38 protein-coding genes (1 of these 38 running past the window's edge) are annotated in these 41380 nt (G+C 57.2%); 13 read left to right on the top strand and 25 right to left on the bottom strand.

Going from position 1 to position 41380, the window contains the following annotated elements; all coding sequences use genetic code 11:
* The first annotated feature begins 60 nt into the window (after positions 1-60).
* Positions 61-2799: a type I restriction endonuclease subunit R gene (locus tag AC2FFF_RS16420; RefSeq protein ID WP_496882996.1), complete on the top strand. Its 2739-nt coding sequence runs from the start codon at positions 61-63 to the stop codon at positions 2797-2799.
* 213 nt (positions 2800-3012) lie between these two features.
* On the opposite strand, the gene gyrB is transcribed toward AC2FFF_RS16420, so the two are convergent.
* Both gyrB and AC2FFF_RS16410 read right to left on the bottom strand, forming a co-directional pair.
* Entirely contained in the window at positions 3013-5430 is a 2418-nt protein-coding gene (gene gyrB, locus AC2FFF_RS16415) for a DNA topoisomerase (ATP-hydrolyzing) subunit B (RefSeq protein ID WP_142638216.1), read from the bottom strand.
* A 101-nt stretch (positions 5431-5531) separates the two neighbouring features.
* Complete coding sequence (locus AC2FFF_RS16410; RefSeq protein ID WP_281973600.1) at positions 5532-6104, bottom strand: TetR/AcrR family transcriptional regulator; 573 nt, start codon at positions 6102-6104, stop codon at positions 5532-5534.
* A 99-nt stretch (positions 6105-6203) separates the two neighbouring features.
* Between AC2FFF_RS16410 and AC2FFF_RS16405 the strand changes: the two genes are divergently transcribed.
* Positions 6204-6770: a carboxymuconolactone decarboxylase family protein gene (locus AC2FFF_RS16405; protein ID WP_142638218.1), complete on the top strand. Its 567-nt coding sequence runs from the start codon at positions 6204-6206 to the stop codon at positions 6768-6770.
* On the opposite strand, the gene recF is transcribed toward AC2FFF_RS16405, so the two are convergent.
* The 6 genes from recF to mutM all read right to left on the bottom strand — a co-directional run bounded on the left by recF (position 6767) and on the right by mutM (position 13371).
* Positions 6767-7861: a DNA replication/repair protein RecF gene (recF, locus tag AC2FFF_RS16400; RefSeq protein WP_281973597.1), complete on the bottom strand. Its 1095-nt coding sequence runs from the start codon at positions 7859-7861 to the stop codon at positions 6767-6769. The genes AC2FFF_RS16405 and recF overlap by 4 nt on opposite strands.
* Before the next feature lie 39 nt (positions 7862-7900).
* Positions 7901-9022, bottom strand: a complete 1122-nt coding sequence (dnaN, locus tag AC2FFF_RS16395) for a DNA polymerase III subunit beta (RefSeq protein ID WP_271950744.1) — start codon at positions 9020-9022, stop codon at positions 7901-7903.
* Between the two features lie 228 nt (positions 9023-9250).
* The gene (gene dnaA / locus AC2FFF_RS16390; RefSeq protein WP_281973596.1) at positions 9251-10636 is read right to left on the bottom strand and encodes a chromosomal replication initiator protein DnaA; all 1386 of its coding nucleotides are present in this window, start codon (positions 10634-10636) and stop codon (positions 9251-9253) included.
* 549 nt (positions 10637-11185) lie between these two features.
* Complete coding sequence (gene rpsT / locus AC2FFF_RS16385) at positions 11186-11449, bottom strand: 30S ribosomal protein S20 (RefSeq protein ID WP_281973595.1); 264 nt, start codon at positions 11447-11449, stop codon at positions 11186-11188.
* Between the two features lie 228 nt (positions 11450-11677).
* On the bottom strand, positions 11678-12454 hold the full coding sequence (acuK, locus tag AC2FFF_RS16380) for an acryloyl-CoA hydratase (protein WP_142638228.1): 777 nt from the start codon (positions 12452-12454) through the stop codon (positions 11678-11680).
* Positions 12455-12519: 65 nt separating this feature from the next.
* A complete protein-coding gene (gene mutM, locus AC2FFF_RS16375; protein ID WP_281973594.1) occupies positions 12520-13371 on the bottom strand; it encodes a bifunctional DNA-formamidopyrimidine glycosylase/DNA-(apurinic or apyrimidinic site) lyase in 852 nt (283 codons plus the stop codon).
* 86 nt (positions 13372-13457) lie between these two features.
* Here mutM and ubiE point away from each other — a divergent pair, with 86 nt between their 5' ends.
* Positions 13458-14210, top strand: a complete 753-nt coding sequence (ubiE, locus tag AC2FFF_RS16370; RefSeq protein ID WP_142638232.1) for a bifunctional demethylmenaquinone methyltransferase/2-methoxy-6-polyprenyl-1,4-benzoquinol methylase UbiE — start codon at positions 13458-13460, stop codon at positions 14208-14210.
* Positions 14210-15739, top strand: coding sequence for a 2-polyprenylphenol 6-hydroxylase (ubiB, locus tag AC2FFF_RS16365; protein WP_281973593.1), 1530 nt, complete (start codon positions 14210-14212; stop codon positions 15737-15739). The genes ubiE and ubiB overlap by 1 nt, the downstream gene beginning before the upstream one ends.
* A gap of 98 nt (positions 15740-15837) precedes the next feature.
* Here the strand turns inward: ubiB and AC2FFF_RS16360 are convergent, their stop codons facing one another.
* Positions 15838-17013, bottom strand: a complete 1176-nt coding sequence (locus AC2FFF_RS16360) for an acetyl-CoA C-acyltransferase family protein (protein WP_281973592.1) — start codon at positions 17011-17013, stop codon at positions 15838-15840.
* A 118-nt stretch (positions 17014-17131) separates the two neighbouring features.
* Between AC2FFF_RS16360 and AC2FFF_RS16355 the strand changes: the two genes are divergently transcribed.
* The 5 genes from AC2FFF_RS16355 (at position 17132) to AC2FFF_RS16335 (ending at position 21809) form a co-directional block, all read left to right on the top strand.
* Positions 17132-17695 (top strand): helix-turn-helix domain-containing protein, encoded by a 564-nt coding sequence (locus AC2FFF_RS16355; protein ID WP_142638238.1) that lies wholly within the window; start codon positions 17132-17134, stop codon positions 17693-17695.
* 110 nt (positions 17696-17805) lie between these two features.
* Positions 17806-18990, top strand: a complete 1185-nt coding sequence (locus AC2FFF_RS16350; protein ID WP_281973591.1) for a glycine C-acetyltransferase — start codon at positions 17806-17808, stop codon at positions 18988-18990.
* Between the two features lie 14 nt (positions 18991-19004).
* Complete coding sequence (gene tdh / locus AC2FFF_RS16345) at positions 19005-20033, top strand: L-threonine 3-dehydrogenase (protein ID WP_281973599.1); 1029 nt, start codon at positions 19005-19007, stop codon at positions 20031-20033.
* 63 nt (positions 20034-20096) lie between these two features.
* Positions 20097-20978: a tryptophan 2,3-dioxygenase gene (locus AC2FFF_RS16340; protein WP_281973590.1), complete on the top strand. Its 882-nt coding sequence runs from the start codon at positions 20097-20099 to the stop codon at positions 20976-20978.
* Between the two features lie 3 nt (positions 20979-20981).
* A complete protein-coding gene (locus AC2FFF_RS16335) occupies positions 20982-21809 on the top strand; it encodes an alpha/beta hydrolase (protein ID WP_142638243.1) in 828 nt (275 codons plus the stop codon).
* 299 nt (positions 21810-22108) lie between these two features.
* Here the strand turns inward: AC2FFF_RS16335 and AC2FFF_RS16330 are convergent, their stop codons facing one another.
* The 4 genes from AC2FFF_RS16330 to AC2FFF_RS16315 form a co-directional block, all read right to left on the bottom strand.
* Entirely contained in the window at positions 22109-22888 is a 780-nt protein-coding gene (locus AC2FFF_RS16330; RefSeq protein WP_142638245.1) for an IclR family transcriptional regulator, read from the bottom strand.
* Positions 22889-22899: 11 nt separating this feature from the next.
* Positions 22900-24258: a TRAP transporter large permease gene (locus tag AC2FFF_RS16325; protein ID WP_142638247.1), complete on the bottom strand. Its 1359-nt coding sequence runs from the start codon at positions 24256-24258 to the stop codon at positions 22900-22902.
* A complete protein-coding gene (locus AC2FFF_RS16320; RefSeq protein ID WP_281973589.1) occupies positions 24258-24923 on the bottom strand; it encodes a TRAP transporter small permease in 666 nt (221 codons plus the stop codon). Before AC2FFF_RS16320 ends, AC2FFF_RS16325 begins: the two co-directional genes overlap by 1 nt.
* A 65-nt stretch (positions 24924-24988) precedes the next feature.
* The gene (locus AC2FFF_RS16315) at positions 24989-26227 is read right to left on the bottom strand and encodes a TRAP transporter substrate-binding protein (RefSeq protein ID WP_281973588.1); all 1239 of its coding nucleotides are present in this window, start codon (positions 26225-26227) and stop codon (positions 24989-24991) included.
* A gap of 109 nt (positions 26228-26336) precedes the next feature.
* Between AC2FFF_RS16315 and AC2FFF_RS16310 the strand changes: the two genes are divergently transcribed.
* On the top strand, positions 26337-27932 hold the full coding sequence (locus AC2FFF_RS16310) for a GMC family oxidoreductase (protein ID WP_281973587.1): 1596 nt from the start codon (positions 26337-26339) through the stop codon (positions 27930-27932).
* Positions 27933-28515: 583 nt separating this feature from the next.
* Here AC2FFF_RS16310 and infB read toward each other — a convergent pair.
* The 6 genes from infB to pip form a co-directional block, all read right to left on the bottom strand.
* Entirely contained in the window at positions 28516-30993 is a 2478-nt protein-coding gene (infB, locus tag AC2FFF_RS16305; protein WP_281973586.1) for a translation initiation factor IF-2, read from the bottom strand.
* 8 nt (positions 30994-31001) lie between these two features.
* On the bottom strand, positions 31002-31625 hold the full coding sequence (locus tag AC2FFF_RS16300) for an RNA-binding protein (protein ID WP_142638257.1): 624 nt from the start codon (positions 31623-31625) through the stop codon (positions 31002-31004).
* A 22-nt stretch (positions 31626-31647) separates the two neighbouring features.
* Positions 31648-33261, bottom strand: a complete 1614-nt coding sequence (gene nusA, locus AC2FFF_RS16295) for a transcription termination factor NusA (RefSeq protein WP_271950779.1) — start codon at positions 33259-33261, stop codon at positions 31648-31650.
* Positions 33261-33851: a ribosome maturation factor RimP gene (rimP, locus tag AC2FFF_RS16290; RefSeq protein WP_142638261.1), complete on the bottom strand. Its 591-nt coding sequence runs from the start codon at positions 33849-33851 to the stop codon at positions 33261-33263. The genes nusA and rimP overlap by 1 nt, the downstream gene beginning before the upstream one ends.
* Positions 33852-34012: 161 nt before the next feature.
* Positions 34013-34834 carry an ABC transporter substrate-binding protein gene (locus tag AC2FFF_RS16285; RefSeq protein ID WP_281973585.1) on the bottom strand — a complete coding sequence of 274 codons (822 nt, stop codon included), beginning with the start codon at positions 34832-34834 and terminating at the stop codon, positions 34013-34015.
* Positions 34831-35808 carry a prolyl aminopeptidase gene (pip, locus tag AC2FFF_RS16280; protein WP_281973584.1) on the bottom strand — a complete coding sequence of 326 codons (978 nt, stop codon included), beginning with the start codon at positions 35806-35808 and terminating at the stop codon, positions 34831-34833. The genes AC2FFF_RS16285 and pip overlap by 4 nt, the downstream gene beginning before the upstream one ends.
* A 48-nt stretch (positions 35809-35856) precedes the next feature.
* Between pip and ubiG the strand changes: the two genes are divergently transcribed.
* Positions 35857-36603: a bifunctional 2-polyprenyl-6-hydroxyphenol methylase/3-demethylubiquinol 3-O-methyltransferase UbiG gene (ubiG, locus tag AC2FFF_RS16275; protein ID WP_281995591.1), complete on the top strand. Its 747-nt coding sequence runs from the start codon at positions 35857-35859 to the stop codon at positions 36601-36603.
* 2 nt (positions 36604-36605) lie between these two features.
* Here ubiG and AC2FFF_RS16270 read toward each other — a convergent pair whose 3' ends face one another.
* Genes AC2FFF_RS16270 through AC2FFF_RS16255 form a run of 4 tightly spaced genes read right to left on the bottom strand, consistent with a single transcriptional unit; the run spans position 36606 to position 38915 of the window.
* Positions 36606-37046 carry a MarR family winged helix-turn-helix transcriptional regulator gene (locus AC2FFF_RS16270; protein ID WP_142638269.1) on the bottom strand — a complete coding sequence of 147 codons (441 nt, stop codon included), beginning with the start codon at positions 37044-37046 and terminating at the stop codon, positions 36606-36608.
* 15 nt (positions 37047-37061) lie between these two features.
* Positions 37062-37892 carry a carbon-nitrogen hydrolase family protein gene (locus AC2FFF_RS16265; RefSeq protein ID WP_281973582.1) on the bottom strand — a complete coding sequence of 277 codons (831 nt, stop codon included), beginning with the start codon at positions 37890-37892 and terminating at the stop codon, positions 37062-37064.
* Positions 37892-38149 (bottom strand): glutaredoxin 3, encoded by a 258-nt coding sequence (gene grxC, locus AC2FFF_RS16260; protein WP_142638273.1) that lies wholly within the window; start codon positions 38147-38149, stop codon positions 37892-37894. The genes AC2FFF_RS16265 and grxC overlap by 1 nt, the downstream gene beginning before the upstream one ends.
* Positions 38150-38186: 37 nt before the next feature.
* The gene (locus AC2FFF_RS16255) at positions 38187-38915 is read right to left on the bottom strand and encodes a ComF family protein (protein WP_281973580.1); all 729 of its coding nucleotides are present in this window, start codon (positions 38913-38915) and stop codon (positions 38187-38189) included.
* A 16-nt stretch (positions 38916-38931) separates the two neighbouring features.
* On the opposite strand from AC2FFF_RS16255, the gene AC2FFF_RS16250 reads away from it, so the two are divergent.
* Positions 38932-39762, top strand: a complete 831-nt coding sequence (locus AC2FFF_RS16250) for a methyltransferase domain-containing protein (protein ID WP_281973579.1) — start codon at positions 38932-38934, stop codon at positions 39760-39762.
* A 57-nt stretch (positions 39763-39819) separates the two neighbouring features.
* On the top strand, positions 39820-40869 hold the full coding sequence (gene hemH, locus AC2FFF_RS16245; RefSeq protein WP_281973578.1) for a ferrochelatase: 1050 nt from the start codon (positions 39820-39822) through the stop codon (positions 40867-40869).
* Between the two features lie 75 nt (positions 40870-40944).
* Here the strand turns inward: hemH and AC2FFF_RS16240 are convergent, their stop codons facing one another.
* Positions 40945-41127: a hypothetical protein gene (locus AC2FFF_RS16240; RefSeq protein WP_142638281.1), complete on the bottom strand. Its 183-nt coding sequence runs from the start codon at positions 41125-41127 to the stop codon at positions 40945-40947.
* Positions 41128-41266: 139 nt separating this feature from the next.
* On the bottom strand, positions 41267-41380 hold the final stretch of the coding sequence (locus AC2FFF_RS16235) for a L,D-transpeptidase (protein ID WP_281973577.1). 486 nt of this gene lie beyond the right edge of the window; only the last 114 of its 600 coding nucleotides appear in the window; its start codon lies beyond the right edge, outside the window — the gene reads right to left on this strand; the stop codon is at positions 41267-41269.

Raw genomic sequence — 41380 nt, 5'->3', positions numbered from 1 at the left:
CATAATGGCTTCGATGAACCAGAAATCCTCCGTTGCTCAAACCCTAAATCTATCCGGTAGGTGCTGACGTCAGACAGGATCCTCACCGTCCTGAAGAAGGGCTTGAGCGTTGAGAGTGCCCATCTCAAGTTGCTTTACCGTCTGCCCTACAACACCCTGAACCCCGAGGTAGAGCGGCTGTTTGGCGCCAACATCTTCTCGGTCACACGGCAGGTACATTTCTCCAACGCCACGCCGATGGACTCGGTCGATATGGTGCTGTTCATCAACGGTCTGCCCATCGTGACCATGGAGTTAAAGCAGCCGTGGAAGGGCCAAAACGTCCATCACGCCCGCAAGCAGTACCAGGACCGGAACCACCGTGAGCCGCTGTTCGAATTTGGTCGCTGTCTGGTGCATTTCGCCGTGGATACCCATGATGTGTCGATGGCCACCAAGCTGGCAGGTAAGAGCACATTCTTCCTGCCGTTCAACAAAGGTGATGGCCACGGCAAGGGCAACCCGATCAACCCAACGGGCCACAAGACCGCATACCTTTGGGAAGAGGTGCTGGAGAAGCGATCCCTCACCAACATCATCGAGCACTTTGCTAAGATGGTGGAAGAAGAGAACAAGGAGACCGGCAAGAAGACCAAGACCCTCTTCTTCCCTCGTTACCACCAGTTGGACGTGGTGCGGCAGGTGCTGAACGATGTGAAATCCAATGGCGTTGGTCAGCGGTATCTGATCCAGCACTCTGCGGGATCGGGTAAGTCGAACTCCATCACCTGGCTCGGGTATCAGTTGATCGAGACCTATAATGCCGATGGCACTGCCAACATCTTCGATAGCGTGATTGTCGTCACAGACCGGCGGGTACTGGACAAGCAGTTGAAGGACAACATCCGGGCGTTCTCAGAGGTGAAGAACGTCGTCGCCCACGCCTACGACTCGGCTGAGTTGAAAAAAGCGCTAGAGAACGGCAAGAAGCTGATCATCACCACGATCCAGAAATTCCCTTGGATTTTAGATGGCATCGCCGATCTCTCCGACCGTAAGTTCGCGGTGATCATCGACGAGGCCCATTCCTCCCAATCCGGGAGTGCCGCTGACAAGATGAACGAAGCAATCAGCGGTGGTGGTGACGAGGAAGAGCCAGAAGACCTGCAAGACAAAATCCTGGTGGCCATGGCCCGCCGGAAGATGGGCAACAATGCCTCGTTTTTTGCCTTCACGGCTACACCTAAGAACACCACCCTGGAACGATTTGGTCGGCAGAACGCCGAGGGAAAGTTCGTACCGTTCCATCTGTATTCGATGAAGCAGGCAATTGAGGAACAGTTCATCCTCGATGTGCTGAAGAACTACACAACCTACAAGAGCTACTATGAGCTTCAGAAATCCATCGAGGACAACCCGGAGTTCAACACCAAGAAAGCCCAAGGGAAGCTGCGGGCCTATGTCGAGGCACATCCTGACACGATCAAGACCAAAGCTGCGATTATGCTCGACCACTTCCGCGACAACGTGGTTCGGCCCAAGAAGCTGAAGGGCAAGGCACGGGCCATGGTGGTCACCCGCAACATCGAGTCTGCCATTCGGTACTTCCTGGCGATCAGAGAGGCCCTGAATGCCGCAGGGAGCCCCTACAAGGCCGTGGTGGCCTTTACCGGCAAGAAGCTGGTGGATGGCGTGGAGCACACTGAGGACAGCCTGAACGGCTTCCCAGGCAACGATATCGCCAAAAAGTTCAAAGACGACGAGTACCGCATCCTTGTCGTGGCCAACAAGTTCCTGACGGGCTTTGATGAGCCGATGCTCACCACCATGTATGTGGACAAGAAATTGCAGGGCGTATTGGCGGTACAGGCCCTGTCACGGCTCAACCGGTCCAACAAAAAGCTGGGTAAGGAAGAGACCTTCATCCTCGATTTCCACAACACGGTTGAGGACATCAAGGATGCGTTCGATCCGTTCTACACCTCAACGGCCTTGAGCCAGCCGACCGACGTGAACGTCCTGCATGATCTGAAGGATCACCTTGATGACACGGGCATCTATGAGTGGGACGAAGTCGTTCAGTTCAATGAATTATTCTTTGAGGGTGTCGAGGCGGATCAGTTATCGCCGATCCTTGATACTGCGGCTGGCCGGTTTGATGAACTTGAAGATGACGAGAAGATCGACATCAAGATCAAGGCCAAACAGTTCGTGAAAATCTACGCCCAGGTGGCCTGCATCATCCCGTTTGAAAATGCGGACTGGGAGATGTTGCACTGGTTCCTGAAGTTCCTCATCCCTGAAATGAAGGTCAAAGACAAAGATCAGGATGAAATTGATGGTCTCATGGAGAGTGTCGATCTAACTACCTACGGTCTGGAACGGGTGAAGATTGGTCATACTATCGGCCTGGATGACTCTGGCAGTGAGATTGTTCCGCCAAATCCAAATCCCCGAGGTGGTCACGATGACCCAGAAAAAGACCCTTTAGACATGATCGTAGCCGCCTTCAACGAACGCTATTTCAATGGTTGGGATGCGACACCGGAGGAGCAAAGAATCAAGCTGATCAACATCCTCAACCACGCAATGAGCGACCCTGCATTTCAGAACAAGGTTGTATCCAACCCTGACGAACAAAACCGACGCATCGCCAGTGAAGCACTATTTGAAAAAGCAATGCGCAACGAACGTCGGCGAGAAATCGACCTTTACAAGAAGTACGCCTCAGATGACGATTTCAAATCAGGTCTTCACGAAGCTCTCATGCGCATGATGGAACAGGTTCTAAAGTCAGGAGACCACAGACCTGTAGGATAAACCTAGTGGTCTGTTGCGCTCACCAATGCGCAAAGCCCACCGGAAGCACACACCTGCAACTCTATCCTTGCTTTAAGTTTAGAACTCAAGGCTCACCCAATAGAAGAAATGGCGTCGGCATTATGCACTTCTGAGTTGAAATCGCGCAAACTAATGCGCAAATCATGCAAACTTATGGGGTTCGTGCAGGTTTGTGCGCGTCCCTACAAAAATTCAGAAGTCCAGATTTTCGACGCTCAGAGCATTTTTCTGTATAAATTCACGGCGCGGTTCCACGACATCGCCCATCAATTTAGTAAACAGGTCATCAGCTTCGAGCATATCATTCACCCGCACCTGCAACAGCGTCCGTGCATCCGGGTCCAACGTGGTTTCCCACAGCTGATCTGGGTTCATCTCGCCCAGTCCCTTATAGCGCTGCAGGGACAGGCCCTTTTCACCCTCTTCCAGAATGGCACGCAACAGATCCAGCGGACCGTGGATGGCCTGCGACCGGTCGCGGCGGATCAGGGTTGCGGATGTGTTATAGATTTCCTGCAGGCTTTGGGTAAAGCTGCCGGTCTTGCGCGCTTCGCCCGAGCGCAGCATCGGGCCGTCCAGCGTACGCACCTCTTCAACGCCGCGCAGAATACGAGCCAGGCGGATGCCGTGATCCTGCGTGATCCGACCCTGCCAGCCACGTTCGTATTCCAATGCGATCAGGTCAAGACGGGCTGCGACCTTGTCGGCCACGCCTTGCAGATCGGCATCAACCGCACCGGGGACAAAGGCACCGGCCACGGCGGCCTGTTCCAGAATGTGGCGCGGATAGTGCGTCGGGAATGCATCCAGAACGCGTTTCAGCTGGCGCGCTTCGTCAACCACGCGCGCCAAGTCCTGGCCGGACAATTCCTCGCCCGAACCCAGTTTCAGCACCGCACCCTCGACGCCCTGATTGATCAGGTAGTCATCCAATGCCGCCTGATCTTTCAGATACACCTCGGACTTACCGCGCGCGACCTTATAAAGCGGCGGCTGCGCGATATACAGGTATCCGCCCTCGATCAGCTCTGGCATCTGCCGGAAGAAGAAGGTCAACAACAGCGTCCGGATATGTGCACCATCCACATCCGCATCCGTCATGATAACGATCTTGTGGTAGCGCAGCTTTTCGATATTGAACTCATCGCGGCCAATGCCCGTGCCCAGCGCCATTACCAGATTGCCGATTTCCTGGCTCGACAGCATCCGGTCGAACCGTGCACGCTCCACGTTCAGGATTTTCCCACGCAGCGGCAACACGGCCTGTGTCAAACGATCCCGCCCCGTCTGAGCCGAGCCACCAGCCGAGTCCCCCTCGACCAGGAAAACTTCGGTCTTTGACGGGTCCTTCTCGGAACAATCCTTCAGCTTGCCGGCCAGATAGTTCACATCCATCGCCGTTTTGCGGCGGGTCAGTTCACGGGCTTTTCGTGCGGCTTCACGGGCCAGAGCAGCCTCGATGATTTTGCCCACGATGATTTTGGCTTCATTTGGGTTTTCCTCAAACCATTCAGCCAGCTTCTCGTTCACCATCCCTTCGACCGCCGGGCGGACCTCGGAACTGACCAGCTTGTCTTTGGTCTGTGAGGAAAACTTTGGATCCGGTACTTTGACCGACAACACGCAGGTCAGGCCCTCGCGCGCGTCATCGCCCGTAAAGCTGACCTTTTCCCTTTTTGCAATGCCGCTGGATTGGGCATAGTTGTTGATCGTGCGGGTCAGCGCACCCCGGAAACCCGCAATATGAGTACCGCCATCGCGCTGAGGGATGTTGTTAGTAAAGGGAAGAACTGACTCGTGATAGCTGTCATTCCACCACATCGCGATTTCGACACCGATATCGTCCCGCTCACCCTTGATATAGATCGGCTCGGGCATGGCAGACGACTTTGATCGATCGAGGTATTTGACGAATTCCTTCACGCCGCCCTCATAAAACAGCTCAGTTTCCAGCCGTTCTGCGGGGCGTTCGTCGACCAGGATGATCCGCACACCCGAATTCAGGAAGGCAAGCTCGCGCAGGCGCTTTTCCAGCGTCTCGAACGAGTATTCGAGGTTCGAGAACGTATCGGTCGAGGCCAGAAAGCGCACCTCGGTCCCCGTACGGTCGCCACATTCGCCGACCACTTTCAGATGCTCGACGGTTTCGCCCCCTTCGAACCGGGCGACATGTTCTTTTCCGTTGCGCCAGACGCGCAGTTCCAACCAGTTGGACAGCGCATTCACAACCGAAACGCCCACGCCGTGCAGACCACCAGACACTTTGTACGAGTTGCTGTCGAACTTACCGCCCGCATGCAGCTGGGTCATGATGACCTCGGCGGCGGACACGCCTTCTTCGTGATGGATATCCACCGGAATTCCGCGACCGTTGTCGCTGACTGAGACGCTGGAATCGGCGTGAATTTTCACTGTCACATGGTCGGCATGACCGGCCAGAGCTTCGTCAATTCCGTTGTCGACAACCTCATACACCATATGGTGCAGACCCGAGCCATCATCGGTGTCGCCGATATACATGCCTGGGCGCTTTCGAACTGCCTCTAAGCCTTTGAGAACCTTGATTGAATCCGCGCCGTATTCTTGCGGTGCCTGTGCGTCTTCGGACATGCCGTTAGTACCTATATTATTTTGGTAACTTATACGTTCTCTGGTGGGGAATGTCACGCGATCCCCCAATATTTTGTGCCAGAGTTTGGATTTTCAGCCGATCAAAGCTGATCGAGGTCTGCGGCGATATCTGCGGCGATTTCCTTGGCGTCGACGTCTCTGCGTTCAGCGGACAATCGCAGGCCCAACAGGTCGGATTGATAGCGCGCCGCAAGCCGCTCTGGATCGTGGTCAGGACCGATCTCTCGGGCCTGTTGCGCCTGCCTAAACAGCGTTGCAAAACATTGCTTCATCTCAGCCATATGCCGGCTGGCTTTCTGCGCTAGCTGGTGATCCCTTGCCTGCAATTCGGCAAAGGTCTTGGCGAGCATACAGGCCTGCACCGGCGTTTGGCTGGAATCGATCACAATCTGCGGCTGCGTCTTTAACGCGGCCAGCGGCCCGATGTCTTCTGCCAGCGCTGTCAGCCGCGCTACACCGTCCTGCGTGTAACGTTCCAGCGCCATCGCATAAAGCGCGTCTTTTGACCCAAAGGCCGCATAGAAACTGCCTGGCTTCAACTTCAGCTCGCGCTCCAGATCCTTCAACGACGTCCCGGCCCAGCCATGGCGCCAGAATATGTCGCGGGCCTGCGCGATCAGCGCGTCTCGGTCATAGGCAGGTTTGCGGGGCATCGACATCACCAATTCTTGAACGGTCACTCAAATATATACTTGAGTGATCGCTCAAGAAAGACTATTTCCGACTCAGACATCAAAAAATGGAGCATCCACATGGCCGATTTCCCATCCCACGACCTGACCACCGCCCCCGAAGGGTCCAAACCTCTGTTGGAAAAATCTCAGGCCGCGTTTGGCCGCTTGCCCGGCCTGCATAAGGTGATGGCCGAAAGCCCACAGCATCTGGAAGGCTACCAGGTTCTACATGGCCTCTTCATGCAGACCGATTTCGACAATGACGAAAAAACCGTCGTCTGGCAGACCATCAATGTCGAGAACGAGTGCCACTATTGCGTGCCCGCCCATACCGGCATCGCCAAGATGATGAAGGTGTCGGATGACATCACCGAAGCGCTGCGCAACGAAACCGCGCTGCCCAATGCCAAGCTCGAGGCGCTGCGGACATTTACGCTGCAGATGATGCAGACCCGTGGCAATCCCACCGAGGCGCAGCTGCAAGCCTTCTTTGACGCTGGTTATTCGCACCGCGCCGTGTTGGACGTGGTGCTGGGCCTGGCGCAGAAAACCATGTCGAATTACGTCAACCACATGGCACAGACCCCAGTCGACGAAGTAATGCGCGGCTTCTTGTGGGAACGTAAGGTCAGCGAACCGGCCTAATCGACGATCGAGCCCTCATCACCTTCGGTGACAACCAAGGTCTGGGCGCGGTCCCCCAATTCTGCAAACAGTTCAGGCCCGGTGCCCGTCATCCAGGCCTGAGCCCCCAACGCGCTAATCTCTTCATAAAGCGCGGCGCGGCGCCCGGCATCCAGATGGGCGGCAACCTCATCCAGCAACACAATCGGCGGTGCCCCGATCATCCCGGCCAAAGCGCGCGCGTTGGACAGGATCAGCGAGACCAGCAGCGCCTTTTGCTCACCGGTCGAGCAATCCTTGGCCGGAACGCCCTTGGCGGCAAAGACGCCGTACAGGTCAGACCGGTGTGGCCCGACCAGTGTGCGCCCCGCCGCCAGATCGCGAAAGCGGCTTTCATTCAGCCCCTCTCGCAGATCATCCGCCGTTTCCGGCATGGCACCTTCGGTTTGAACCAGCTCAAGATCAGCCGATGGAAAACCCGTTTCGGCCTGATCCTGTGCTGTGCGCAGATGATCCAGAGCGGCCATGCGCGCCACATGGATGCGATGCCCGGTTTCGGCCATCTGCCCCTCAAGCGCCGCGTACCAATGGGCATCGCGCACCTGTTCTTTCAGTAGCCGGTTGCGTTCGCGCATGGATTTTTCATAAATCAGTGAGGCTTCGGCGTGGGCAGGATCAAAGCTGAGCGCGATGCGATCGAGAAATCGCCGCCGCCCCTCAGCCCCCTCGATCCACAGCCGATCCATCGAAGGAATCAACCAGACAACCCGCGCCAGTTTACCCAGATCAATCTGACTGGCGGATTTGCCATCAATCCGAACCTGCCGCGCCGTGCCGCCTTCGGACCATGTCTCGATCTCGTAATGCTGTCCCTGTGCTTGCAGCAGACCGGATAGCTTCCAGCCCAGCGCCTCGGGGCGACGCGTCATCTCGGCAGCACTGGCCCGCCGCATGCCACGGCCGGGTGAAAACATCGAAACAGCTTCAAGGATATTGGTCTTACCCGCGCCGTTGGGTCCGTGAATGGCAACCGGGCGGCCATCCAGCGACAGGCGCGCCAGTTTGTGAGAGCGAAAATGCGAGACCGTCAGTTCGGTCAGGGCCAAGGTCATGACCCCTCTCTTTCCTCAGCGATCAGCCCCCAAAGCCGATCAGACACGCATCGGCATGACCACATAGACCGCGCTCAGGTCATTGCCTTCGCGCATCAGGGTCGGATCACCAGCGGAGTTGAACAGGAACACCGCGTTTTCGCGATCCACCTGAGAGGCAATCTCCAGCAGGTATTTTGCGTTGAAACCGATCTCGAGCCGTTCATCTGAATAAGCGACGGCCAGCTCTTCTTCGGCGGCACCGCTGTCCGGGGCATTGACCGAAAGAACCAGTTTATCCGTATCCAGCTGCAGCTTGACCGCGCGCGAACGTTCAGACGAGACCGTCGCAACCCGGTCGACGGCCTGCGCAAACTCAGCCGCATCCACTTCCAGTTGCCGCGTGTTGCCCTGCGGGATGACCCGTGTGTAGTCGGGGAATGTGCCGTCGATCACCTTCGAGGTCAGCGTGATATCCGGCGTTGCGAAACGCACCTTGGTTTCGCTGACGGAAACGGCGATATCCATCTCGTCATCATCCAACAGCTTGCGCATCTCACCCACGGTTTTGCGTGGCACGATCACGCCGGGCATATCCGCAGCCCCATCCGGAAGGTCTGCGTCAATGCGCGCCAGACGGTGACCATCGGTGGCCACACAGCGCAGCACCTTGCCGCCTTCGGAGCCATCTGAAACATGCATATAGACGCCATTCAGATAGTACCGCGTCTCTTCGGTTGAGATGGCGAATTTCGATTTGTCGAACAAACGGCGCAGCAATGCTGCCGAAGCCGTAAAGTTCGACTGGTATTCCGATGAGGCCATAACCGGGAAATCTTCTTTCGGCAGAGTCGCCAGAGAGAAGTTCGATCGCCCGGCTTCAACCGTCAGGCGACCTGCCGCACTGTCGGCGGTCAGGGTGACCAGCGCGCCATCGGGCAGCTTGCGCACGATCTCGTGCAGGGTTGTGGCGGCAACCGTGGTGGCGCCGGCCTTTTCCACCTGCGCAGGGGCCTTGTCGACCACTTCGATATCCAGATCGGTGGCGCGGAACATGGCCTGATCGCCTTCGGCCTCGATCAGAACATTAGCAAGTATAGGGATCGTGTTGCGTCGTTCGACGACGGATTGGGCCTGGGAAACGGCCTTGAGAAGGGTGCCGCGTTCGATGCTGATCTTCATACCCTTAATTCCTCTGACTTGCGTGCCGAAAATGGGCGGGACTGGCACGTTAGCGCCTCCGCCCCGAGGCACAAGGATTTTTTATGGATTTCTGAGTCGGTTTGCCCGCAGGGTCAAGAGGCGCGTGACCCTGCGGTCACAGTTCATAGCCAACCGTGGACTATTGCGCACAAAAAAAACGCCCCGGCCATCAAGATCCGGGGCGCCTGTTTAATGCCTAGAAGATACTCAGGCTTCCAGCGCGCGACGCAGCATTTCCACGTCTTCGGCGATTTGGCCATCGGTTGTCTTCAGTTCTTCGATGCGTTTGACGCCATGCATGACCGTGGTGTGATCGCGTCCGCCAAACCGACGGCCAATCTCGGGCAAAGAGCGGCTGGTCAGCTGTTTGCACAGATACATCGCCACCTGACGCGGGCGCGCATAGGAGCGCAAACGCTTGGGGCCTATAATGTCGCTAAGGCGGATATTGTAATATTCTGACACTTTGCGCTGAATCTCTTCGACGGTAATCTTGCGTTCTGACGCGCGCAGCACGTCCGCCAGGCAATCCTGCGTCAGCTCCATGTCGATCTCTCGCCCGACAAGCGAGGCAAAGGCAAACAGCCGGGTCAAGGCCCCTTCCAAAACACGCACATTGGTCGAGATGCGATGGGCCAAGAATTCCAGCACCCCATCTACGATAGTCACGTCAGGATAGGTGCGGCTGTATTGCTGAACCTTGGTTTGCAGGATGCCCAGACGCAGTTCGTAATCGGTGGGATGCAGATCGACGACCAGACCACATTGCAGGCGTGATTTCACACGGTCCTCCAGGTCCTTGATCTCGCCCGGGGCGCGGTCGGCCGAGATGATGATCTGTTTGTTCTGGTCTACCAGCGCGTTGAAGGTGTGAAAGAACTCTTCCTGAGTCGAATCCTTTCCAGCGATAAACTGGACGTCATCAACCATCAACACATCGACCGAACGGAACAGGTGTTTGAAGTCCATCATCCGGCGTTCCCGCAGCGCCTGCACAAAGCGGTACATGAATTGTTCCGCCGACAGGTACAGAACATTCAATTCGGGATGTTTAGTCTTTAGTTCCCAGGCGATGGCATGCATCAGGTGGGTTTTACCCAAGCCGACACCGCCATACAGAACCAGCGGGTTAAAAGTCACGGGGCCACCTTCGGACACACGACGCGCGGCGGCATGGGCCAGCTCGTTGGGCTTGCCGACCACAAAGCTGTCAAACGTGAAACGAGAATCCAACGGCGCCGCCTGCAGGGATTCCAACGCATCATTCGCGGTCGCGGATAAAGTCTGCGTTTGCGCTTCCTGAAGGCGGGCAGGCGCAGTTGCCACGTCGTTCGAAGGACGTACCGGAGAGTTCGCTGCCACTCGGAACGCGAGGCGCTGTACAGATTCTCCAGCGGTGTTCATCTCATACAGGATAAGATCCGCAAAATTCTGGCTCACATAATTGCCCATAAAGTTCGTCGGAACCGAGAACACCGCTACACCGTCCTGCAGCTCTTGGAATTCAAGAGGCTCGATCCAGGTGGTATAGTTGTTCTTTCCGATCGCCTTGAGCAGTTTGTTACGCAGTAGTCCCCATTTCTCTTGTGTCATTAAGCGCCTCACGCATCCCATTCTTTATTGGCCTGTCGGCCTTATTACTAAGCCCCGGTCGCCCGGATCACGATGTCACTCGCAAAAGGATACCCTGCGCCAAACCGCAGAAGTTTGGCGGGTTTGTCCCTGAAAGTCAGCACAATCCAAACTCGTGACATCCAGCACCTGAATATCCCGAAAAGCGGCCTGCGCTTCGCAATCTTATCTTTAGACAGGGCTCGGATCCTCGGTTACCCCAAGACCCTCAGCAGATCAGCAAACCGGTTTATCCGGATGCCAACATTCGTTCCTCGACCGCTCTGATGCCCGTCAGTACAATCGTAGGAACAGCCTGTCCCCCCAAGCGAGTGAATCGCTGTATCAGTGGTAACAAGAGGCCGACGTCTGCGGCAACGAAACTCTGATATTGACTCGGGTCTTTGTGCGAAAGAATCTCTCGGCAACGTGAAGACGCGGTATTCTGGCAACAGCAAAAGGGCGCCGCGATATGCGACGCCCTTCGGAATAGTTCAGCCATGCTTACGTGACCCTAGGTCACATAAAGACTCAGCCCAGCGATTTAACGCGGGCCGACAGACGGGACATTTTGCGGGAGGCTGTGTTCTTGTGGAAGACGCCCTTTGTGACGCCGCGCATCAGTTCGGGCTGAGCTGCGCGCAGAGCAGCAGTTGCTGCGTCCTTGTCACCGGATGCGATTGCTTCTTCTACTTTGCGCAGATAGGTGCGGATGCGCGAACGGCGTGCTTTGTTTACGGCGAAACGCTTTTCGTTCTGACGAGCGCGTTTTTTTGCCTGGGGCGAATTTGCCATGTGTCTCTGACCTTTGTTCGGTACGGTTATGTAGAATGCGCGCCGCGGATATCCGCACCGGATCAGAAATCACGAGTGTGAGTCGGGCCAAGCGGGCCGCACGCGCATGTATAGCGGCGGTGCATAGACAAGTTTTGAGGCTTTGCCAAGCCGATTCTTCACTGCTGAGCCGCGGGCAAGAAAAAGGCGGGCTCAGCCCGCCTGTTCGATACATATTTCGTGGCCGGTTTACTTGTCCCGGAACTGAGCCGAGCGTTTTTCCAGAAAGGCTGCCATGCCTTCTTTCTGGTCCTCGGTGGCGAACATCGAATGGAACACCCGGCGCTCGAACAACATACCTTCGCTCAACGGCACTTCATAGCTGCGGTTGACCGCCTCTTTTGCCGCCATGGTCGACAGTTGCGATTTCTCGGCAATTTTCTGGGCCACGCCAATGGCTTCTTCGATCAACTTCTTGGCCGGTACAATCCGGCTGACAAGACCAGAACGTTCAGCCTCTTCCGCGTCCATGAAGCGACCGGTCAGATTCATGTCCATCGATTTTGACTTGCCAACGAACCGGGTCAGACGTTGGCTGCCGCCCAGCCCTGCAATAACGCCCAGATTGATTTCAGGCTGGCCAAACTTGGCAGTATCGGCGGCAATGATGAAATCGCACAGCATCGCCAATTCACAGCCACCGCCCAGCGCATAACCCGCAACTGCTGCAATGATAGGTTTGCGGATGGCCGAGATACGATCGTTGGCCTCGGCAAACAGGTTGACAGTGAAGACGTCAACAAAGCTCATCTCGGACATTTCCTTGATGTCCGCACCTGCGGCAAAGGCCTTGTCCGAGCCTGTGATGACGACGCAGCGTACCTTGTCGTTTCCATCCGCCTCTTCCAACGCGGTGCACAATTCACCCAGCAACTGAGTGTTCAGCGCATTCATCGCATCGGGGCGGTTGAGTTTGATGAGGGCGACGTGGTCTTCGATTTCGACGATGATCGTCTCAAAAGCCATGAGTTAGAGCTTCCGGTTGTTCCGTTCAGGTACGATTCCTTACCACGCGAAAAACTTGGATCAAGCTATCTTTGGCATTGCACACAATAGAAGGATGAGCGACCGGACTGGGTGATTCTCTTGATTTCTGCCCCGCAACCCCCTGTCCTGCAGGGCGCACCCTCGCGCCCGTAGACATCAAAGCTGTGCTGAAAATATCCAAGTTCTCCATCGGCTTGCCGGAAATCCCGCAGTGACGATCCACCTGCCTCGATCGCCTCCTGCAGCACTTGACGGATGATCGGAACCAACGCGGCAACGCGGGTAGAAGAAATCTGTCCCGCTTTGCGACGTGGCGACACTCGACCCCGATACAACGCTTCGCAGACGTAGATATTGCCCAGTCCTGCAACGATTCCCTGATCCAACAGCGCTGATTTGACCGGTGTGTTCTTGCCTTTGAACGCTTCGATCAGATGCTGTTCATGAAAATCATTGCCCAAAGGCTCCGGTCCCAGGACCGATAACAGCTTATGATGCTCGGCGGTTGCCGTAGGTAGCAGGTCCATCGCACCAAACCGACGTGGGTCATTGAAGGTGATCCGAGCACCATTGGCCATGTGAAACACCACATGGTCATGTTTCTCGGGCATGGGATGGGTATGCGCAAATTGGCCCAGTGGATCACCCGAGACCGTTATCCGCCCGGACATGCCCAGATGAATCAGTAACGTTTCGCCACTGCTAAGATCAGCTAGAATGTACTTGGACCGCCGCCGCAACCGATCGACCCGCTGGCCGGTCAACCGTTCGGCCATCCGGTCAGGAAACGGCCAGCGCAAATCGGGGCGATTTACATCCGCCTGTTCGATCACGATACCTTCCATCGCCGGGGACAGGCCGCGTCTTACTGTCTCGACCTCGGGCAATTCGGGCATTTCCTGGCTCCTATTCCAAAGGGCCGCATTGTGCCCGGTTCTTATCGCCCTATAACAGAGGCGAAATTCGACAAACGGCAAGGCAAATGTCCGACAACAGCGACAAGACCACTCATTTCGGGTTCGAAACCGTGCGCGAGGCCGACAAGGCCGGGCGCGTGCAGGGCGTGTTCAACTCGGTCGCCTCAAAATACGATGTGATGAACGATGTCATGTCGATGGGCATTCACCGGATCTGGAAAGACGCAATGATGGACTGGCTGGCCCCACGCCCCGGTCAGCGCCTGCTGGATGTGGCGGGCGGTACCGGCGATATCTCGTTCCGGTTCCTGAAACGCGCAGGCCGTGGCCATGCCACCGTTCTGGACCTGACCGAGCCGATGCTGATCGAAGGCCGACAGCGGGCCGAGGCGGATCAGATGTCGGACAGTCTGAATTGGGTGGTAGGCGATGCGATGGCCCTGCCGTTCGAGGATAACACCTTTGACGTCTACACGATCTCCTTCGGCATCCGAAACGTGACCCGTCCGCAAGAGGCATTGAACGAGGCCTACCGCGTATTGAAACCCGGCGGCCGCTTGATGGTTTTGGAGTTCAGCCAGTTGCCCAATGACGGGCTGCAGAAACTCTATGACCTCTACAGTTTCAATGTCATCCCGCGCATGGGGAAGCTGATCGCCAATGATTATGACAGCTATCAGTATCTGGTCGAATCGATCCGTAATTTCCCGGATCAGGATACTTTCCTGAACATGGTCCGCACCGCCGGGTTCGACAACGCGAAATACCGTAACCTGACCATGGGCATTGCCGCGCTGCATTCCGGCTGGAAAATCTGATGCGCGGCCCTCACAATATCATCCGCTTGATCCGGACCGGCGCGACGCTGGAACGGACAGGTGCCATGAATGTCGTTCTGGACGCGTTCGAAGCACCACGCGCCCTGCGCGTTCTGGCCCACACCCTGGGCAAACCCTTTCAATGGCTGGGTTACAAAGGCGATCCGTCGATGCCCCCAGCCACCCGTGCCCTCACCGCCCTGGGACCTGCCTATATCAAGTTCGGTCAGGTTCTGTCCACGCGGCCCGACGTGGTTGGAGACGAACTGGCAGAACAGCTACGCGTGCTGCAGGACAAACTGCCCCCGTTCTCCAAGGCCGAGGCCATGGCCGAGGTCGAGAAAGAGCTTGGTCAACCCGTCGTCGAGATATTCGATGAGTTCAGCGAACCGATTGCGGCCGCCTCAATCGCCCAGGTCCATAAGGCCAAGTTGGTCAGCACAGGCGAGGATGTCGCCGTCAAGGTTTTGCGGCCGGGGATCGAACGTGCCTTCCGCAAGGATGTTGATGCGTTCTATTTCGCTGCCCGAATCGTGCAACTCTTCGCCCCCGGCGCGCGCCGCCTGCGCCCGATGGAAGTGATCGAACATTTCGACGGCGTCGTGCGTGGCGAGCTGGACTTGCGTCTGGAAAGCTCGGCTGCCTCGGAATATGCCGCTAACACCAAGGACGATGCCGGTTTCTGGTTGCCCCCCGTGGTCTGGTCCCTGTCGGCGCGTCGGGTAATGACACTCAGCTGGGCAGATGGCATCCCGCTGGGCGACAATGGCGCACTGGATGCAGCCGGTCATGACCGCCGCGATCTGGCCGAACGCGTGCTGCGCCTGTTCCTGCTGCATGCTCTGCGCGACGGCTATTTCCACGCTGACATGCACCAGGGTAACCTGAAGGTCGCGGCAAATAGCGATATCATTGCCTATGACTATGGCATCATGGGCCATATCGACGAATACACCCGCCGGGTCTATGCCGAGATTCTCTTTGGCTTTATCCGCCGCGATTACAAACGCGTGGCCGAGGTGCATTTCGAGGCCGGATATGTCCCCGCCAACCAGGATGTCGATGAATTCGCCCGTGCCCTGCGCGCGGTTGGAGAGCCGATCTTTGGTATGAACGCCACCCATATCTCAATGGGACGGTTGCTCAGCTATCTGTTCGAAGTCACTGAACGCTTCGGCATGGAAACCCGTACCGAGCTGATCCTGCTTCAGCGTACAATGGTCGTGGTCGAAGGCGTCGCGCGTTCACTCGACCCGCAAATGAACATCTGGGAAGTCGCCCGGCCCGTGGTCGAAGACTACATCAAACAATCCATCGGCCCCCGCGCCGCACTTCGCGATCTTGGCAAAACGGCAATGGTTCTGGCCCGGTTTGGTCCGCGGCTTCCAGCACTGGTGGAAAACGCATTGATTTCCCAAACCCAAAAAGATGAGCCGACACCGTCGCGCCTATGGTCCGTTGCCTTGCCCGCCACCATTGGTGCCGCTACCGGCGCGGCCCTCGTCCTATTGCTGACAAGCTTCAGCTAAACCCAATCCCGCCCGCTTCATCTGGCCAAAAATACCTTCGGGGGGAATTGCGCCACAGGTGCTATGGGGGCCAGACAGCCCCCCTGCTTGGTTCGGTTTCAGAGCAGCTCAAAGGCAATGGCAATGCCCTGACCGCCACCGATGCACATGGTGACCAAACCCTTGGACCCGCCCGTGCGCTCCAGCTCATACAGGGCTTTCAGCGTTATAATCGCACCGGTTGCACCCACCGGATGGCCCAGCGCAATCGCCCCGCCATTCGGGTTTACCTTGGCGGCATCCAAGCCCAGCTCTTTGTTCACGGCCAACGCTTGCGCGGCAAAGGCTTCGTTGCTTTCGATCACATCGAAATCACCCAGCGTCAGGCCCGTCCGCGCCATCAGGTTTTGCACCGCAGGAACCGGACCAATGCCCATCACCTCGGGGCGTACGCCTGCGTGGCCATAGCCCAGAATGCGTGCCTTGGGTTTCAAGCCGGCCTTCTCGGCCGCCTCCGCCGTGGCCAGTACCATCGCCGCCGCACCATCGTTGATGCCCGACGCGTTGCCTGCCGTCACCCGGCCATCCTTGCGGAAGGCAGGACGCAGCCCGGCCAGCGCCTCGGCGGATGTCTGTTTGGGATGCTCGTCGACCATGAAATCGACCATGTCGCGCTTGACCTTGACCTGAACCGGCGTGATCTGGCTTTGGAAATACCCCGCCTCCAGCGCAGCCGCCGCACGGGTTTGGCTGGCCATCGCGAATTCATCCATCTGCTCACGGGTGATCTGGTGCTCATCAGCAACGTTTTCCGCCGTAATGCCCATATGGCCAGTGCCAAACGGGCAGTTCAACGCGCCCAGCATCATATCCATCGAGGTGACATCGCCCATCTTCGCTCCCCAGCGCGCCTGTGGCACGATATACGGACTCCGCGACATGCTTTCGGCGCCACCAGCTACAGCGAATTCGGCGTCGCCCAGCATCAGGGACTGTACCGCCGACACAATCGCCTGCGCACCGGACCCGCACAGACGGTTTACGTTCATCGCGGGCGTTTCAACGGGGATACCGGCCTGCTTGGCCGCGGCGCGCGACAGGTACATGTCGCGTGGTTCGGTATTAATGACATGACCAAACACCACATTGCCGATTTGCTCGGGCGCAACTCCAGATCGCTCCATCGCCGCTTCAGTCACAACGGTCGCCAGATCAATCGGCGCAGTTGAAGCCAAGGCGCCACCAAATGTGCCAATCGCGGTGCGCGCACCATCAAGAATGACGATATCTTTCATGTCTCTTCTCCTCGTGGATTTGCGGGCACTATGCATCCAGCCATTGGAACTGTCCCATAGGACGTACCGTCACAAGCGGAATTGACATGAGGCCACCAAACGCGCATGAGATTCCGTCATGACGGAAAATTCAGACGATATCCTGACGCGCCTGCCCGCCCGCCTGAAAGAGGCCCGCCGCGCCAAAGGCCTGTCGCTGGAAGCTGTGGCCAATCTCAGCGGCGTGTCCCGATCCATGGTCAGCCAGATCGAACGCGGTGAAAGCAGCCCGACGATCTCGACCCTGTGGAACCTGACCCGCGCCCTGCAGGTGGACTTCGCTGGCCTGCTGGAAGAGGCCAATAACGCCAATCAGATCGAAACCCTGCGCAGCGACGAAGTGCCCAGCATCGACAATATGGGCCAGAATTGCCGCATCCGCATCCTCTCCCCGCCCGAAGAGGCCGGTGGCCACGAGGTCTACGATATCCGCTTTGACAGTGATGGCGCGCTGAACAGCCAACCACACGCCCGCGGCGCGCATGAACAGTTGACGGTACTTGAAGGTGCGGTGCGCGTCACCTCGGGCAGTGCCGTCAGCGAACTGAACCAGGGCGACACCGCGCGATACGCGGCCGACGTTCTGCACTCAATTACTGCCAAGAAGCCAGCAAGGGTGTTCCTGATCGTCAAAAACGCCTGACACCGGCGCATTTCCGCCTTTACGGAAATTTTTCCTTCATACTGTAATTCCCCTATTTGGGAATTTCATCCGTTATGTTAGACATGCGACTCAGTTGAACGGAGATCGCCATGTCAGATGCATTCCTGTCCCATGTCACCGACACCCTCGTGCAGATCGAAGCGGAGGGTCTGTACAAGCGTGAACGAATGATCACCTCGCCCCAGGGCGGCGAGATTACTGTGGGCGACAGGCAGGTCATCAATCTGTGCGCCAACAATTATCTGGGTCTGGCCGATCATCCGGCACTGATCGCCGCCGCCAAAGACGCGATGGAACCCAAAGGGTTCGGCATGGCCTCGGTCCGGTTTATTTGTGGCACACAGGACATTCACCGTGAGCTGGAACAGAAGCTGGCACAATTCCTGAATAAGGACGATGCGATCCTGTTTGCAGCCTGTTTTGATGCCAATGGAGGGCTGTTTGAGCCTTTGTTAGGGCCTGAAGATGCCATAATCTCGGACGGTCTGAACCATGCCTCAATCATCGACGGGGTACGGTTGTGCAAGGCCAAACGTTATCGTTATCTGAACAACGACATGAACGATCTGGAGGCCTGGCTGAAGCAGGCACGCGAGGACGGCGCGCGTCACATCATGATCGCGACAGACGGTGTGTTTTCGATGGATGGCTATCTGGCTAACTTGCCGAAAATCCGCGAACTGGCGGACAAATATGACGCCATTGTCATGGTCGATGACTGCCATGCCACCGGATTCATGGGTCCGAACGGGGCCGGTACACCGGATCATTTCGGTGTCGCTGTGGATATTCTGACGGGAACCTTGGGCAAGGCACTTGGGGGGGCAATCGGCGGTTATATCGCCGGGCCGCAGCCGGTGATCGACCTGCTGCGGCAGCGGGCGCGGCCCTATCTGTTCTCAAATTCGCTGCCGCCTTCAATCGTTGCTGCCGGGATCGAAGCCATCCGTCTGGTCGAAGAGGGCGACATGCTGCGCGCGCAACTGTTCAGCAACGCCAAATATTGGCGCGCGGGGTTGGAAAAGTTGGGTTTTGACCTTCTACCCGGCGAACACCCGATCATCCCGGTTATGCTGGGCGAAGCACAACTGGCACAGGACGTGGCCGCAAAGCTGTTTGACGAAGGCGTTTATGTTTCGGGCTTTTTCTTCCCCGTCGTCCCGCGCGGTAAGGCACGGATCAGAACGCAGATGAATGCGGCGCTGACAAAGGATGAGCTGGACCGTGCGCTGGCCGCCTTTAGCAAGGTCGGCAAAGAGCTGGGGATCATCTGATGCGACCCAATACGATGAAAGCGCTGGAAAAATCCAAGCCCGAGGAGGGCTTGTGGATGGTGCAGGCCCCGGTCCCCGAAATCGACCCTGATGAAGTGCTGATCCGCATCAACAAGACCGGCATCTGCGGCACCGATATCCACATCTGGAACTGGGACGACTGGGCCGCCGCCACGGTGCCCACCCCGATGATCACCGGCCATGAATTTGCCGGTGAAATCGTTGAGATCGGGCGCAACGTGACCGGGCTTGAGATCGGCCAGCGCTGCTCCGGCGAGGGGCACCTGATCACAACCGACAGCCGCCAAAGCCGCGCTGGCAAGTTCCATCTGGATCCCGGCACGCGCGGAATCGGCGTCAATGAACAGGGTGCCTTTGCGCAATACCTGAAACTGCCTGCCTTCAACGTGGTGCCCCTGCCCGATGACATTCCCGACGAAATCGGAGCCATTCTCGACCCGTTGGGGAATGCTGTGCACACTGCACTCAGCTTTGATCTGCTGGGTGAGGATGTGCTGATCACCGGTGCAGGCCCCATCGGCATCATGGCCGCCGCCGTGGCCCGCCATGCAGGCGCGCGGCATGTGGTGATCACCGATATCAATCCGGACCGCTTGACGCTGGCTGCGCATGTTGTGCCAACATTGCGCCCTGTCGATGTGACCAAGGAAGATTTGCAGGACGTGATCGTCGAACTGGGCATGCAGCAGGGTTTTGACGTCGGGCTAGAGATGTCAGGTTCACAAATTGCACTGGACCAGATGGTCGAGGCACTGGTGATGGGCGGCAAGATCGCTCTGCTGGGCATCCCACCTGGAAAATCCCCCGTGGACTGGTCCCGCATCGTATTCAAGGCCATCACCATCAAAGGTGTCTATGGGCGCGAGATGTTCGAGACCTGGTATAAGATGATTGCCATGTTACAGAACGGTTTGGATGTCAGCCGAGTGATCACGCACCGTTTCAAGGTTGATGAATTTGCCAAGGGCTTTGGCGAGATGAAATCAGGTCGATCCGGCAAGGTTGTTCTGGATTGGACCTAACCCTCTGGCGTTAAACGGCTTCACCCCCTAAACAGGAGGGAACTCAGGTGTTTGGAGGCGCAGATGAGCGACAAGGACAACCGGTATCTTGAACGCGGGATCGAGGACACTCTGGTCACGGATTTCGCCGAAACCCACCGCAAGAGCTATGGCGACTTCCTGCAGCTCAAAACCCTACTGAATCTGCAAAAGACGTTTCAGGATCCCGCGCAACCAGATGAGATGCTGTTCATCATCATCCATCAGGTCAGCGAGCTGTGGCTGAAGCTGATGCATCACCAGCTGGTCGAAGTGCGCCGCTTTCTGCAAGAGGACGAATTTGGCCCGGCAATGAAGAATCTCGACCGGGTCAAAGCAATCCAGCGGCAGTTGATTTCCGCGTGGGAAACGCTTCTGACCATGACCCCCGCCGATTACATGACCTTTCGGCAAGCACTTGGCAGCTCCTCGGGATTTCAAAGCTATGGCTATCGTCAGATTGAATTCATTCTGGGCAACAAGGATGCCTCGAACCTGAAGGTTCACCAGCATGATCCCGAAGTCATGGAATTATTGGATGCCGCACTGACCAAGCCTTCGCTTTACGACGAAGTGCTGCACATGCTGGCCCGGCAAGGGTTTGACGTGCCTGATGACCTGCTGAACCGTGACTTTGCACAACCTTATTCCGGCGACCCGCGCGTGGTGAAAATCTGGGCTCAGGTGTTTCACAATACCGATCAGTATTGGGACCTCTATGCGCTGGCCGAAAAGCTGATGGACGTTGAATCCCTGTTCCAGCGCTGGCGGTTTGACCATGTCACCGCGGTCGAGCGAGTTATTGGCAACCAGCCAGGTACAGGCGGGTCTAGCGGTGTGTCGTTCCTGCGCAAAGCGCTGGACTTGCGATTCTTTCACGATCTCTACGATGTGCGCACCGAATTGATGTATAGCGGGCAGGAGTAGGCGATGCTGTATCGTGGTTTCACTCAGACAGAGCTGGAGCAGGAGTATTCTCCCAGTTCGATGGTTGGCGGCGATCTGACACCCTATCTTGAAAGCTACGCCGCGCTGAGTGCGCAGAACCGCGCCCGGATGGAATGCCGGGAAAACCTGCCCTTCGGCGAAACATCTGAACAGGTGCTCGACTTCTTTCCTGCGTCGACGGCCAACGCTCCGCTGCATGTCTTTATTCACGGAGGTTACTGGCAGGCGCTCAGTCAGCGTGAGTCGGCGATGATGGCCCCTACACTGGTGGAAAACGGGCAAGCCTTTGCAACGCTGAACTATACGCTCGCACCTGAGGCCCGACTGGATCAGATGATCAAAGAGTGCCGCGATGCCCTGCTTTGGCTGGGATCACAGGCGACGGCCCTTGGGTTCGATCCGGCGCAGATCACCTTGTCGGGGCACAGCGCCGGGGCACATCTGGCGGCCATGATGATGGCGACTTCAGCCGATGCGCTAGCCCGCGCCGGCTTGCGGGTACGAGAGGTGATTCTGATTAGCGGCGTCTATGATCTTGAACCGATCAGCCTGACGCCGGTGAATGACCCGCTGCAACTGACCCCGGTCGAAATACACGATCTCTCACCCATTCTGCACCTGCCCGCCCCCGGTCCGCGTTACCATGTAACCGTCGCCGAGCGCGACACACCCGAATTCATTCGTCAAAGCCGGGACTATGCGGAATTGCTGCGTAAAGGCGGGCATTCTGTCAGTTTTGATCTGCAGAAAGGGATGCAGCATTTCGACATCATCATGCACGCAAGCACGTTCCTGCCGGCTCCTCGGTAGTCATAGGCGTTGGGCGAAAGAATATTCTGACCTTTGCGTCATGCACTGAGCCAGTCGCCATATCCCTGCATTTGTGGCGGTACCGCAAGTGTCCGGTTTGAGCCTAGAGTGACAGATGCTGCGCTAGCTAGGAATGGCAGCGGTGCGCTAATGTCGACTCTGCAAAGTTGAACGAACGGAGTACACGGAACTTTTATCGCGCTCTCATCCATTCTGGTGCAGAATTCTCCAAACCGATCGATGATCGAATTCGCAGTTGGTGAAAAAAATCACGCTTTGACTGTCATCTGAAGCATTAGTCACTGGCTCAAAAGAGCCGAAAGCTGCTTTGCTCCCTTCTGAAGTATGCCCAGAAACGACATCAGACTGTTGACGTCATGACGTTGTGTCGGCGCGTGAACCGAAAGCGTGCCTACCAATCGGCCTTGTCCATCCTGAACGGGTACGGCTAGGGCAGTCATTCCGGTCATGAATTCCTCGTCATCGGTGGAATAACTATTCTCAGAGATACGTCGGATCTCCGATCGCAATGCCTTGGGATCGGTCAGCGAGCGTTCGGTTTGTGGTTGTAGATGTCCTGCCGAAAGAAACCCATCCAGCTTTCTTTGCCGTAGTGTGGACAGGTACATCTTGCCGCTGGCCGTGCAATGGAAGGGCACCTGTGTCCCGACCGGCAGTTGAATTCGCAGGGGCCACTTCGTTTCCACCCGGTCGAGATAGATCATGCCCTCGCGGTCTGGAATGGCGAGATTACATGTCTCGCCAACAGTTTCAGCCACACTGCGCAAGATCGCCAGTCGCGCAGTGCGCAAATGCTCGGACGACATGGTGTTGACCGATAGCAGTCGCAACCGGTGTCCCGGGCCATATGATCTGCCATCGAGATCCCGCTGCAGAAACCCTTCGGCTTCTGCGGTTTGCAGCAGACGGTGAATTGTTGGCTTGGCCAGACCTAATGCCTCAATCAGATCCGAAGGTTTTACGGAAACGCCACGCCGCGCCACCTCCTCGAGGATCAGCAGGAGGCGGAGGTTGGTTGGTATTTGAGTTTCTTTTTCTTGTGTTTCCGTCTCGGCCATCCTGCAACAGTCTAGCTATTTGGAAGCAGTATCAAGGCCAGATCGGGCACAAGCGACACTAAAATCCAAACCGAAAGAAGCGCCACCAGATAGGGTACCGTATACCGAAGCAACCGGAAATAGGGTACTCCTGTTACTCCTGAAGCCACATAGAGGTTCAGCCCATAAGGTGGTGTGATGAATCCAATGGACGCCCCCACAAGGAAGATCACCGAGAAATGGATTGGATCAATCCCAACCGAGGCCGCGATTGGCGCAAGAATTGGGGCGAGAATTATGGTTACAGGTAGGCTTTCCAAAACCATTCCAGAAAAGAAAACGATCACCATCGATGTGAACAGAACCGCATAGTATCCACCCATTGAAGTCACGAAGTCCCCGATTGTCTGCTGCGCGCCGAGCAATGACAAGATCTGTTGCATCACCACTGATATCGCGATCAGCGGTGCGAGGATGCCAGTGATCTGGGCCGAGCGGATGACGATCGAGGGGATCTCGGGGATCGTAAAGCCTTCGACCACAAACATTTCGGCGTAACTCTTCTCGGTTGGCGATATGTCGTTTCTGGCCCCCATAATCCGGTTGATCGGATAGCTGACCAAACCAGCGATCACACAGAAGCCAACCGTCACGCCCGCGGCTTCTGTCGGGGAAAACTTGCCTGTGTAGATGCCCCACAGCACCAGCCCAATGGCGAAAAATCCAAGCCAGGCGCCAAATGCCGTTTTCAGTATCCGGTTGAGCTGCAAAGGGATCAGATGGCCCCACCCGTTCATGCGGCAAATGATCCAGCACGCGAATTGCATACCAAAGACCATGAGCGCGCCCGGAAGAATGCCCGCCACGAACAACTCGGAAATAGGAAGGTTCATCAAGAAGCCATAGACGATGAAGATAATGGAAGGCGGGATAATGATCCCTACAGTACCCCCTGCCGCAGCGGTCGCCGCGCTGAACCGTTCGTCATAGCCACCTTTGACCATCTCGGGGTGCAGCATCGAACCAATTGTGGCTGTCGTCGCCGAGTTTGATCCCGAAATCGCCGCGAATAACCCGCAGGCACCAAGCGATGCCATCGCCAACCCACCACGTATCCAGCCCAGACAGGCATAGGCGAAATCGCTGAGCCTTCGGGCAATACCAGACTTGTTGATCAGGTCTCCGGTCAGGATAAAGAGCGGCATCGCGAGCAGGGCAAAGCCTTTGTTGAACACGTTCAACAGTTCGGCCCCCATATTGTCCAGCGTCAAGCCAAGGACGAATGAGCAGCCGATCACCCAATAGCCGATGACCAAAAACACCGGCACGCCCAGCATGAACAGAAAGGTAACCCCAAGTGAGATCAGTGTAACCAAAGTTCCGTCTGTCATCAGTCTGCTCCGATCACGGCCTGCTTGATCAGCGGCTCACCTGTTTTCCAGTTTTGCAGATCGTCGGCGAGGTTCTGAAACACACGCCCGATCATCAAAAAGAACGAAAGAGGCGCGGCCAGCAAAAACCACCACTGCATGATATTGTCCGTGCCGAGAACGATCTGAAAATTTGACGCCGATAACGCAACCAGTCGCGTGGTCGTCACGATGACGATCACGGCAAAGATGAACCACAACACCGCATCAAGGATCAAACAGGCCAACTGCCCGCCTCGGGGCATTGCGGTGCGGAACTCATTGAAACTCAGATGCGTCCGCAGGCGAACATTGTACGTGGCCCCGAACCACGCCATCACCATAAACAACAAGGGAGGGATAGTGGTGGACCACGGTTCTTGATCGTTGAACACGAATCGGTCGATCACGCCCCAGAAAATGATCAACGCAATGGCGAGGTAAGAATATACCATCACCGACCGCTCCAGATGGCGCTCGATAAACGGCACTGTCCGATAGATCAGCATGATCACGAATCCGCCCATGGCTGAAATAACCGCGCCCATCACCCATGCGGCGTCCGATTCCAGCGCCGATTGAATCTCGAACGAATCCTGGCTGAGAAAGGCACTGAAGATCGCGCCTGTGTCTGCCCAAAACGACATGTACCCCGTCCTCCCAGTCGGTGTGTATTAGAACCGGCCCGCTTGGGACCGGTTCGTCTTTTGTATCAGGCTTTGCCTTTCCACCAACGGCGCGGTTCTACGTTTTCCGGCAGGGTGTCTGCCGGAATCTCTCGCGCGATGTCGTAGATTTCCTGATAGGTATCGATGCCACCGGCCCATTTGTTCAAACGCTCACGCCACTGCGCCCAAGGTTCGGGGTTGTAGTTCGGGGCGCACATCTCTTCGGCCAGTTTGATCTGATCATCTGGCAGGAATGCCGGACGTACTCCATTTTCGGCGAAGATAGTATCAGGCAGCTGCGGTTCCGAGAAACCGACAGTGTTCAGCAAAGCCGCTTCATTGGCACCTTGAATCAAAGCCTGCGTAAAGTAGGAAGACTCCATCACAGCATCCTGCAGCTCCCCGCCCAGACTGTCGAACACTTTGGCCGACATTGAGGTATGTTCAGTGCCGCAGAAGAATTTCAGGTTAACTGACTGCGACACCACTGGAGCCATATTGGCATATGCGACGGCCGATGCCCACGTTTCAGCCCCGTCGATTAGACCAGTCTTCAACGCATCCAGAGTTTCTTCCCATGCAACCGGTACCGGATTCAGGTTCAACAGCTGCATCGCAATGCGTCCCAGCTGTGTACCCGTCACACGGTTCTTTGTGCCGAACAGCTCTTCCAGTTTGGTGACGGTCGGCTTGTCGGCAAAGGTCGAACCCATTTGCAGGCCGCGCAATTCACAGTGGGTAAACAGGAACTTCAGGCCGTGCCGTTTCTCCAGCGGATCACGCAGAATGCGCTGGCTCGCCGGGCTGTAGAAGAAGTGATACTGCGCTGCCCGGCTGGGGAACATGTAAGCATAGTCCAGCACGTTGAGATACGGCGCGCCTCCAGCCGAGTTCTGGGTTGAGGCCGCGTAAATATCAACAATGCCCTGCTGAGTTTTTTCAACACAGCTCAGCTGCCCGCAGATCTGGTTGTCGCCAATGAACTCGATCCGAATTTCACCGTCCGTGCGCTCTTCCAGATCGCGTGCAAACTCGATCGCGCCGGCGCGTTCGATCAGCAGATTGCGGGTGTTAAAGCCCGATGCGCCGAATTTAAGCGTGTGCTTTGGCTCTTTCGAGAAGCGCTTTTCATAGGTTGATTCGGCTGCCTGCGCCAGATTCGCCAGGCTCATCGCGCCACCGAACCCACCTGCCGCCAGCAGTGTCGAACTCATGCCATACCGCCCGGCCACACGAAAAAAATCTCGCCGGGAAATGCCGCTTAGTTTCTTACCGATCTCCATTGCCTACCTCCCTGATCGCAATTAATGAGACGTTTTGTATCAAAAAAGGCTAGTATATTTCTCGCATCTTGCATAGAGTTTTTTTCAGTCGCGTCGGGAGGAGACAGTTATGGAAGTCGATTATGCGGTAGTCGGAGCAGGATCTTCGGGCTGTGTCATTGCCAACCGTTTGAGTGCTGATCCCAATACGACCGTCGCATTGCTGGAGGCTGGCGGTCGCGACACCAACCCGTGGATTCACATTCCGGTCGGATATTTCAAAACAATGCACAACCCGTCGGTTGACTGGTGCTATCGCACTGAACCCGATCCGGGGCTTAATGGACGATCCATAGACTGGCCACGAGGCAAGGTGCTGGGCGGCTCATCCTCGCTGAACGGGCTGCTTTATGTCCGCGGCCAGAAAGAAGACTACGATCGCTGGCGGCAAATGGGCAATGAGGGATGGGGGTGGGACGATGTCTTGCCCCTGTTTAAACGTTGCGAAGATCAAGAACGCGGTGAAGATGAGTTTCACGGCATTGGCGGGCCTTTGTCTGTTTCGAACATGCGCATTCAACGCCCCATCTGCGACGCCTGGGTTGCCGCAGCACAGGTTGCAGGCTACCCATTCAATCCCGACTACAACGGTGCTGAACAAGAGGGCGTGGGGTATTTCCAGTTGACCACCCGCAACGGCCGTCGCTGCAGCGCGGCTGTGGCTTACCTCAAACCCATTCGAAGTCGTCAGAATCTGAACATCATCACCAACGCATTTGTGACACGCTTGGTTTTGGACGGGAAAAAGGCGACCGGGCTGGTTTACCGGGACAGGTCGGGGGTCGAGCGAACTCTGAAGGTTCGACGCGAGATTATCCTGTCTGGCGGCGCGATCAATTCACCCCAGATCCTGATGTTGTCGGGGATTGGAGACCCGGACCACCTCAAAGAAAACGGAATCGAACCGCTTCACGCCCTGTCTGGCGTTGGTAAGGGCTTGCAGGATCATTTACAGGCGCGCCTGGTGTTCAAGTGCAATGAACCAACACTGAATGATGAAGTCCGCAGCCTCTTCAATCAGGCGCGCATCGCTCTGAAATATGCACTGTTCCGTGCCGGGCCTATGACAATGGCGGCCAGCCTTGCCACCGGCTTTATGAAAACGCGCCCGGATGTAGAGACACCCGATATACAGTTTCATGTCCAACCCTGGTCCGCTGACAGCCCGGGCGAGGGCGTACACCCGTTCTCGGCCTTTACAATGTCGGTCTGCCAGCTGCGCCCGGAAAGCAGGGGGGAGTTGCGCCTGAACGGCCCCGATCCGTCCAAACACGTCAAGATCATACCGAACTACTTGTCCACAGAAACAGATTGCAGGACCATAGTCGATGGCGTGAATATCGCGCGGCGAATTGCCAAGAAAAACCCTTTGGCCTCGAAGATTTCGGAAGAGTTTCGACCAACAGAAGATCTGAATTGCAACGACTATGACGCTACGCTGGATTGGGCCAGGTCGAATTCGACCTCAATCTACCACCCAACCGGCACCTGTGCGATGGGAAGCTCTGAGGCATCTGTTGTCGATCCTAAACTAAGGGTTCACGGACTAGAAAATCTGCGCGTGGCCGATTGTTCGATCATGCCCGAGATCGTCAGTGGCAACACCAACGCACCGGCAATCATGATCGGGGAAAAGGCGAGCGATTTGATAATCGCGGATGCCTGACATGCCCTCCATCTTGCCTGTGTGCGATGCAGAATGCCCAAAACACTCGCAACCGATGGATCGGTGTGCCAGTCGCGCAAGCTCAAGCTGTTCTGTTGATTATGTCTGATCGCAACTCGCACTTTGCCAACTCTTGTCTCATGACTGACCGTGATCTGGGAGGGCGACTCTTGGTCAACGATCTGTGCTGCATCCAGCTCAGATTTTGACGTCAAACCAATCTCACGAAACATGCATAAGCGGTCGCGGACACTACTTGCTTTTCCAATAGTTCAAATCGGAACGTCCACTTTCCTATTTTTGGCGTACAAGTACTTCACTTGCAGAGAGATATACACAGCACGGGGTCGCGAGCCTGAGCCTGGCTACGGGCACTGCGTCGGTGAACCATATTGGCCGCTAAGTCCGCATAGCCGACACCAACCTAGATTTACTTTGCCTCTTGAACCAAGGCTAACCGGTGCGACTTGATGATTAACCTCAGAAAAACCCGCGCATAAAGTCAAAGGCTCACGTCAGCTCTCCAAAAGAAAAACAGCGGCCCGTTAGAGCCGCTGTTTTCCGAATTTCAGTTCTGTCCGGATCAATCCAGTGTCCGGGTGACCTCTTCGCGCTCGAAGATTTCGATGACGTCGCCGGCGCGGATATCGTCGTAGTTCTCGAATGCCATACCGCATTCCTGACCCGACTGAACCTCGGCCACTTCGTCCTTGAAGCGCTTCAGCGTTTTCAGCGTGCCTTCGTGGATCACCACGTTGTCGCGCAGCAGGCGGACACCTGCGGAACGACGCGCCACGCCTTCTGTAACCAGACAGCCAGCAACCTTGCCAACGCCTGTAACCTTGAAGACTTCGCGGATCTCGGCATAACCGATGAACTTTTCGCGGATCTCGGCGCTCAGCAGACCGGAAGCGGCGGCTTTCACGTCGTCGACCAGATCGTAGATCACCGAGTAGTAGCGGATTTCCACGCCCTTTTGGTTCGCCGTGTTCCGCGCCGAGGCATTGGCACGCACGTTGAAGCCCAGGATCGGGGCGCCGGACGCTTCCGCCAAGCCGACATCCGTTTCGGTGATCGCGCCGACGCCTGAATGCAGCACCCGCACGCGTACTTCGTCGTTGCCGATCTTCTCCATCGCCTGAACGATGGCTTCGGCAGAACCTTGCACGTCCGCTTTCATCAGAATTGGCAGTTCGGTGACGTTTTCGTCTTCCTTGGCCTTTTGCATCAGCTGTTCAAGGGTGGTTGCGGCACCGGCGGCGGCGCGTTTGTCCTTGGCGGCCTGTTCACGGTAGGCGGCGATTTCACGCGCCTGCGCTTCAGTCTCGGTCACGTTCAGAACGTCCCCGGCCTCGGGCGTGCCATTCAGACCCAGAACCTCAACCGGAACCGAGGGTCCTGCCTCTTTGACGCGTTCGCCCTTGTCGTTGATCAGCGCACGGACTTTACCGTATTGCTCACCCACAACAAAGATATCGCCCTGACGCAATGTACCGGTCTGAACCAGAACGGTGGCAACAGGTCCGCGACCCACATCCAGCTGAGCCTCGATCACAGCGCCTTGGGCGGCGCGGTTCGGGTTGGCTTTCAGCTCAAGAATTTCGGATTGCAGCGCGATGGCTTCCAGCAGCTCGTCCAGACCCTGACCGGTGATGGCAGACACTTCGACGTCCTGAACCTCACCCGACATTTTCTCAACGATGACTTCGTGCTGCAGCAGATCGGTGCGAACCTTGTCCGGGTTCGCATCCGGCTTGTCGACCTTGTTGATCGCAACGATCATCGGGACACCCGCCGCTTTGGCGTGGTTGATCGCCTCGATCGTCTGCGGCATCACCGCGTCATCCGCAGCAACAACCAGAACCACGATATCCGTGACCTGTGCCCCGCGCGAACGCATCGAGGTAAAGGCCGCGTGGCCCGGTGTATCCAGAAAAGACAGCGTTGTGCCGCCATCGGTTTTCACCTGATAAGCGCCAATATGCTGGGTAATACCCCCGGCCTCACCCGCCACAACGCGAGCGTCGCGGATCGCGTCCAGCAACGAGGTCTTACCGTGGTCAACGTGACCCATGATGGTAATAACCGGCGGACGCGACTGCAGATCGCCTTCGCTGTCTTCGATCTCTTTGATGACATCCTCGACGTCAGAGGCCGAGACGCGCGTGACCTTGTGGCCAAATTCTTCGATGATCAGTTCCGCAGTATCAGCGTCAATGGTCTGGTTCTGCGTGACCATCATGCCCATGTTCATCAGCGATTTGACAACGTCCGCGACACGCTCGGCCATACGATTGGCCAGCTCGGACACGACAATCGCCTCGGGCAGCTGTACGTCACGGATAACCTTTTCCCGCTCGACAGCGCCGCCCATGGCTTTCTGACGCGCGCGCTCTTGCTTACGCTTCATGGCTGCCATCGAACGCTGACGGTTGCCTTCGCCACCCGTCGCCTGACCCAGAGTCAGCTTGCCTGAACGGCGGTTATCGTCACGGCCCTTGGTGCGCGCGCCGCGCTGTTCACGCTCGCGATCCTGCTTGCGTGGCGTTGCTGCAGGCGCAGGCTTGCTGGCCGGGCTGCGGGCGGCTTTTGGCTCTTCTGGAGTCGGGGTCGCCACGACACGCTTAGCGGCATCTTCAGCCTCTTTGCGCTTGCGTTCTTCCTCTTCGGCCTTGGCGCGCGCGCGTTCTTCGGCCTCGCGCTGTTCGCGCTCTTTGGCCTCTAGTTCCGCACGGCGACGGGCACGCTCTTCCTCGCGCGCTTTTTCAGCGGCCTGACGCTCGGCGGCCTCTTCGACCTCACGCGCCTTGGCAGCCTGCAGCGCCTTCATCCGGCGCGCCATTTCCACGTCGGAAATCCCGGCTGGACGACGCGACGGATCACCTGATGGCGTAGCTCCACCACCGGTTTTGGCCGCACCCGGCTTGGGGACCACCACGCGCTTGCGTTTGGTTTCCACCACGACATTCTTGGTACGTCCGTGGCTGAAACTTTGTTTCACATTTCCGGGGCGCGCCCCGCCACGAAGACCCAATGTCTTTTTGCCGTCACTATCGCTCATAAAGCTTCTTACCCTTCCGCGCGGCCCTTGCCGCCGTCATCCGTTTCGCGCAAGCCATGCAGGCGCTGCGCTTCCTCTACAACACGTTTGGCGAGTCCGCCAGAGGCCAAGGCCGCATGAATCACGGTTTGGCGCCCAAATGCCGCCCCAAGTTCGTCTGCGGTCAACCAGCCGATGTATTTCCCAAAGTGCGGCGTGCTGAGTTTCGACTTGCCGCGCCCCGATCCATCGGACGCCTGAAGCAATATCTGGGCCTCTTCCCGGTCCAGCATTGCCTTGACCTTTTCATAGCCAGCAACCGCATCACCGGACTTGCGCGCGAGGCTCAAAAGCTCGATCACGCGCCGCGCAATCTGCTTTTCAACCTCATCGGCCAGATCCTTTGACACAGTGACCTGCGCCTTGAACCCCCGCGCGAACAATTTCTTGCCGATGGCTTTATCCAACGCGCTACGGTCGGCCGAGACATAAACACCGCGCCCCGGCAGTTTTGCCGCGACATCAGGAAAGACCTGACCGTCTGGCCCGACCACAAAGCGGATCAGCCCATATCTAGGCTGAACCTCGCCAGTGGCAATGCACTTGCGTTCGGGTCCGTCAGACCGATCCTTATGGACGCCACCGCGACCCATGTGCGCCACCCGAAGCCTGCGATCAGGCCTCGGCTTCCTCGTCGGCCGCTACGCCGTCTTCTTCAGCTTGCTCCAATTCGGCAGGATCAACCCAGCCCAGCATGATGCGTGCGGTCATGACCAGATCCTGCGCCTCTTCCAGCGTTATGCCAAAAGGCTCCAGAACACCGTCATCCTTGATACGCTCACCATCAACTGTGGTCCAACCACCAGCCAGTTCCCAGTCAGCGCAGGTGGCAAAGTCTTCCAACGTTTTCACGTCGTCCTTGGCCAGCGCTTCTACCATCTGGGGTGTCAGACCTTCGAATTCAATAAGGCTGTCCTCGACACCCAGCTCACGCGCTGCATCCAGCGCCGCTTTGGCCTGTGCTTCCAGGTGTTCACGCGCACGGGTCTGCAGTTCCTGCGCGGTGCCATCGTCGACGCCGTCAATGACCAACAGCTCGTCGAGCTCGACATAAGCGACTTCTTCCAAGTTGGTAAACCCTTCCGAGACCAGCAGCTGCGCAAAGAACTCGTCCAGATCCAAGCTTTCCATGAACAGGCTGGTGCGGGCTTCGAATTCTTTCTGACGGCGCGCCGATTCTTCGGCCTCGGTCATGATATCAATGTCCAGATTGGTCAGCTGGCTGGCCAGGCGCACATTCTGACCGCGACGGCCAATGGCAAGGCTCAGCTGTTCTTCGGGAACCACAACTTCGATCTTGCCCGCTTCTTCATCCAGAACAACCTTGGACACCTCGGCAGGCTGCAGCGCGTTCACCAGGAAGGTGGGCTGATCTTCATTCCATGGAATGATGTCGATCTTTTCGCCCTGCAGCTCATTCACGACGGCCTGCACACGGCTGCCGCGCATACCAACGCAGGCACCGACAGGGTCGATCGAGCCGTCATAGGAAATGACAGCGATCTTGGCGCGCGATCCGGGATCGCGAGCAACAGCTTTGACCTCGATGATGCCGTCATAGATTTCCGGCACTTCCATCTTGAACAGTTCAGCCATGAATTCAGGCGCGGTGCGCGACAGGAAGATCTGGTGGCCACGAACCTCGCGGCGAACTTCCTTGATATAGGCACGCACACGGTCATTGGGGCGATAGCTTTCGCGGCCAATCTTGTCGTTGCGGCGCAGAACAGCCTCGGCACCGCCCAGATCGACGATGACATTGCCAAACTCTTCGCGCTTGACCGCACCGTTGATGATGGTACCTGCGCGATCCTTGAAGTCTTCGTACTGGCGATCGCGCTCGGCTTCGCGGACCTTCTGCAGAATCACCTGCTTGGCGGATTGCGCCGCGATCCGGCCCATTTCGACCGGAGGCACTTCTTCGACATAGACGCTACCGACTTCCGGCGCTTCCATGTATTGCTTGGCCTGCTCGACGGTCATCTCGGCCTGATAGTTCTCAAGCTCCTCATCTTCAACCACGGTGCGGACACGGGTAAAGGTCGCCTTGCCGGTCTTGCGGTCGATGCTGACGCGGATATCCATCTCGGCGCCGTAGCGGCTTTTGGCGGCACGGGCGAGCGATTCTTCCATCGCTTCGACAACCAGACCGGGGTCGATCATCTTTTCGCGGGCCACGGCCTCGGCGGTCTGCAGCAGCTCCAGCTGGTTGGCTGAGGTGATTGCCATCAGTTCGTCTCCTCTTCGGACCCTTCGGTCTCAATCTCGTCGAAAGCGTTTTCGTTCAGGGCACCGGCGTCCTTGCGCTGGCGCAGCATCTCTTTGATCAGATCATCGGTCAGGACCAGCTTGGCATCGCTTAGCCAGTCAAACTGCAAGCCGATGGTGATTGTCTCATCTCCCTCGGAGATATTGATCAAAACCTCATCGCCTTCGATCCCGGCCAGCTCCCCTTTGAAGCGGCGGCGGCCGTCGATCAGTTCGGCGGTTTCAATCTTTGCCTCATAGCCCTCGAACATCTCAAAATCCTTGAGACGTGTCAGAGGCCGGTCGATGCCGGGGCTGGACACTTCCAGCGCATAGGCGTCAAGGATCGGATCTTCGACATCCAGTGTGGCACTGACTGCGTTCGATATCTCTGCGCAATCATCCACTTCGATGCCACCATCGGGCTTGTCGGCCATGATCTGCAAGGTGGTCTGCTTGCCGCTCATCAGGCGGATACGGACCAGCTCATACCCCAGATCTTCGATCACTGGGGTGATGATCTCGGCCAGTCTCCGATCAATGGCAGCTTTGGCTATCAGTTCGTTTGTCATCAGCTACTCTACCCTGTCAGTCGGGCACAAAAAAACGGGCGCGCGGCCCGTCGAAATTCCCGGTGGAGCCCCAGACCAGAAGTCTGACACGCCGCTGTTGCAACTGCATATACGCAGGGTTTCCCGAGTCTGCAACCCCCGGCAGGAACCCTGACCGGAATTTACGCCAACCACCACCGTTCAGCGATGCGTCCGTCGTCCAGCGCGCGCGCGCCGCCGATCTGCTGGGGCATACCAACATGAGCAGCAGCAGCCAGCGCAATATCCGATTCGCTGGGGTGAAGGCGCTGACCGCGCAGTCCATTCAAGCCTTCGGATGATGGCAGGGCAGCAATATCCACATAGCCATCCCGCAATGCTTCGGCCCGGACGCGGGCATCAGGAATGACGATAATCTCAAAAGCATCCGCCCAGCCGGCCTGAGTGCTCTTATAATGGTCAACGACTTTGCGGCCCAGAAAGTGGCGATCATCCTCAGCCCGTTCGACACGGTAGCATCCGGTGCCATTGGCGATCTGCAGCGGTTTGACGCTCTGACCAGCCCGCGGGATGACAAATTGACTTTCGGCCAGCAGGAAAGGCAGGCCGGGATTAGGTTTAGCCAGTTCAAGGTGCAGCCGGTTAGGGGCCAGCGCTTCGGCGCGCCCGACTTCGGCCAAAACCGCCATCACATCAGCGATATCCAATGCTACGCCGTCGTGGAACACCGCATCATCGCGCAGATCAAACGTCCAGATCCGGGCATCCGTATCGGTCTGCCATCCTGTTGCCAGCTCACCTCGCAAGGTACCGTCAGGTGCGATTTCGGTCAGCGTGTCAAACACCGCCCCCCGTGCAACCTGTTCAAGACTGTCGTCACGCGGCACCGCAAGCCGCAGGGTTCCGCCCGGCTTGGGCGTATTCGCCAGTGAGGCGCCTGTTGCCGCCAACAGCGCCGCAGCGGCACCTGATGCAAACAACGCGCGGCGGTCAATGCGGGTCATGCTACCCCCTCGGCCACGCGGTTCATAATGCGGACCAGTTCGGCACTGATGCCGGGTTCAGACAGGGCATGGCCTGCCTGACGGACCATCTTCAATTCGACATTCGGCCAGCGCTCGGCCAGGTTCCAGGCAGAATGCGGTGGGCAGATCATGTCATAGCGGCCCTGAACGATATGGCCGGGAATATGAGCGATCCGATCCATCTGCTCCAGAATCTGCCCGTCCTGATCAAGGAAAGCCCGATTGATGAAATAGTGATTCTCAAGCCGGGCAAAGGCGCGCGCATACTCACCCGGGCTTTCTCCGGTGGATCCGTTCGAATGGATTGACGCCAGCGCATTTTCCCAGGCGGACCAGGCCCGTCCGTACAGAACCTCAGTCGCCCGATCCCCTGAGAACAGACGTTTGTTATAGGCCCCAATCGTGTCGGAAAGCTCAGTCTCGGAGAGCAGAGCGGTGAACTTGGACCATTGCTCGGGCCAGAACTTGCCCGCGCCACCACCATAGAACCAGTCCAGCTCGGCCTGCGTTGCCAGAAACACGCCGCGCAATATCAGCCTATTCACCCGGTCGGGATGCGCCTGCGCATAGATCAACGCCAGGGTTGCGCCCCAGCTTCCACCGAAAACGGCCCAGTCACTGATGTTCAACAGGGTGCGCAGCCGTTCGATATCGGCCACCAGATGCCAGGTTGTGTTGTCTGTGACCGACGCGTGCGGGCGCGAGCGTCCACAGCCTCTCTGATCAAACAGAATCACCCGAAAGACGTCCGAATCGAAATAGCGCCGCATTGCGGGGCTGCATCCGCCACCTGGGCCTCCGTGCAACACGACCACCGGCAGGCCATCCGGATTGCCGCATTGTTCCATATAGATAAGGTGACCATCGCCCACATCGACCATGCGCTGATCGAACGGGTCGATCGGCGGGTAAAGATATTGCACTGCGCGCTTTTGGTCCGGGTACTTGTCCATTATGGCCCTATATAGTCCTTAAACGTAAAAGAGCATACGGAGACAGGAATGCAAGCGCATCCGAACACGGTAGACCCGTCCGAGATCGCAAAATTCGAGGCGATGGCCGCCGAATGGTGGGACCCGCATGGGAAATTCAAGCCCCTGCATATGCTGAACCCCTGTCGTCTGGATTATATCACACAGCAAATCGCAGGCGAATTTGACCGTGATCTGAAAGCCCCGCGCCCGTTCGAGGGCCTGCGCCTGCTGGATATCGGATGTGGAGGAGGCTTGCTGAGCGAACCCATGGCTCGCCTTGGCGCCGAGGTCGTGGGCGCCGATGCCGCCGAGGGCAACCTGCCCGTCGCCCGCATCCATGCCGAGCAATCGGGGCTTGGGATCGACTATCGCCACACCACTGCCGAGGCTATGGCCGCCGCAGGTGAGCAGTTTGATGTGATTCTGAACATGGAGGTGGTCGAACATGTGGCCGACCCGCTCAGCTTTCTGACAGCCACGCGGGATTTGTTGAAACCAGGCGGACTTGAGATTTGTTCGACCATCAACCGCAATCCGAAATCCTATGCGATGGCCATCTTTGGTGCCGAGGTGATCATGCGCTGGCTGCCGCGCGGCACGCATGAGTGGAACAAGTTCATCACCCCTGACGAGTTGTTCGACCTGTTGCGTCAAGCCGGGTTGGACCCGGTGGACCGCAAGGGTTTCGTGTTCAACCCGATACTATGGAGCTGGTCGATCTCGAACCGGGATTTGAGCGTGAATTATGTGACGGCGAGCGTGAAGCCGGGGTGAACCTACTCCCCCTCCAACTGCAATCGCAAATCCCGCAGCACGGGCAGCGTGCTGCGGACCCGCTCCAGCCCCAGCTCTCCGACCACGCGGTTGATCAGCGGCGCAATGGACGAGATCGCCTGATCCCGAGCACTCCGCCCAGCGGGGCTGATGGCGACCATCTTGCGGCGGGCGTCGTCCCAGTCGGGGCGGATGTGGATATATCCGGCCCATTCCAGCTTGGCCAAGGTATTGGTCATGGCACCTCGGGTCACGTGAAACGTATCGGCTAGCTGTGCCGGGCTGCGTTCGTTGCCGACAAAGACAAGATGGTTCAAAACCGAGAAATGCGAAATTTCCATGCCCCTGGGCAGCACCCGGCTGAGCCGGTTACGCAATAACTGGTCTGCGGTCAGGATCTCGCTGAACAGCGTGACCGCGAGGGCATTGGTATCGTTTGTCATAGTCCAGATTCTGGATCAGGGGCCGTCAAAGGGACGGACATGTGTCAGCGAAGGCACGCGGCTTCGTGCTTCTGTAACAGAACTATCATCCAAATTGAAAAAGTGAATGCCCTGATCGGTCCCTGCGTCGATGACGACCTCTCCCCATGGGGCAACGACCATGCTGTGACCGTAGGTTTTGCGGGTCTTTCCCCTGGTTTTAGGGTGTTCACCGGTCTGCGCCGGGGCCAACACCCAGCATCCGTTTTCAATCGCCCGCGCCCGCAACAGCGACTTCCAATGGGCCTCACCCGTGACCGGTGAAAAAGCAGCTGGAACCGTCAGAATGCGCGCTCCAGCCTGCGCCAGAGATGCGTACAGTTGGGGGAAGCGGATATCATAACATATACTCAGACCCACTTTGCCGAAATCTGTCTCTGCTATGACCGCTCGTGTGCCGGGACGGTAGTTTTTGGACTCGCGAAACGTCTCGGCCTCGGACACCTGCACGTCGAACATGTGGATCTTGTCATACCACGCCACGATCTGCCCCTGAGGATCAATCATGAAGGACCGATTGGCAAACCGACCCTCCGCATCATGTGTTTTGATCGCCAACGAGCCGATCAAAAACCAGATCCCCAGGCTTGCGGCTTGTTCGCGCAGCCCCGCAAGTGTCAGGTCATCTTCTTCGTATTGCAGGATTTCCCGCTGCCGTGTGGACGAGGTGGACACGCAATTCGTCACCTCGGGCGTCAGAACGAACCGCGCACCCTGTCCTGCCGCTTCGGACATCAGGGCGCGCACCATTTTCAGGTTTTCAGCCGGATCATCCGACGAGGTGATCTGAAGCAGGGCGCTCTTCATCAGGCCGCCAGCAAACCGTCCAGCTTGCCCTGACGTTCCAGCTCATAAAGGTCGTCGCATCCACCCACATGCTGCGATCCGATAAAGATCTGGGGTACGGTGCGCTTGCCACCGGCGCGCTGGATCATTTCAGGTTTGCGTTTTGGGTTCCTCAGCACATCGACTTCCTGAAACTCGACGCCCTTCTGATTCAACAGCCGTTTTGCAGCGTGACAGAAGCCACAGAGCGGCGAGGTATATATTTCTACCGATTTCATATTCCGTACCTTTGGGTTTCGCACAATCCTGGGCGAGTTAGGTATCCTTGGCAACGCGCGCTAGGGTCAACACAAAAATATGATTTGCCCCGGATGCACGACAGACACGTGCACATGAGGTCAATGTTGCGCCTGATGTCATGACATCATCGACCAGCAGAATATCGCGCCCCTGCATCTGCCGAAGCCGCCTGGGATGCGCTGCAATCGCATTCTCCAGCGTTTCCATGCGCTGTGCGGCTGTTTTTCCATCCAAAACCGGCGTTCTTGTCCGTCGGACCAAAAGGTCCGGACAGGCCTCCAACCCGGTTTGCCGCCCCAGATGCTGCGCCAACAGGGCGGATTGGTTGTACCTGCGTTTCAGCAACCGGGACCAATGCAGCGGTACCGGCGCGATCAGCATGTCCTCGCGAAACAAATCCCGACCCGCCAGGGCCATCCAGCGCGCCGCAGGGCGTGCAAGCTCGGGCCGGTCCCCATGTTTCAGAGCCAGAATCAGGGATCGCGCCTTGCCATCATACAAAAGCGCAGACCGCCCATCGCGCCAGGGGCGCGGCGTTTTCATACAGTCATCACATTCGATTCGGTGGCCATCGGCCTCACCCGGCAAGGGCACGCCGCAGCTTTCACATACAGCGCCACCGATAAAGGGCGTTTCACGCCAACAGGAGCCACAGAGGCCGAAATCCGACTCGGTCAAATCACCGCATCCCAGACAGCGCGGGGGATAGATCATCTGGACAGCGGTTTGAATCCGCTGCCACATGCGATAGTTGCGCCCTATGAAACTGCCTGATTCCAACGCACCCTCACTGTTCGACCGCGCAATCCTTGCACGGCGTCGGTCCCGCGCACGGGAAGATGCCTTGTTCTTGCACCGCGCCGCAGTTGACGAGGTTCAGGATCGGCTCGCCTTGGTTAATAAAAGCTTTACGGACCCGGCGATCGTGACCCCTTTTGCGCAAGTCTGGCAGGATGTGTTGCCAATGGCGCGGATCATCCCGGATAACGAGGTGCTGGACCTGACTCCCGGTGCCCATGATCTGGTGATCCATGCCATGGCTCTGCACTGGGCTAATGATCCGGTTGGGCAGTTGATCCAGTGTCACCGCGCGCTGCAACCTGATGGGCTGTTGCTGGTGATCTGTCTGGGCGGTGAAACCCTGCGGGAACTGCGCGCCGCACTTGGGCAGGCCGAGGTTGAGGTCACGGGCGGCCTCAGCCCCCGCATCGCGCCGATGGCCGAGCTGCGCGATCTGGGCGGGTTACTGCAACGCGCCGGACTGGCCCTGCCGGTTGCTGATACCGCGCGATTGACGGCGGAATATCGCGATCTGACCCACCTGATGCATGACCTTCGGGCAATGGGTGAAACCAACAGCCTGCAAAACCGCATGAAACACCCCACAAACCGGCAGGTCTTTGCCCGGGCGCAACACATCTATGCCAACCATTTCAGCACTGATCAAAAACGCCTCAAGGCGACATTCGAACTGGTCTGCCTAACCGGCTGGTCTCCCGATGAAAGCCAGCCAAAACCGCTGCGTCCGGGCTCGGCCCAGATGCGGCTTGCGGATGCTCTGGGCGCAAGCGAAGGCAAACTGTCCGATTGACGAATGCGGAATTCCGGTTATCTCAGCCCGAAGCAAAGACATCTCAGGAAGTGAAACATGTTTGACGCCACACGCCCCGATCATGCCCCGGCGGATCACCCCAAAGTCAAAACGGGCCGCGTCGGCATCCTGCTGGCCAATCTCGGCACCCCCGACGATTACAGCTATTGGCCCATGCGCCGTTATTTGAACGAGTTTCTGTCGGACCAGCGCGTGATCGACTATCCCAAGTGGAAATGGCAGCCAATCCTGCAGGGGATCATCCTGACCAAACGGCCCTTCAGCTCGGGTGAGGCGTACAAGTCGATCTGGAACCACGACAAGGGCGAAAGCCCGCTGATGACGATTACCAAGGACCAGACCGCCAAATTGCGTGACGCGATGCAGGCACGCTATGGCGACAAGGTCATGGTGGAATTCTGCATGCGCTACGGCAACCCATCGACAAAATCAAAGGTCCGGGAAATGGTCGCGGCAGGCTGCGACCGGGTTCTGTTCTTTCCACTGTACCCACAATACGCAGGGGCCACGACCGCCACGGCCAATGACCAGTTTTTCCGCGCTCTGATGGATGAGACGTGGCAACCCGCCAGCCGTACCGTGCCCGCCTATTTTGACGAACCCGCCTATATCGACGCATTGGCGGGCTCGGTTGAAAAGGCCTATGCCGCGATGGTGGACAAACCGGACATACTGGTCTGTTCCTACCACGGCATGCCGGAACGCTACCTGCAACAAGGCGACCCCTATCACTGCCAATGCGCAAAAACGACTCGGTTGCTGAAAGAAAGGTTGGGCTGGTCTGACGACCAGCTTGTATCGACCTTCCAGTCACGATTCGGCCCGGAAGAATGGCTCAAGCCATATACGGTCGACCATGTGGCCGAGTTGGCAAAACAGGGTAAGAAAAGGATCGCCGTTATCGCACCAGCGTTTTCCTCCGATTGCATCGAAACGCTGGAAGAGATCAACGAAGAGATCAAAGAGAGTTTTGAGGACGCGGGCGGCGAAAGCTTTACCTATATCCCATGCCTGAACGATGACGAATCGCACATAGCGGCCCTGGGCAAGGTGATCGAGGATAATTTGAAGGGTTGGCTGGACTAAGCCACCCAGTCGACTAGGCACAAAAAAAGGCGGTGGAAAGCTCCACCGCCTTTTCTTTAGATATCGCTTGTCGAATTAGCTTGCTGCAACAGCTGCGGCAACAACAACCAACAGGATCAGCGGCAGGATGATGCCGTTTGACGAACCCTGAGTTTCTTCAACAACAACAGGTGCTTCAACAACCGGCTCTTCCAGGTTGCCTGCATAAGCGGTCGAAGCAGCAGCAGTCAGTGCAGCGGCGAGAACGAGTTTCTTCATATTAACCTCCAGGATACGCACGGTTCCGTATAGTGAAACCATGCACTCAAGACTTACCTCGTGTTTTTTTCTAATCAGCTATCCAACTGGAATGCAAATGGAAGTTGCGCCACAAGCGGGTACCTGCGCGGAAATGTCGTCAAATTAGCAACACTTGCGTGCCAACCTTGGCCATTGAGAACAGTTCGGCAATATCGTTGTTGAAAAGACCGATGCACCCATTCGAAGATCGGCGCCCAATTTTGCGCGTATC

This window comes from Ruegeria sp. YTSA226, from assembly GCF_059609905.1.
The sequence above is the reverse complement of the archived record's forward strand: the minus strand, read 5'-3'. Positions and strand labels throughout refer to the sequence as shown.

What these genes read in the sequence shown, in the direction of transcription:
- AC2FFF_RS16405 (WP_142638218.1), top strand. Translation starts at nt 6,204, where the DNA reads ATGGCCGATTTCCCATCCCACGACCTGACCACCGCCCCCGAAGGGTCC.
- mutM (WP_281973594.1), bottom strand. Translation starts at nt 13,371, where the DNA reads ATGCCCGAATTGCCCGAGGTCGAGACAGTAAGACGCGGCCTGTCCCCG.
- AC2FFF_RS16285 (WP_281973585.1), bottom strand. Translation starts at nt 34,834, where the DNA reads ATGACCCGCATTGACCGCCGCGCGTTGTTTGCATCAGGTGCCGCTGCG.
- AC2FFF_RS16340 (WP_281973590.1), top strand. Translation starts at nt 20,097, where the DNA reads ATGAGCGACAAGGACAACCGGTATCTTGAACGCGGGATCGAGGACACT.
- AC2FFF_RS16320 (WP_281973589.1), bottom strand. Translation starts at nt 24,923, where the DNA reads ATGTCGTTTTGGGCAGACACAGGCGCGATCTTCAGTGCCTTTCTCAGC.
- AC2FFF_RS16410 (WP_281973600.1), bottom strand. Translation starts at nt 6,104, where the DNA reads ATGCCCCGCAAACCTGCCTATGACCGAGACGCGCTGATCGCGCAGGCC.
- recF (WP_281973597.1), bottom strand. Translation starts at nt 7,861, where the DNA reads ATGACCTTGGCCCTGACCGAACTGACGGTCTCGCATTTTCGCTCTCAC.
- AC2FFF_RS16265 (WP_281973582.1), bottom strand. Translation starts at nt 37,892, where the DNA reads ATGAAGAGCGCCCTGCTTCAGATCACCTCGTCGGATGATCCGGCTGAA.
- AC2FFF_RS16310 (WP_281973587.1), top strand. Translation starts at nt 26,337, where the DNA reads ATGGAAGTCGATTATGCGGTAGTCGGAGCAGGATCTTCGGGCTGTGTC.
- AC2FFF_RS16350 (WP_281973591.1), top strand. Translation starts at nt 17,806, where the DNA reads ATGTCAGATGCATTCCTGTCCCATGTCACCGACACCCTCGTGCAGATC.
- ubiE (WP_142638232.1), top strand. Translation starts at nt 13,458, where the DNA reads ATGTCCGACAACAGCGACAAGACCACTCATTTCGGGTTCGAAACCGTG.
- dnaA (WP_281973596.1), bottom strand. Translation starts at nt 10,636, where the DNA reads ATGACACAAGAGAAATGGGGACTACTGCGTAACAAACTGCTCAAGGCG.
- rimP (WP_142638261.1), bottom strand. Translation starts at nt 33,851, where the DNA reads ATGACAAACGAACTGATAGCCAAAGCTGCCATTGATCGGAGACTGGCC.
- AC2FFF_RS16335 (WP_142638243.1), top strand. Translation starts at nt 20,982, where the DNA reads ATGCTGTATCGTGGTTTCACTCAGACAGAGCTGGAGCAGGAGTATTCT.
- pip (WP_281973584.1), bottom strand. Translation starts at nt 35,808, where the DNA reads ATGGACAAGTACCCGGACCAAAAGCGCGCAGTGCAATATCTTTACCCG.
- AC2FFF_RS16270 (WP_142638269.1), bottom strand. Translation starts at nt 37,046, where the DNA reads ATGACAAACGATACCAATGCCCTCGCGGTCACGCTGTTCAGCGAGATC.
- rpsT (WP_281973595.1), bottom strand. Translation starts at nt 11,449, where the DNA reads ATGGCAAATTCGCCCCAGGCAAAAAAACGCGCTCGTCAGAACGAAAAG.
- nusA (WP_271950779.1), bottom strand. Translation starts at nt 33,261, where the DNA reads ATGGCAATCACCTCAGCCAACCAGCTGGAGCTGCTGCAGACCGCCGAG.
- dnaN (WP_271950744.1), bottom strand. Translation starts at nt 9,022, where the DNA reads ATGAAGATCAGCATCGAACGCGGCACCCTTCTCAAGGCCGTTTCCCAG.
- AC2FFF_RS16330 (WP_142638245.1), bottom strand. Translation starts at nt 22,888, where the DNA reads ATGGCCGAGACGGAAACACAAGAAAAAGAAACTCAAATACCAACCAAC.
- AC2FFF_RS16355 (WP_142638238.1), top strand. Translation starts at nt 17,132, where the DNA reads ATGACGGAAAATTCAGACGATATCCTGACGCGCCTGCCCGCCCGCCTG.
- ubiB (WP_281973593.1), top strand. Translation starts at nt 14,210, where the DNA reads ATGCGCGGCCCTCACAATATCATCCGCTTGATCCGGACCGGCGCGACG.
- AC2FFF_RS16240 (WP_142638281.1), bottom strand. Translation starts at nt 41,127, where the DNA reads ATGAAGAAACTCGTTCTCGCCGCTGCACTGACTGCTGCTGCTTCGACC.
- AC2FFF_RS16360 (WP_281973592.1), bottom strand. Translation starts at nt 17,013, where the DNA reads ATGAAAGATATCGTCATTCTTGATGGTGCGCGCACCGCGATTGGCACA.
- ubiG (WP_281995591.1), top strand. Translation starts at nt 35,857, where the DNA reads ATGCAAGCGCATCCGAACACGGTAGACCCGTCCGAGATCGCAAAATTC.
- AC2FFF_RS16300 (WP_142638257.1), bottom strand. Translation starts at nt 31,625, where the DNA reads ATGGGTCGCGGTGGCGTCCATAAGGATCGGTCTGACGGACCCGAACGC.
- AC2FFF_RS16250 (WP_281973579.1), top strand. Translation starts at nt 38,932, where the DNA reads ATGAAACTGCCTGATTCCAACGCACCCTCACTGTTCGACCGCGCAATC.
- acuK (WP_142638228.1), bottom strand. Translation starts at nt 12,454, where the DNA reads ATGGCTTTTGAGACGATCATCGTCGAAATCGAAGACCACGTCGCCCTC.
- hemH (WP_281973578.1), top strand. Translation starts at nt 39,820, where the DNA reads ATGTTTGACGCCACACGCCCCGATCATGCCCCGGCGGATCACCCCAAA.
- grxC (WP_142638273.1), bottom strand. Translation starts at nt 38,149, where the DNA reads ATGAAATCGGTAGAAATATATACCTCGCCGCTCTGTGGCTTCTGTCAC.
- AC2FFF_RS16255 (WP_281973580.1), bottom strand. Translation starts at nt 38,915, where the DNA reads ATGTGGCAGCGGATTCAAACCGCTGTCCAGATGATCTATCCCCCGCGC.
- gyrB (WP_142638216.1), bottom strand. Translation starts at nt 5,430, where the DNA reads ATGTCCGAAGACGCACAGGCACCGCAAGAATACGGCGCGGATTCAATC.
- AC2FFF_RS16315 (WP_281973588.1), bottom strand. Translation starts at nt 26,227, where the DNA reads ATGGAGATCGGTAAGAAACTAAGCGGCATTTCCCGGCGAGATTTTTTT.
- AC2FFF_RS16325 (WP_142638247.1), bottom strand. Translation starts at nt 24,258, where the DNA reads ATGACAGACGGAACTTTGGTTACACTGATCTCACTTGGGGTTACCTTT.
- tdh (WP_281973599.1), top strand. Translation starts at nt 19,005, where the DNA reads ATGAAAGCGCTGGAAAAATCCAAGCCCGAGGAGGGCTTGTGGATGGTG.
- infB (WP_281973586.1), bottom strand. Translation starts at nt 30,993, where the DNA reads ATGAGCGATAGTGACGGCAAAAAGACATTGGGTCTTCGTGGCGGGGCG.